Source organism: Oribacterium sp. HCP28S3_H8 (assembly GCF_052064775.1).
GTDB lineage: Bacteria > Bacillota > Clostridia > Lachnospirales > Lachnospiraceae > Oribacterium.
Genome location: NZ_JBQHUZ010000005.1, coordinates 1 through 57,671, shown reverse-complemented (window position 1 = coordinate 57,671; position 57,671 = coordinate 1). Strand labels below are relative to the sequence as shown.

The following is a 57,671-nucleotide window of genomic DNA, read 5'->3' as shown; positions in this document are numbered from 1 at the left end:
CATCTGGCGGTTACTTGCACTTACAAGGCTTGCAGCATTCTCCTGCATAAAAATATTGGACCTGCCTGTGAGAAGCACAATAATATAGAGTGTGATCCCCAGGATCAGCGATGCAAAAAGAATGATGGAACGCAGCTGTATTTTTTTAAATTCGTTACCCATTTTATAAAATTATAAAAGAGAAATTATATATAAAGCGTGTTCTTTGAAACAATTTTTAATTCATCGGATCGTACTTCCTGATAAAATTAGATTATCACTTAATTTTAGCAGTGTCAATTTTGGACGCTTTATGAGGAAGTAGTATATTTTGCGTTTTTTATGAGGATGTTGTATCAGAGTTTTAATATGGTTTCAATATGGTTTAGAATTTAAACAAATATACAGCTTGAAATCGTTTACATTCATGTTTATATTAAGATACTGGTTAATTTCCATAAAAATCATGAGAACAAATTGGTAAGAACAACTAGAGAGAGCTGTTTATGATAAGTGTTGCGACCCAATTAAATTATGACAAAGCGTATCTGCCTTTTTATATCTCGTTTCTGATGGTCTGTCTGATTTTAGCCTGGCATGTGTATGGCAGGATCCAATCCAATATCGGACGGGAAGCCGAGAACCGTGCTTTCCGCAGGATCATTTTGGTTTACGGAATCTATATTATCGTAGACTTCCTTATTATAATGACTGCCTATTACACCGGAAGCCGTACAGGTGTCTTTTTGCTTAAGGATATAGAGTCCTGGATTCTCACTTACTTTACATTTTCCTGGTTCCGTTTTGCAGAATATTATCTGGACGGTTTCCCGGTTACAAATAAGCGTATAACACCGCTGTTTTACATTCCCATTATCATATCGGCACTTTCCACCGGTTTTCATGTATGGAATCTGCTCGGCATTAGTGGACAGGGGCAGATGTCTTCGGATGCCATGTACGCGGTGAACCGGATGGTGGATTTTTTCTATCTCATATTTGCCTTTATCCATACGCTCTATATGATGCTTCAGCAAAAGCGTAAGTCACATCGGCAGAGATATTATGTGATTCTGGAGTGCATCGTTTATCCCTTTGCAGCTGCCCTTATCAGTATTTATATCAGAAATGTTCCATACATCATTCTGGGCATCCTGCCATCGATTCTTAAGGTGCTCATTGAAATGCAGAATGCAAACATTTATACAGATGCACTCACACAGATCAATAACCGCTATCGAATCAATGAATATCTTGAGCGGAACTGGGAACATTGCTCTATACAAAATCCGACGGTGATGTATCTTATTGATATTGATAAGTTTAAAAAGATTAACGACAAGTATGGACATCTGGAGGGAGACCGGGCTCTTGTTGCCGTTGCGGAAGCTCTTAAAACGATGGCTATGGATGGGCTTGTGATCGGACGATTTGGCGGAGATGAATTTATCATAGCTGACTTTCATCGGCATGATCCGGAAACTGTAAAGCAGGCGTTACGTATGGAACTGAAGGAAATCGTGAAAAGTAAAAATTTTACTTTTCCGCTTACGGTTTCTGTTGGATATGCTTACTGTATAGATCCGGAGGAAAAGATCACGGATGTGCTAAAACGAGCAGATGCCATGCTGTATGAGGATAAAAAGGTACAGGGTGCAAAATGAGGTGAGAGATCATGAAATTACGAAATCATAATGGCATATCGCTTTTAATTCTGCTGCTGGTCGTTGTGGCAGCAGGACTTCTTATCAGTATCTCCATCCCGTTTATCGGGAACCGGCGGGAGGAGCTGCGGCAGATGGAGGATATTGGCAATGTCCGGATGGCGAAGGATATCCTGCTTACAGAAATCAATGCCGGGACATGTTCTAAGGAAACGGTGTATGTATATGATGCAGAGCATAACATCATCCGTGCAGATGAGCCGGATGAAATTGCAAAGATCAAACCCTATGGCCGCTCTGCAAAGCGTCAGGGCAGAGACTTTGATGTGAATTTCGGAGTAGAACCAAGTATTCCAAAGGATAAGATCCTTTATGTGATGATTAATAGCCAGGGAACGTATCTTGCCTGCTGGGGCAGTGCGCCTCTGGACTGGTAATCAGAATCACAATGCGGTATAATGCACATGGCAATCAAAAGGATTAAGGCTCAGCCTGTATAAGCTATAACCAGCCGGGAGCTTTGATGAAAATATCAAATCAATTAAAAACGAAATTACAATCAGAAAACGGCGCGTCACTTATGGTGGCGTTGCTGTTTTTTGTCATGTGCGCATCAGTAGGATCTATCATTCTGGCGGCTGCGAGTGCAAGCGCCGGTAGGATCAGTAAGGTGGATACGCTTGCTAACCGTCAGAGATATGCTTTGATCAGTGCAGCTCAGCTCATTGAGGCAGATATGAATGATTCTGCTTCCATGACATTCCCACAGCAGAATTGGACACTCCGGACATATCGTATTGATACAATACTTGCAGATACAGATGAGGATGACGAGGATGAAAATGATTCAGAGGATGCAGCGGATTCCAAAGAATCAGCCGGGAAAGTCAATGAAAATCATAATTGGATCATCTCCGGCGATACCAGGAAAGCAGGTGGGAATTACATATTGCCAGTGGATCTGACAGAAGTTCCGGTGGATGATGAGACATATTATAATTATGACGGACTTGAGAAGCTTTCTTATGCATGGAAACAGGATCCGATGTATGAGGACTCGATTTCAGACACCAAGATCGATGGAAGCAAATTAACTAACGGTTTCAGTGACGTGCGTCAAATCCTTGCAGATAAGGTTTACCGGCATTACTGGAATCAGATTGCACAAGGCACAGATAAGGAGGGTGGAGATTCTTTCTGGTGTTCAGACATCGACGAAACTTCTGTAAAATGGAGTAGCATCACAAAGTCGGAACCCTATCAGGTTGGAATGGATGGACTCAGAATTACATTGAACGAGCAGGATCATAATCGGCTGGTACCGGTTTACATGGATATCACAATGGATCAGGACTTTAAAATTACGGCGCGTCTCTATCCAGGTACAGAGGAAAGTACTGATAAAACTGCGCCGGATCTTGCTTCATTACGGGATAATGCACTTATCACATTATATCTTACGGTTCCGGGGGATGGCACCATTACCTATGGGGAATCACAGACAGAAAAGTCCTGGAAAATGGACGATAATGATGATAATGACGATAACAATCGGGAGGATGATGACGATACGGGGGAAAAAGAGTATCTTGTGATTACAGACACGTCTCGGCAGGTCTCGATGACATTAAACTGGCAGAAATGCAGCATCAGTACATTATCCCCGGAAACCGCGGATCATAAGGAAAGTGAGAGCGCAGGATGAACGTTTGCATTAGAAAACTTAAGGATACGGCAGGAGACAGCATCGGAGAGGTGCTGGTTGCCTCTCTGATTATTTCACTTGGGTTAATTGCGCTTGTCAGTATGCTGATGGCATCCCGCCGTCTGATTGCGGCTTCTGACCAGAATTACTCGGAAAATACAGAGTTGAGAAGCAATATAGAGCTTCAGAATGGGACAGAACGTTCTGCTACAGTGATTGTTTCCGGAGATAGGACAGACACAGGGGCTTCCGCGAGAGCATCCACTAAGGAGACAGGGACAGTAAATGACACAAGAGAGATTCTTACTTTGGACAAAGACATTAAAATACCGGTCAATGCGCTGTCCTTTGGTCAGGAAGACAAAGAAGATGCCCGAATTTTTATGTATCATAAGGCGAATGCAGGCAGTTCTACAAAAGCTTTAGATGATTCCGGGCTGCAAACTCCCGACGCTAAGTTTGCCGGAGATAAAGGAACAGAAGGATAAAGTATGCAGCGGATTCAATATAAATTAAAATCTGCCCGTGGAGTTACGCTCGCGGAAACTCTGATATCGGTACTGCTTCTTACAATTGTACTCACGGCAGTGGTCAGTGGCTCGCAAATGCTGCTTCGTGTATATCATAATGTGCGGGTCAAGGCAGACGCACAGACCCTTATGTCTACGGCAATGCTGGCAATTTCCGATGATCTGTATACTGCAAAGGATTGGGATACGCCGGATACCAGTGTTAAATCCAATGCCGGAGAAGATATCGGCACTGCTGTCAGTTCGGATGACCATATCTCTGGTGACACCAGGGCATTAGGAGCAGACCTTGACCACACGGGTTCCTTTATGTGTGAGAAGCAGCATGGCAGGATCTATTATGAAAATGCTGTTGAGCCTGATACCGGGAAACATACAATTTTACGTAAGGGAAGTATTAACAACCAACTGGTGACCGACAAAACGCAGAGCCTGGACCTCAACTTGGAACTGACCGGTTTTACGTGCAAGCGTGATCCCGAGTACGGGTCGCTGATATTCACAGTAGGGATCGAGGTTTTCTCCGGTTCCGAAGAGAATAAGACGATCCTGGAACAGCAGGAGTTTACAGTACGCTCCATGGTCGTGGCAATAGAGCCGGAAAGTGATGAAGAGCATGAAAAAGAAACGGTTCATACATCCAATCCATAATAAAAAGGGATTTACTCTCGCAGAGATGCTGCTGGTTGTTGCAATCATCAGCATTTTAGCAGGCTTTGGATTTGTTAACGTCGCGCGTTACCAGAAAAAGCTCAAACTCCTTGAGATGGATAATACAGCCAGGGAGCTTTTTGTCGCTATGCAGAATCACCTTACGGAGCTGCGCACGAGTGGAGAGTGGGAGCAGCTATTAAGGGAAAAATCAGCAGATGCGGACCAGAATGGACAGACTGCAGATTCCGCAGATGATGCATATTTTGGAAGTTCGCTTGATACAGCATCCACCGGCAGACTGCCGGATGGAGAGGAGATCGATACGTCCGAGGATCCTACCGGACATGATTTTTACAGGATTGTATATACGCCCGGGATAAAACAGGATAGTGTGCTCAACCGGATTTTACCGGAAGGATCTCTGGACGAGACGGTACGCGCAGGTGGAAGCTATATTGTCGAGTATGACAGGACAACTGCGGAAATCTATGCTGTATTTTACTCTGATTTAAAGAGTGGTTTTTTCAGTTATACATCAGGTGATCCATTAACAGCAGAGGATGCAGACAAACTGTATGGTCTTGGACTCAAGACAGAATCCCGGGAAGATTACCTGCCGACACATGCTTCCGGCAGGTCGAAAGGCATTTTTGTAGGGTACTATGGTGGGGCAGTTAACAAAGCCAATGGAAATCCGGAGGAGAATCAGCCGGATTGGGAGCCTGTTGTTACAGCAAAACTTGTAAATGATGAAACACTGTATCTTGATGTAAGCGTAAGTTACAGGAATCGTAAAACAAAGGAAACAAGAGACGCTCTGCCAGGCGGATACCAGCCACCGGAAATCAGCTATACGGTCATAGGCGAAACGAGTGGAGCGTCCCATGGGGGACAGTTTGATTACGCGGCGACGCATCGACATACGCTTGATGATATTACAGTACAAGGGCAGAACTTTGCGGCACAGTATCCTGAACTTACACCGGGCGAGAATGTGCATTGCAAGGTTTCAGCCGTGATCCGCCAAGGAGAGCAGACATCAGGCAGTGTGGAAGTCAGCACCAATACAGAAAACAGCCTTTACGCATCGGCGCACATTTCCAAAGCGTCCGACAAAGGGACGTATACCCTATCAGAGGTTTCTGTTTCTAACGGACGACAGCTTGAGAACCTTTCTCATGATATATCAAATGCAGGCAGTGTCGATAGCGCTAAACTTACAGCGGATCTTGACTGGCAAAACCGGTATGGAAGTCTGGATGTATACAGCTTTACTGGTAATCAGCTCACTACTGCATCAGGACAATTTGTTGCGATCAATCCGGAAGCTGCCGGAAGCTTTACATTTAGCGGAGAGAAACATACTTTGTCCAATATGAAAATCCATGAGGGCAGCAGTAATAAGAATGTCGGATTGTTCGGTGCATTCCCGGATGATGTAGATGTTACCATGCAAGATGTTAAGCTTCAGAATGTAAGTATCCAGGATGCAATGGCCAATTCCGGAGCATTGTTAGGATATAAATCCGAAGGCAAGCTGAGCTTTAGCGATATATCTTTAGATAAGGCTTCTATCAGTGGCAGTGCTGGAAATTATGGCGGTCTTGCAGGAGCTGTCAGCAGTCCGCTGCTTCTCCGTGATATTGAAGCGCAGGATGTCTCAATTCAGGCAGTAAATGCTGCTGGAGGACTGATCGGATTATGCACTGGTACGGAAATGGCAGACTGCTATGGAGATTTTGCAATCGGAAATCTCGAGATCAGCTCTACAGCAGAAAACGCAGGAGGACTTTTTGGATCTTTGGAAGGCAGCCTCAAGACATACCAGAAAACGGTGATCCGGGAGACTCAGAACAGCAGCTGGATCATAAGCGGCCAGCAAGGTGCCGGAGGGCTTGTGGCGTATGCTGCAGGAAATGTCATGCTGCCTAAGGTTATGATGGATGCCAAGTTGTCTGTTACCGGAGAAAAGTATGCCGGTGGTCTGGTCGGTTTTAACGGCGGCAGCCTTGACGAATGTAAAGACGCGGCTATTATCGTGCGCCAGGAGCTTACTATTACCGCAGGCGGCGCTGATGGCCATGCAGGCGGCATCGTGGGTATGGCAGGAAAAAGCAGTACCGTTACGCTGCAAAAGATCTCGATCGGCACAGATACTCCTGATACTGTTAACAGGAGCATTATAGGCGTAAGTTCGGCAGGTGGTATTGCAGGACTGATCCAGGGACAGGTTTCACTTACAGACGTATCTGTGAGTGGAAAATCGTTTTTAATCTCTGCGAGCGTTAAGAATCTTACAGACGGGAGCAATGCTGGAAACGCCGATGGGAGTGCCGGAGGTCTTATTGGCAAGACAAGGCAAAAGGGCGGTGCACTTGCAATACAGATGTCTCGTGCATCGGTTGCTTTACGCGGTGACCAGGATGCCGGTGGACTGATCGGAGAGGCGGCTGATGGCAGTCTTCTGATCCAGGAAAGCTATGCTGCAGGACAAACAGAGGGTGGTGCCTATCAGACCGGTACGGCACTCGATGGACAAACTTCCAATTATAATGTAATTTCCGGAGGAAATGCCGGTGGACTTATCGGAAGCGTAAATCAATGTTCTCTTTCTGAGCTTGACACAAGCTATACAACAATGTCGGTATATAGCTCTTTTACACAGATAGACAACGGGGAACAGGCTGCAGGTGCCGGTGGCTTTATAGGCTCTGTCAATGCAGGAAAGCTTAAGCTCGATAAGACTTATACTGCTTCTCCAGTGAGTGGAGCAGTGGATGAGCGTATTGGCGCTTATATTGGTATACTGGACGGTGATGTAAAACTTCTGTCTTCTAAGAGTAATTACTATGCACCGGCACTGAATCAGGGTCGGAGAGTATGCGGCAATGCAGACTCCATAGAGGGAGTTGCGCCGGTAGAACAGGAAGAGATCAACGGAAGCGGAAAGCAAGGCTCGGCAAGTCCGATGGATAACACACTGTCTAAACAGTATCCCTATAAAACGATAGTGGAATTAAGCGGTGATACAGCTTCCGGACTCGATACACATATTGGAGACTGGGAGATACGGCAGTATTACAACATTCACTTTGATGCCAATGGAGGATCTAATCCGGATGCTATGGCGGATATGAAGTATCTCGATTTTCGTAAGGACTATCAACTTACCAGAAATATCTTTGTGAGAAATCCTGACACGATGGATGGAGTGCAGGGAGAATATACTTTCCTCGGATGGAACACCAAGGCGGATGGTTCCGGCACCTCCTACTCGGATCAGGCATATGTGCGATTGCTCTCCACGACAAGCGGCGCAACTGTGACACTCTATGCGCAGTGGCATCGTTCAGGATTTGTGTGGGATTTCCCATATAAGGAAATCAGCAGAGGAGAGAAAGAAACCGATCATATCCAGATCTTTACTGCGGATCGCGCCGGTATATACCGTCTGGAGGTCTGGGGAGCACAGGGTGGTGCAGGCATCAGCGGAGACGCCATGGCAGAGTATGTGCTGAACAGAGATGTGAAGGCAGGCGGATCTTATGGCGGTCGTGGCGGATATGCGGCTGGAGAGATTCATCTTAACGCAGGTGATACCATCTATGTATATATCGGCGGTAAGGGAGATATGTCTACAGAATCCGCGGTTATCCCGGGCGGTTGGAATGGCGGTGGCAGTGCAAAGGGAGAGCATGCCTCCAAAAATGTTACAAATACTCATGGTACTGTATATTTGTGGGGCTCCGGAGGTGGAGCGACACATATGTCATTGCTGCCTGCCGGCGGTTCGATTGAGAATTATCCAGACCTTGCATCCTATGTCAGAGATCAGGATAGTGTACTGCTCGTAGCCGGAGGTGGCGGTGGTGCCGGAAGCTTCCATAATGCTGGTGGTGTCGGTGGTGGCAAGACAGGAGGTAATGGCAAGACAGGAGGTAATGGCAGCAACAATACGAATCAGGGCATGGGAGGTACGCAGACGACCGGAGGCAGAGGTATTGCAAAGTATTATGTAAACCTCTTTTATATCACCGGAAAGAACGGTACAATACAGAAACAGATAGAAAATACCCCGGAAACTAACGGCCGATTTGGTGCCGGTGGTGGATATAACAACCCGCCGCTTCGGATCACAGGGATCAAAGGGATCAAAGGGATCAAAGAATATTATTTTGTCGGCTTTAATGGCTCCGGAGGCGGAGGCGGATGGTACGGTGGCGGTACCGGATACGATAAAGCGAGTGCTGCGGGTGGTGGATCCGGACATGTCCGTAAGGATCTGCTTCAGGATCTCGCGGGTACCGGTGCATACTTTGGGACTCTCAGCAGTTCAGAGACATTTGCATCTCCACAAGGTACAATGGAAACTGGTCACGGAGGAGATGGATACGGCAGAATTACGCTGCTCCGCGAGGATGCTGGTAATGATTCGTCCACAAATTCAAACACCGGGGCGTCGGCTGCCTCGGATGCGAAGACGATCACCGGGCCGGGGGCAAACCTTCCGTGACTTTCTTAATATCTGGTAACATATTATCCGAAGCTTCGGATAAGTTTTTAACTTTGCTTTGCCAAAGGGGGGCATATGAGTAAAGAAAATATTAAAATTGGTGAAGAGGGGATCTATGATGCCCGTAAGCTTGGTACCGGACGTGTACTGATTCTCGGATTTCAGCATATGTTTGCGATGTTCGGGTCGACGGTTCTGGTGCCGCTGCTCACAGGTCTCAGTGTTTCCACAACACTGCTCTGGGCAGGACTCGGCACGTTGCTGTTCCACCTGATCAGTAAGAAAAAGGTACCTGCGTTTCTGGGATCTTCCTTTGCGTTTCTTGCCGGTTATGCGGCAATTGCGCCAAATGGGGAACCGGAGCTTTTACGGTATGCTTGCTTTGGCGTTGCATGTGCAGGCCTTGTATATCTGATCCTTGCAGTGCTGTTCCGGGCGTTTGGCGCAAGCCGGGTTATGAGATATTTTCCACCGGTTGTGACGGGACCGATTATCATTGCGATTGGGCTCAATCTTTCAAAGTCTGCAGTAGAAAATTGTGGAACCAACTGGCCGATCGCTTTGGTTGCCATAGTTATTGTGGTTGTCTGCAATATCTGGGGCAGAGGCATGGTCAAGATTATCCCGATTCTGCTCGGCGTAATAGGATCGTATCTCGTGGCGGCGATTACCGGATGCATTGATTTTACACCGGTACGGGAGGCTGCCTGGATCGGTCTGCCACTCCAGTATCAGCGTACGGTGTTTTCGATCTTTACAGACGGAAATCTGGATCCTGCACTGCTGATCACTTCTGTCATTACGATTGTGCCGATTGCATTTGCGACGATGATGGAACATATCGGTGACATTTCCGCTATTTCCTCAACGGTCGGCAAAAACTTCATTAAGGATCCCGGACTCCACAGAACTCTGACGGGCGATGGACTTGCAACAACACTTGCTTCTCTTTTTGGTGCACCGGCCAACACAACCTATGGTGAAAATACAGGAGTTCTTACGCTCACCAAGGTATATGATCCGATGGTCATCCGGCTTGCGGCTGTCATTGCGATAATTCTGTCCTTCTGCCCTAAATTTGCGTCCGTCATCGAGGTTATGCCATCCGCAACCATCGGAGGTATTTCTCTGGTACTTTATGGTATGATTTCGGCAGTTGGTGTCAGGAATGTTGTAGAAACCCATGTAGATTTTTCGCAGTCCAGAAATGTTATCATTGCAGCATTGATTCTGGTTCTGTCCATTGGCATCAATTACTCCACTGCAGGAGCAATCGTGATTCCGGTTGGAGCGATCACCATAAATTTCTCGGGCATCGCGACAGGGTCTCTCGTTGGTATTGTGCTGAATGCCATCCTGCCGGGTAAGGACTATAAATTTGAGGATGATGAACCAAACAGGACAGGCGTTGATCTGGAAATCGCTCAGGGTAAGTCTCTGGTGTGGGAGCTTGCCAGGAAAGCCGGACAGAAAAATATGGAAGACTGAGCTTTATCATGAGGAGGATAGCGCTGCATTAACAACGCTATGCGTGAATCGTGCTTCAGCTTCGCTGTGTTGCATTACATGAAATTGCATTTCGGCCTCAAGGATGATAAAATGAACCAAAGTAGTTAAAGGAGGTTACATCTATGGATGTTAAAGCAAAGGTTAGTGAACTGATCAATGCAGCAACGATATGTCCGGAGGCAAAGGCAGCAGCGGAAGCTTATCTTGCAGCTTATGGTACCGCAAAGCAGGCAGCTGCGGCTGCGGCACTGATCGCTGAACTTAAGGAAGATGTTGGTTCAGTTGACGGTGCAATTGCATTTGGAAAGAGTGATATGGGTAAACAGATTCTGGGCGATGGAGCAGATGGTTTTGTCAAGGCTGCGGAAGCATCCAAGGCTGCCGGCGGTAAATACTGCGTCTGTCCTGCGTGCCAGGCCGGCGGTGAGCTGCTGGATCATGCTAACGAGCTGTGAGCGGTTGACAGGACAATACGGCAAAGGGCTGCTTTTTGTTCCGGCTGCGGGACAGGAGCAGCCTTTTTGCTTACGATGGTTTCCAAATGAAAGATCAGATAAGAAAAGATGATCTCACCCTGAGGATAAATCATAAGTATATGTACACAGCATCCGGGTAAAGAGGTAATTTTTTAGATGATGCATGTAAGTCTTTTTATTACGATATACATCTTATGTATCGCATTTCTGCTCGGCGCTGCGTTCGGGAGCTTCCTGGACTGCATGGCATGGAGGATCGCTGCAGGAGAAAGTATCCTCAAAGGGCGTTCGCACTGCGACAACTGTCAGCATGTTCTGGGATTTTTGGATCTGATCCCGGTTTTTTCCTATGTTTTCCTTAAAGGAAGGTGCCGATACTGTGGCAAGAAGGTCTCCCCGGAGAGTACCTGCTGCGAGATCCTGTTGGGGCTGATCTTTGCCGTACTGGTTTACCGCTTTGACGTAAGCTTCCGGACACTTCGTTTTCTGATCCTTGCGGGGATCCTGCTGGGACTTTCCCTCGTGGACCTAAAGACGTACACCATCCCGGACGGGTTTATCGCAGCAGGAATCCTGGGCTGGTTCATGACACTTCCCGGGATTTTATATGAGGAGTATGGAGAGAGTCTGAGGGAGGGAATGCTTCATGAAGCATTGTACCCGTTTCTCGGCGCCCTTATGTTAGGAGGATCCATGCTGCTCCTGTCGCTGCTGTTTGATCATATCCTGGGGAAGGAAAGCATGGGCGGCGGAGATATCAAGCTCTTTTTTATGACGGGGCTGTATCTTCATCCGCTGCTTCTGTTATTTCATCTGATCCTGTCCAGTATCATCGGTCTTTTGTTTGCACTGCTTTTTAAGCAGAGACAGATTCCATTTGGACCGGCGATTTCGATTGCAGCATTGACGATGATCCTGTGGGGAAATGGATTTTTGAACTGGTATATCGGCTTATTGTAAACTTATGTGACGAGGTTTTTATGGCACGGGGAAAAATCATTGGAATTGACATTGGAAATTACGAGGTCAAGGTAACGGTACTGGATCAAGGTACGGTAAAGCTTTTTTTTACGGAGCCGGTTCCGGACAATGCTGTTAAGGATGGCCTCATCCAGTATTGGGATGGCATGGCGGAATTTCTCCGGGAGACCTTTAAAAAGCATAATATCCGGGAAAAGAAGGCTGTGTTTTCGGTTCCGATGGGCGCCGTTTACGAGCGCCGGGTGGAGATGCCGCTGATGACGGTGGCGCAGCTTAAGATTAATCTCCCCTATGAGTTTCATGACTATATCACGGATGAGATTGCCAATTACTACTTTGACTATGCTGTACTGGAACGAAAGGAAAAGTCAATGGATCTCATGGCAGTTGCCTGTACAAGGAAAATGATTGAGCAGTACCGGAGGCTTGCCAAGGCGGCAGGACTCAAAATTACGGGACTGGTGCCGGAGGTATTTGGTTATCAGCGGCTTCTGAATCATGCGCATGTGCTTGAAGCCGAGAAGCATCCGGAACAGGAGAAGCGGGACTACGCTGTACTGGACCTTGGCGAGCAGGCATTCCGCATTCACTTCTTTAAAAAAGGCATTTATGAGATTACACGCTCGATGGAGCCGGGATGCATAGGGCTTCTTAAGGAGATCTCGGATATTAATGGAACAGATATCCATATTTCCAGAATTGCGGCAGAGTCTGACCAGGGGAATATCATGGAGCATCCGCAGCTAATGGATCTCTATAACACGCGAGCAGTGGAAGTCATGCGTGTGCTTAATTTCTATAGCTTCAACAACCCTGCAAATACCATTGATACGCTATACTGCGTGGGCGGTGGTACAAAGTATGCGGAGCTTATGAAAGCAATTGCACGGCAGGTTTCGCTGCCGGTCAAGCTGTTTCCGGAGCTGCTTCATATAGAGGAAGCGGAGACATCCGCGAGAGAGGCACTTGTTATGAGTCCGCAATCCTATGGTGTGGCTGTGGAACCGATATTCTGATGGAGGAAAAAAATGGCAGCCCTGAGACAATTAATACACAGGAAGCTTGGCAAGGGTGGCGCGTATCCATCCAAACGGACCATTAACCTCCTGGAAAATGAGCATAAAACGGGAGAAACCATCTTTACATTGAGTCTGTTTCTTATTTTCCTTGTTTTCCTGTTTGGATTTTCCAGACTTTTTGTAGCAGATCAGCTTCAAAGAGCGGATGAAGCGGAGAATCGGTATCAGCAGGTGGAGCAGAGCCTCAATAAAATAAAAGAGGCGAACCAGGTGTATGATGATGTAGAGTCCAGATACAGTCATTATGGCAAGGGATATCTTAATGATCAGGAGCGCGCAGAGGCCGATCGGCTGACAATGCTGGATGTCATTGAGGAAAAGGTGCATCCGTCCGGCGGTATCAGGAGTATTACGATTACGGATAATACTGCGGAGCTGTCCGTTGAGATCTCGCAGGCGGATCGTATGCCGGAGATCATTGCGGATCTGGAAAGCTCTCCCTATGTAAATTACGCAACGGCTACCACAGAAGGCACAGTGGATCAGAACGATGGTGCGTTATCCTATGTTGAGACGGATATTACAATTATTTTCCGGTCACCGCAGGAGATGGCAGCAATCCAGGCGCAGGGTGCAGCCACTGGAAATGCGCAGGCACAAGGGGATGCTGCCGGAGATGTGCAGACACAAAATGACACTGCCGGTAACATAGAGGCAGAGAGTGATGCTGCGGGAGATACGCAGTCACAAAATACCGACACCGGGAATACGGAGGCTGAGGCAGGAGCCTCGGAAGACGCCGGAAATGCATGGGAAGAGAGCGAGGAGGTGATGAGCAGTGCTGAATCGTGAGTTTGACAGAAAAGAGAAAATTGTCATGCTGCTGATTGCCATCCTTTTGCTTGGCTTTTTCTATTTCTGGATGGTGAAGGAGCCGGTGGCGCACAGGATAGCGGCATCGGATACGACAGATCTTGAAAACCAGATCCAGGTTGAGCAGCAGAAAAACAGCAGGATAAAACAGATGGAGCAAGAGATGAATCAGAATGAAACTGCCTCCACAGCTGTTGTTGCAACCTATGATAATTTTAAGCAGGAGTCCACAGAGCTTAACCGGATTTTTGCGGAAGCGGTTTCGTACAGCTTCAGTTTTGAAAAGCCTGTGGCATCCGGTGAGACGGTTCGTCGGAACATCGAGATATCCTTTACTGCAGCAGATTATACCAGTGCCCGCAGGATGATTGATGCACTGCATAATGATCCGTACCGCTGCCTGATTCATGATGTTTCCCTTGCCGCCATTGATCATAACAGCTCCGATACGGATGCTGTAGCTAATTTGCAGAACTCCCAGGTCAGCGGAAGTCTCACAGTCACATTTTATGAGACCTTGCATGATGCTGCGACACGGGAAGGGCTGGAATATGACAAGAGTACGGACCAGAACACTAAGGGTCCGGGACTTGCCGGCGCGGACTTTTCCAACCTGCAACGTTCGGATCTGGAGACAGCGGCAGAGAGCTTTGCAGCCTCACATTGAAATTTTATGCAGATAAGAATAAATACAAATATTTCAGCAGCTAAGCTTCTTCCTGGTTTTACAGTGGAGAAGCTTAGCTGTTTTTTCTTGACATGATCACTTTAACATGCTAACATGGTAAATCATTGAAGCCAATCGCGGTACCAGCATTCAGAAGATCGCTTCAGTGATGTTTATGTGCAGGAAGTCTGTGCGCATGAAGCCGATTCGCATTGCTATTTAAGATTTTGGTTCCGGTATTTTTAGAAGTGCATGAGAGAAGATCCGAAGTTATCTGATAGCAGGGAAATCGCTTCTGCGATATACTGTATCGATAAGAGAGTCGATGTAAGAAAGAAAAGAGGAAGTCCTATGTCGAGATTTTTTAATTCCTGTTATAGTCAGCTTGAGCCCTATACACCGGGAGAGCAGCCGCAGGATAAGAAGTACATTAAGCTCAATACCAATGAATCCCCGTTTCCTCCGGCACCTGGTGTGATCGCTGCCGTAAACAAGCAGGAAGCAGAGAATCTCAGGCTCTATTCTGATCCGGAGCTTAAGCCGTTAAAAAAAGCACTCGCGGAGGCCTATCATGTCGAGCCTGCCAATATCTTTGTATCCAACGGGTCCGACGAAGCACTGAATTTTGCTTTTATGGCATTTGGAGAGGACGGTATTGCCTATCCGGATATTTCCTATGGCTTTTACAAGGTCTTTGCTGCAATTAATCACATCACATCGGATGTGAAGCCTCTACAGCCGGATTTCCGCATTCGCCCGGAGGATTACAAGGGGGTCGGTAAAGCTGTGGTTATCGCCAATCCCAATGCCCCGACGGGACTTTTACTTTCTCTGAAGGAAATTTCGGATATCGCTGCCTCCAACCCGGAGCATGTAGTGATCATTGATGAGGCTTACATTGATTTTGGCGGCGAAAGCGCTGTGGAGCTCACTAAGACCTATGATAACCTCCTGGTGGTGCAGACCTTCAGTAAGTCGAGAGCACTGGCCGGAGCGAGAGTCGGATATGCGATCGGAAATAAGGCGCTGATTCAGGATCTGGAGACCATCAAGTTTTCCACCAATCCATACAATGTCAACCGGATCTCCATGGCAGCTGCGGTTGCGGCTGTACAGGACCCGGCGTATTACGCACATTGCTCGCAGGAAATCATTCGGAATCGGGAGTATACGACGATAGAATTACGGCAGCTTGGATTTTTTGTGCTGGATTCCTATTCCAATTTTGTTTTTGCAAGGACGGACCGCATAAATGGCAGGAAGCTGTATCTGGATCTCAAGGATCGTGGCATCCTGGTTCGTCACTTTGATGACCCTAAGATCTGCGAGTTTAACCGGATCACGATCGGCACAAGGCAGCAGATGGAAACGCTGATCGAGACCATCAAAGAGCTTCTTGAGCTTACTACCACTGCAGGAGGAAATGTATGAGAACAGCAGACATGCATAGAGTAACCGCGGAAACAGATGTGACCATATGGCTTGACCTGGATGGAGATGGCAGTGTATCTAAGATTGCGACCGGCGTTGGATTTCTCGATCATATGCTGACTTTGTTTTCCAGGCACTCGGGGATCCAGATGAATCTCAGCTGTAAAGGAGATACCTGGGTGGATGACCATCATAGTGTGGAGGATATCGGGATTACGCTGGGGCAGGCCTTCCTCTCAGCACTTGGTACAAAGCAGGGGATCCGCCGGTATGCATCGCTTACGCTTCCGATGGACGAGGCGCTGGTGCTCGTGGCGGTAGACATCTCCGGACGAAGCGGATGCTATACGGATGTGACATTCCCATCAGAGAAAATCGGAAGCTTTGATACAGAGCTGGTGGTTGAGTTTTTAAGGGCATTTGCGGCGAATGCAGGTCTTACGCTGCATGTCCGTGAGCTCGCAGGGGAAAACAGCCACCACATTGCGGAAGCTGTGTTTAAGGGACTGGGGCATGCGTTACGGGAGGCGGTGAGCCTGGATCAGAGGTTTGCGGATCAGATTCCCTCGACTAAGGGCGTATTATAAAGCATAGAGGATACAGGACAGCATGATTGAAACTAAGCTTAACGAATTATATGAAAGATACGGATATCGGAAATTTAAGATGTCCAAGTTTGAACCGTATGATCTCTATGCGGACAACCGGGATTTCCTGAAATCGAGCCAGCTCATCACCTTTACGGATATGGATGGATCGCTCCTTGCCTTAAAGCCGGATGTGACGCTGAGTATTGTAAAGTCCAACGCCGGTGGTGAGGAGAAGGTTTATTATAACGAAACCGTTTATCGCCCGAAGGACGATCATTACCGGGAAATTCTGCAGGCAGGCGTGGAATGCCTTGGAAATATTGACTGTTTTTCCGAGGCGGAGATCATTGCTCTTGCGGCGAAATCCATGCAGCTCATCTCGAGCCGTTTTGTGATCCGGATTTCCGATGCGGCGTTTCTAGGTCAGATTTTTGAGTCCATGGGATTAAATGAAGCTACGGTAAGTGAGGTGCTCAGGCTGTTTTCCATGAAGCAGGCGTCAGGTGTGGATCGACTTGTTAAGGAAGGCAGGATAACGGCAGCAAGTGCCGACAATATCAGGAAATTGATTGAGCTCTATCTTCCGTTCCGGACGGGAGTGGGAGAGATCCGGAAATATGCATTCTCCAATACCTCCCTTACCATGGTGGAGCATCTTCAAGAGCTTGCCAGGATCCTGGAGGCATATGGGGTGCTTGACAATATTTATCTGGATTTCTCGCTTGTCAACTCTATGGATTACTATAACGGTATTATTTTCCAGGGTGCGGCAGAGCAGATTCCATTTACCGTGCTGTCCGGCGGTCGCTATGACAGACTCCCGCAGAAAATGGGCAAAAAGGAGGGCGCAGTCGGTTTTGCGCTTGACCTGGATACTGTGGAGAATTACCAGACAAAGCCTAAGGACTATGATGTGGAGTATCTTGTGACATATGATGATACAGACGATCCACAGAAGCTTGCGGCGCTGGTAGAGAAGCTTGTGAGCGAGGGAGCGCGGACCCGCTGCATTCGCAGAGATGAGCTGGACAAAATGGAGCACAAGCTCCGCGCACGACAGCAGCTTACAATGCAGGAAGCAGAACAGGAGGCACCTTCTTATGATTAATGTGGCACTTCCCAAGGGACGCCTCGGAGAAAAAACATACAGCCTTATGGCAGCAGCCGGATATGACTGTCCCTCAATCCTTGAAAAAAACCGGAAACTGACCTTTGAAAATCCGGAGAAGGGTGTCCGGTATTTTTGGGTTAAGCCCTCGGATGTCTCAATTTACGTTGAACGGGGCGCTGCGGATGTGGGTGTCTGCGGTAAGGACATTTTGCTTGAGTATGCGCCGGATATTTATGAGCTTCTGGATCTTGGCATCGGCAAATGCAGAATGTGCGTGGCAGGCTTCAGCGATTTTTATGATGAGGAGGAGCGGACGCTACGGGTCGCCACAAAATTTCCGCGGATTGCTGCGGGTTATTATGAGTCTATTGGCCGGGATATTGATATTATTCACTTAAACGGTTCCATTGAGATCGCGCCGATCCTTGGCTTAAGTGATGTGATCGTGGATATCGTGGAAACCGGCAATACCCTCCGGGAAAACAATCTTTCCGTACTGAAGGAAATTGTACCGATCAGCGCAAGATTTATCTGCAACAAGGTAAGCTATCAGTTTAAGCATCCGGAGATTCTTAAGCTGAGAGACGGGCTCGCGGATGTCATTGGTTCGGACCGGCAGGTAGAGACCATCCGTCTTGAGCATTAATAGAGATTTTAAAAGGAGATAATCCAATGATCAGAATTTTTGAAATGGGTAAGATTAAGGATGAGGATATTTTTTCAAGACAGGAGCCAACCTCGCATGTGGAGGGCATTGTCTCGGAGATTATTGCACATGTCAGGGCAGACGGGGATGCCGCGCTTAAGGAGTATTCACAAAAGTTTGATCATGTGGAGCTTCAGGACTTCAGAGTGACGGAGGATGAAATCCAGTCGGCAATCGGCAAAGTGGAGCCGGAGTTTATCAAGATCCTGGAGGAGGCTGCCGATAATATCCGTGCTTTTCATGAGAAGCAGGTTCGGCAGAGCTTTATCATGACAGAAAAGGAAGGCGTCGTGCTCGGGCAGAGGGTCATTCCGTTGGATAAGGTCGGACTCTATGTTCCGGGCGGCACGGCAGCATATCCATCCACCGTTTTGATGGATGCGATTCCGGCTAAAATCGCAGGAGTTCAGGAGATTGTCATGGTGACACCGCCGTCCCGGGAAGGTACGGTCAATCCCTATATCCTCGCGGCTGCACATGTTGCCGGAGTTGGCAGGATTTATAAGGTTGGAGGTGCGCAGGCGATTGCAGCACTCGCGTATGGCACCAAGTCGATTCCAAGAGTAGATAAAATCGTAGGTCCCGGCAATGCATTTGTTGCGGAAGCCAAAAAGCAGGTGTTTGGACAGGTAAATATTGATATGATTGCCGGACCGTCCGAGGTGCTTGTGCTCGCGGATGGAAAGTCAGATCCTGCGTATGTGGCGGCAGATCTTTTGTCACAGGCGGAGCATGATAAAAATGCGTCTGCTGTACTGGTTACGGACTCCATGGAGCTGGCAGAAAAGGTGCAGACAGAGATCGAGCGTCAGCTTAAAACGCTTGCCCGGGAGGAAATCGCCAGAACCTCCATTGACCAAAACGGTAAGATTATTGTCGCACATGATCTCCGTGAGGGTGTGGATGCTGCCAACCGGATCGCGCCGGAGCATTTGGAAATCTGCGTAGATCAGCCGTTTGATTATCTTGGACTGATCCGTAATGCAGGCTCTGTTTTCCTGGGACGCTTCAATCCGGAGCCGATGGGAGACTATTTTGCAGGACCGAATCATACACTTCCAACTTCAGGCACCGCAAGATTTTATAGTCCTTTGTCCGTAGATGACTTTGTAAAAAAGATGCAGTACAGCTATTTTACGAAAGATGCACTGGCAAGAGACTATGACAAGGTATCCTTCTTTGCCAGGAAAGAGGGACTCACCGCGCATGCAAGAGCCGTGGACATCCGATTTGGCAAGGAAGACAGAGATTCCATAGATTCCAGGGATTCATCCGGGAGGTAAGCTATGATCGCAATCATTGACTACGGTGTCGGCAATCTTTTTTCACTTAAAAGCTCGTTAAAGGCGATCGGGCAGGATGCGCTTGTCACCCGTGACAAGGACAAGATCCGCAGTGCGGAACGCGTGATCCTTCCAGGGGTTGGTGCATTTGGCGATGCGGTAGAGAAGCTTCAGGAACTGGAGCTTCTGGATTTTGTCAAGGAGCAGGCTGCGACCGGGAAGCCTTTCCTCGGGATCTGCCTCGGCATGCAGCTTTTGTTTGACCGCTCGGAGGAGTATGGCAGCCATCAGGGACTTGGACTTGTAAAAGGGGATGTGCTGCCGCTTGCAGGCAGAATCCCGGAAAATCTGGATATCCCGCACATGGGCTGGAATGCACTTCATTTTGTAAAGGAGTGTCCGTTGTTCCAGGGGCTTAACGAGGGCGCATACGTTTATTTTGTGCATTCCTACGCAGCATTTCACTGCGATGCGGATCTTGTGGCTACGGCAGAGTACGGGATTCCGGTCACAGCGGCAGTACAGCATGAGAATGTCTTTGGTACGCAGTTCCATCCGGAAAAAAGTGGAGAAGCCGGCCTCAGGATTTTAAAGAACTTTGCCTCGCTGTGATCCCATAAAATAAAAAGGAGAGCCCTATGCAGATTTTTCCTGCGATTGATTTATATGATAAAAAGGTAGTGCGCCTCGTGAAGGGCGATTACAAGCAGATGACGGTGTATTCGGAGCATCCACTGGAAACGGCGGAAAAAATAGAAGCGTTGGGAGGAAAGTGGCTTCATCTTGTGGATCTGGAGGGCGCGAAGGATGGCACCACGCCGAACTTTGATGTGGTAAAGAGCATCTGTCAGGGAACCGGTCTTAACGTGGAAATCGGAGGTGGTATCCGTTCCCTCGATACGATGCAGCGGTATCTTGAGGCAGGCGTAGCCCGTGTGATCCTTGGCACAAAGGCGGTGACGGATGAGGCATTTCTTAAGGATGCGCTTCGTGAGTTTGGCGACAAGGTGGCAGTAGGCGTAGATGCCAGAAACGGCAAGGTGGCGGTCAAGGGCTGGCTTGAAATTCTGGATGTGGATATGATGGAGTTTCTTCGTCATCTGGAAACACTGGGCGTGCGCACGGCAATTGTGACGGATATCTCCAGAGATGGCGCCATGCAGGGAACCAATCTCCCATTGTATAAGGAGCTCGCAAAACTTACAGGACTCAATATTACAGCATCCGGAGGAATTTCAAGTCTTGCGGAATTAAAGGCGCTAAGAGACATGCAGCTTTATGGAGCCATCCTTGGTAAGGCAATGTACACCGGCGCGGTGTCGCTGGAGGATGCACTGGCACTGGTAAAAGAGTAAAGGAGAGCGTATGATTACAAAACGTATCATTCCATGTCTTGATGTCCGGGACGGAAGAGTTGTCAAGGGCGTCAATTTTACGGGGCTAAAGGATATTTCCAGCCCGGTAGAACTGGGACAGTACTATTCGGATGCCAGCGCGGATGAGCTTGTATTCTATGACATCACTGCATCATTTGAAGGTAGAAAGCTGTTTACGGATATCCTGACTGAGGTGGCATCCCGGATCTTTATTCCGCTTACGGTTGGTGGTGGCATCAATACACTGGAGGATTTTGACCGGGTATTAAAATGTGGCGCAGATAAGGTATCTGTTAATTCCGGCGCCATCCTGCATCCGGAGCTGATCCCTGCGGCGGCAGAGAAGTATGGAAATCAGTGCGTGGTACTCTCGGTGGATGCAAAGCGGGTCGATGGAGCTTATCATGTTTTCCGTAATGGCGGACGAATCGACACCGGCATCGACGCACTCGACTGGATCCGCGATGGTGTTATGCATGGAGCCGGAGAGGTGGTGCTTAATTCCATTGATACGGATGGTGTAAAGCAGGGCTTTGACCTTGAGATGCTCAAGGCTGTGAATGCCATTGTCAAGGTTCCGGTCATTGCCTCCGGAGGTGCTGGCTCCATAGAGGATTTTGTGACACTGTTCCGGGAGGTACCGGAGATTTCTGCAGGTCTTGCCGCAAGTATTTTCCATTTCGGTGAGGTCCGGATCCAGGATCTTAAGGCTCGTCTCATGGATGAGGGGATTCCGGTGCGTATCTGACAAAATACATGATATACGCAATATATTTCCTGTGATTTGCGGTATACTGTAACAGCTTAATTAGGATGGAATGAGGAAAGTAAGGGGAGTATACTTATGGAAGAAGCTTTTGACATTGCCAGAATCCGTTTTGACGACAAGGGTCTGGTACCGTGTATCGTGCAGGATTATGAGACGAAGCGGGTACTGACGCTTGCGTATATGAACCGCGAGTCGCTTGCCATTACGCTGGAGAAGGGACTTACATGTTTCTGGTCACGTTCGCGTAAGGAGCTCTGGCTTAAGGGCGAAACATCGGGAAATTACCAGCATATTGTCAGGATGGAGGCGGACTGTGACTGTGACGCGATCCTTGCTTTGGTGCGGAAGGATGGACCTGCCTGTCACCGCGGCACGGACAGCTGCTTTGATGCATCACTTGTAAAAACCTGGCCGGAAATGATTGATGTTTATGATGCCAACCGGAAGCGTACCGGTCGGACTGTTCCGAGGAAACAGTATTTTCTGAAAAAGGGCGAGTATATGCTTTATGTACTCGCAATCCTCGAGGATGCTGCCGGGAGGATCCTTGTGACCAGGAGAGCGCTTGATAAAAAGTGGGCTGCCGGTTCCTGGGAAATCCCCGGCGGAGGCGCCGATGCCGGAGAGGATTCCTTTACGGCGGTTGTCAGGGAAGTTTCCGAGGAGACCGGACTTGACATATCCGGGATGCATCAGGCACCGGTATACAGCTATGTCAACGAGGATCTCGCAAGAGGCGACAATTATTTCGTGGATATTTATCATTTCCGTTTTCCTTTTACGCTTAAGGATGTCACGCTGCAGAAGTCGGAAGCAATTGATGTAAAGCTTGCAACGATTCAGGAAATCACCGAAATGAATCAGCAGCATGCGTTTCTTCACTATCAGAGGATCTGCAAAGCTCTTAAGGCGGAGGTGTCATGACAATTAAAGGGAATTATCACACGCATACATCCTTCTGTGATGGCAGAGATACGCCGGAGCAGGTTGTTGAGATGGCACTTCGCAAGGGCTTCCGGCATCTTGGATTTTCCGGACACATGGATCCGGGCGTTTCGATGGACTTTCCTCAATATGAGGCGGAAATCTGCAGGCTGCAGGACAAATACCAGGGACGCCTTGAAATTCTGAGAGGGGTGGAGCTTGACAATGTTACCGGTGCGGAGTGCGCCCCTGCGGTAGAGTATGCGATCGGATCGACCCACTTTATCCCGATCCCGGGGAGTGAAATCTGGAACCGGACCTTTGGACTTGACGAAATCTGTGAAGACGGAATCAATGGAGATCAGATCATCTGCGTGGATGCATCGCCTGATGTCTTAAAGTCCGGCTGTGAACGATACTATGATGGGGACTACTATGCCATGTCGCAGGATTATTACCGTTTTGAGGCAGAGGTGGCGAAGCGGCTTAAACCTACGTTTATCGGCCATTTTGATCTGATCACACGCTTTAATGATCTGAGTCCGGAGGAGGGAGGACATTTCCTGGATGAACGCTCCGGGAGATATCTGCAGCCTGCCATGGATGCCATGCAAAGTCTTGTTGCTTATGGCATCCCATTTGAAATTAATTTAGGCGCTGTCAATCGTGGTAGAAAGCGGGAGCCGTATCCAAGGACAGAGCTTCTAAAGGCGCTCTCGGAAATGGGCGGCGAAGTTCTGCTTAGCTCGGATGCGCATCAGATGGAAAAGCTGGATGGTGGCTTTGATTTCTCCCTCCATGAAATCAAAGCCTGCGGCTTCCGTCATGTGAATGTCCTCACCCGGGAGTTCAGCGGGAAACCTGCGTTAAACAGCCGTGCCCTTGGGCAGGGAGTCGTGAGCGGTCCGCTATACTGGAAGGAAATCGAGCTTTAGACGGATCAGAAGTAAATTCAGGGTTAAAAATTGCCTAACCGACATTTGTCAAGCATAGACCGAAAGAGCACTTGACTTTCCGTGCATGAAGTAATAAGCTTGATAGCAGTTTATATATAAGATCAAGTGAATGCGTTGGATTTTCAAATACATAGGATCTAACTTGCATATAAGACCTGGTATAAACCGCATATAATCATAATGAATTAAAAAGACGATGAAGGTGTACAGTAGGTCAGATGTATTTCCCGGGAGAGAAAAACCGTGAGGCGCTGAGAGCGGTTTGAGAAATCTCTGATACGAATTTTCCCACTGGAGTTGTCCGGATGAACCATAGTTCGATTGTTAATGTTGATTTTAGGCAGTAGTCCGGAACGTCCGAGCGCGTTAAGCCGAAGAGTGTCTGTATCCTTTGTGATACAGGAACAAGGGTGGTACCGCGATGATTCGTCCCTGTGAGTCTTAGGACTTGCAGGGACTTTTTGTTGACAGTAAAAATATATGTTTCGATTCTGCGACCCTGGCAGGAGCGACGTAAGGAGATGGATTATGGTAAACAGTGAAAAGTTGCAGGAGCTTCGGCAGCTTGCCGAGGAAAGCATTCAGAAAGCACAGGATGCCAGGACGCTTAATGATTTAAGAGTCAAATTTCTTGGAAAGAAAGGTGAAATTACCGCGCTTCTCAAATCTATGAAGGACCTTTCACCTGAAGAGAAACCGAAATTCGGACAGATGGTCAATACTGTACGTGCAGAGGTGGAGAGCGCAATCGAGACACATATGGCGGAGCTGGAGGCAAAGGCAAGAGAAGCCAAGATGGCTGCCGAAACGATTGATGTGACACTTCCTGCCAAAAAGATGCAGTATGGGCATGCGCATCCCAATACCCGCGCGCTGGAAGAAGTCGAGCGAATCTTTGTCGGTATGGGATATGAGGTCGTGGAAGGTCCGGAGGTTGAGTATGATGAATACAACTTTGAGAAGCTAAACATTCCCAAGGGACATCCGGCGAGAGATGAGCAGGATACCTTCTATATTAATGACAGCATCCTCCTGAGAACCCAGACCTCTTCTGTGCAGGCGAGAGTCATGGAGCAGGGCAAGCTTCCAATCCGTATGATTTGTCCGGGACGTGTATTCCGTTCGGATGCTGTGGATGCGACGCATTCACCGTCCTTCCATCAGATTGAGGGACTTGTGATAGACAAGCATGTTACATTTGCAGATTTAAAAGGTACGCTTGATAAATTTGCCAAGGAGCTGTTTGGACCGGAAACCAAGACGAAGCTGCGCCCGCATCATTTCCCGTTTACGGAGCCTTCTGCAGAAGTGGATGTAAGCTGCTTTAAGTGCGGCGGTAAGGGCTGCCGGTTCTGCAAGGGTGAGGGCTGGATCGAGATCCTGGGATGCGGTATGGTACATCCCCATGTGCTTGAGATGTGTGGTATTGATCCGAAGCAGTACAGCGGTTTTGCCTTTGGGGTAGGTCTTGAGAGAATCGCGCTTCTTAAGTATGAAATTGACGACATGCGTCTGCTTTATGAAAACGACACCCGTTTCCTGGAGCAGTTCTGATCGGATAAGAGAGGGGAAACTTTATTATGAATACATCAATGAACTGGATCAAGGAGTATGTGCCGGAGCTTGACTGCACTCCCAAGGAGTGGACAGACGCCATGACGCTGAGCGGAACCAAGGTAGAGACCTGCACAATTTTAAACAAAAACCTGGATAAGATCGTCACCGGCAAGATCAAGTCAATTGAACCGCATCCGGATGCAAATCATCTTGTGATCTGTCAGGTGGATATCGGTAAGGAGGCTCCGATACAGATTGTGACCGGTGCAAGCAACATGAAGGTTGGAGATGTGGTGCCGGTTGTACTGGATGGCGGTAAGGTTGCCGGAGGACATGATGGTGGACCACTGCCGGAGGATGGCATTACGATCCATGCCGGTGCACTGCGCGGGGTTCCGTCCAATGGTATGATGTGCTCGATTGAGGAGCTCGGTTCCTCCAGAGAGTTCTATCCGGAGGCGCCGGAATCGGGACTGTATATTTTTCCGGAGGGGACAGCTGTCGGACAGGATGCGCCTGCTCTGCTCGGGCTTAATGATGCGATCCATGAGTATGAGATCACATCCAATCGTGTAGACTGCTACAGTGTACTGGGCATTGCGAGAGAAGCAGCGGCAACCTTTGGCAAGACCTTCCATATGCCGAGAGAGGAAAAATCCGGTAATGGTGAGGACATCCATGACTATCTGGACGTTTCGGTACTGGATCCGGAGCTCTGCCCGCGTTATACCGCACGTATGGTAAAGAACATCCATTTGGCGCCGTCTCCGAAATGGATGCAGATCCGTCTCGCCTCTGCCGGTATCCGTCCGATTAATAATATTGTTGATATTACAAATTATGTGATGCTGGAGTATGGTCAGCCGATGCACAGCTATGACTATGACCTGATCCGTGGACATAAGATCATTGTAAAGTGTGCCGAGGATGGAGACAGTTTTGAAACGCTGGATCAGCAGGTACGGAAGCTTGACCATACGGTACTGATGATTAATGATGCCGAGGGACCCATCGGTATTGCCGGTATCATGGGCGGACAGAACTCCAAGATTACGGATGATGTCAGGACCATGGTGTTTGAAGCGGCAACCTTTGACGGCACCAACATTCGCCTGAGCGCCCGTAAGGTGGGTGACCGTACGGATGCGTCGGCATATTTTGAAAAGGGTCTCGATCCGAATCTTGCGGAAGCAGCGATTAACCGGGCATGCGCACTGATTGAGCAGCTTCATGCCGGTGAAGTTGTAGGTGGCATGATCGACGTCTATCCGGTAAAGCGGGAACCGTCCGTGGTTAAGTGCACTGCAACCGAGATCAACAATCTGCTGGGTACAGAGTTTACTCCGGAGGAGATTAAGGCATATCTTGAAAGGGTAGAGCTTTCTACAGAGGTTAACGGAGATGAGCTTACGGTAACAGCGCCGACCTTCCGTCAGGACATCCACAGGATGTGTGACATTGCAGAGGAGGTTGCGAGATTCTATGGCTATGCAAACATTCCGATGACACTGCCTGCCAATACCGACAATGTCGGCGGACTCGCACCGGATCTGCTTGTGAATGAACGCGTGCGTCATTACGCACAGGCACTCGGGTACTCTCAGGCCTTTATGTATTCCTTTGAGTCGCCCAAGGTGTATGACAAGCTGAAATTTGCTGACGATGCACTGGAGAAGCAATACATTACAATTTCCAATCCGCTGGGAGAGGATTTCTCCGTGATGCGTACTTCCTCTATGAATGGAATGCTGACATCTCTCAGTACAAACTACAACCGTCGAAACAAAGTCGCGAAGCTCTACGAGATGGCCAATATTTACCTGCCCAAGGCACTGCCGCTTACAGAGCTTCCGGATGAACGGATGCAGCTTACGCTCGGAGCAATCGGGGAGAGCGATTTCTTTAGTATGAAGGGCGATGTGGAGGTGATCCTGAACCAGCTCGGACTGAAGGGCAGATTCCACTATGATGCAGCATGCAACAAGCCATTTTTGCATCCGGGCCGGAAGGCAAATATCCTTTATGACGGCAAGGTGATTGGTTATCTCGGCGAGGTTCATCCGGATGTCCTGGATAATTACGGCATTGGAGAGAAGGCGTATGTTGCTGTTGTTGACATGCCTTCGGTTTATCCGTATGTAAACGACAACATTAAGTATACTCCGCTTGCCAAGTTCCCGGCAGTTTCCCGTGACTTCTCTATGCTGGTGCCGATGTCAGTGACAGCTGGAGAGATTGAGGATATGCTGGTGCAGCGGTCCGGGAAGCTTCTTGAGAGTGTCAAGCTGTTTGATGTTTATGTGGGAGCACAGGTGCTCGCTGGCTTTAAGTCCATGGCATATACAGTTACACTTCGTGCACAGGATCATACCTTGACAGAGGATGAGATTAACGGAACCGTTAAGAAGATCCTGAATGGTCTTGAGCAACTCGATATCAAGCTTCGCTCCTGATCAGGATAGAATTTTGACACTGCATTGTCCGATATGATGTAAATGCAGGCGGAACAAATATAGGTGAAACAGCCAATATAGAAGCGGGACTATCGCTGGCACTAAAAGTGCTCTCGCAATAGCCCCGCTTCATTTTTTATTATGTTATCCTGCGCGTCTCAGACGCGGATATTGGTCTTTTTAAATTCTTTTTCCAGATCTCTCCGGATCGCTTTCTTTTTCATATCATCTCGTTTATCATACAGCTTTTTGCCCCGGCAGAGACCGATTTCCACCTTGACGAGACTGCGTTTAAAATAGACTCTGAGGGGAATGAGCGCGATCCCCGGTTCCTGCATTTTGCCGGCGATTTTATTGATTTCCACCCGATGCAGTAAGAGCTTCCGGTCGCGGAGCGCATCCCGGTTAAAAATATTGCCTTTTTCATAAGGATTGATATGCATGCCATAGATATACACCTGACCGTTTTTGATCTGGCACCAGGCCTCTTTTATGGAGCACTGTCCAAGGCGCAGAGACTTTACCTCTGTGCCGGCAAGCTCGATGCCGCATTCATAGGTCTGATCCACAAAATAATCATGGTAGGCTTTTTTGTTATTGGCAATCAGTTTGATCCCTTCCTCAGCCATCTTGGTTACCTCCGTATATCAAGTTAAATCCTGCTTCCAGTCCGGAACCAGCATAAAGTCAATGGTACGTGTCAGGCGGTCTGCATTCATCACGGAAATCCGGACGGTATCTCCCAGGCGATAGACCTTTCCGGTACGTTCTCCCACAAGCTCATATTTATCCGGATGGAATGTATAGAAATCCGAATCCATCAATCGGAGAGCCACCATGCCTTCCACCGTATTGGGAAGCTCGACATAGATGCCGTAATTTGTAATTCCCGAGATGATTCCGGTAAATTCCTCGCCGATATGATGCTGGATGTATTCGCATTTCTTTAATTTATTGGTTTCCCTCTCTGCTTCATCGGCACGGCGCTCCAGAGTGGAGGAGCGGTCCGCAACACCCGGAAGCAGCTCCCGGTAATGCTCGATCCGCCGCGGACGGAGCCCGCCCCGGAGATTCTCCTTTATGATCCTGTGGATCTGCAGATCCGGATACCGTCGGATCGGGGAAGTAAAGTGCGTATAGTATTTTGCGGCAAGACCGAAATGCCCGCTGTTTTCCGTAGAGTACCGTGCCTGCTTCATGGATCTCAGCGTCATGGTCTGAATGACGGCTTCTTCCGGTGTACCCACGATGGAATCCAGAAGCTTCTGGATTTCCTTGGGATGCACCTCGTCTCCCTTATGATGGATGACATGCCCAAAGTTCTCCACCATGAGCTCCAGCTGCCGTAATTTCTCAGGATCCGGCTTTTCATGCACCCGGTATAAAAACGGAAGCTGCTGCCAGAAATAATCCTCGGCAACCGTTTCATTGGCTGCCAGCATAAAATCCTCGATCAGCATGTTGGACTCATTGCGGCTGTAGGGATAAATCTTGACAACATGTCCGCGTTCGTCCAGCTCGATTTTGGACTCCGGAAAATCAAAGTCAATACCTCCTCTTGCGTACCGCTTTTTTCTGAGAAGCTCCGCAAGCTCCCTCATCCGGAAAAGAAGGTCCCGGAAAGGAAGATAGGACGTCTTATCCTCGCCATTATTTAATTCTGTGTCATTCAAGACCGCATGCACGCCGGAGTAGCTCATGCGCTTATCCGAGCGGATGACGCTCTCGCAGATTTCGTGACCGACAATGGTGCCCTGAGGATCAATATCCATAATGCAGGAGAGTGTCAGCCGGTCCTCGCCTTCATTGAGCGAGCAGATCCCGTTGGACAGGGCTCTCGGCAGCATCGGGATCACACGGTCTACAAGATAGACGGAGGTGCCCCGGTTCAGAGCCTCCTGATCAAGCAGCGTGTGCTCCTTAACATATTCCGAGACATCCGCGATATGCACATACAGCCTGTAAAATCCGGTCTTCAGATCCTTCTCCAGGCTGATGGCGTCATCCAGATCCTTGGCATCCTCACCGTCTATGGTGACGGTCGTGAGATTTCGGAAATCATGGGCGGATCTTCTGGCAATTGCCTCTGCCGGAACCGTTTCCGGGATGGAAGCGGCTGCCTCCATGATATCCTTCGGGAATGTTTCCGGCAGACCGTAGGCGCGGATGATCGAGAGGATATCCACACCCGGATCCGTGATGTGACCAAGGATCTCAGTGATGATACCCTCCGGTTTATGATGGGCATCTCCATAATTTACGATTCTGACCATCACCTTATGTCCATTGACAGCACGCATATCCTTCCCCTGGGGGATAAAGATATCCGTGAGAATTTTCTGATTATCCGGCTCGACAAAGCCGAAATTTTTATTTTTACGATAGATCCCGACAAGTTCCTTATTGGCATGCTCCAGGATCTGGGTCACTCTGCCTTCTGCGGATTGTCCGGAGGCCTCCTTAGTGATCAGGATCCGGACCTTGTCACCATCCAGCGCGCGAGCTGTGTTCTCAGCCGGGATAAAGACGTCCTGATCCCGGCCTTCTATCGTTACAAAGCCAAAGCCCCGAAGGTTCGCGTGAAAGATCCCTACGGTTGTAAAGCTCTCTTTTTTACCGTAGCGGCCCTTGACCGAAACGCCAATCTGTCCCTCACTTACCAGCGTATCCAGTATTTCCTGCAAGGTGGAGCGCTCCGCCTTGGGGATCCCGATGAGGCTTGCCATTTCTTTGGTCTTCATGGGGACATAGATTTTATCATTTATTAGCTCGAGTACGAGCTTTTTAAGCTTTTCTTTTTGTTCCTGCTGCATAGATTCCTTTTACTTTCCGGTGGAAATCCTAAAAAAAAGCCTGCATACAAACTCGTATGCAGGCTTTTTGACATCATTATGAAATCCGGGAAATTTTACCAGACGAAATTACCAGATCACATCCAGTACAAGAGCAACTACAAAAAATGCTGCTGCAGCAAACTTCGTAAATTTCTCAAGATTTCCCTCCATGGAGCGGGACCGGTTCTTGGACCAGTAGGTATCGGCCATGCCGGAAATGGCGCCAAGGCCCTGGCTCTTACCCTCCTGCATCAGGATAATCGCGGAAAGAGCAACTCCAATGATTACAAATATAATAACCAGTGCGGTTTTCATAAATATTCACCACCTTACACACATGATATAATCATAGACTTACATATCCTACCATAAAAATGAAGGATATGCAATGGTAAAGTGCAGGTATATCTTATGAAAGAAGCAGCATGCGCTCAAGCGCGGTCGGGTCCGGAGCCGTACTGCTTGAATACAGCTTGACGTCTCCGGGAGCTGCTCTGTCACTTAAAAGCCCGGCTTCCGTGAGCCTGCGGAGTGCCTCCCGCGCTGTTCCGTATGCTCCGTTGTACACCTCCACAGGATATCCCAGCACCTCCTTGATATGCTCTTCCACAAAGGGAAAGTGGGTGCATCCCAGTACCAGACTGTCAATGTGCGTCCCGATCGATCCGTCCGCATGCTTCCTGTAGGGAGAGAGGATCTCAGATAAGTACTCCAGCATTTCCGGGCTGTCCTTTTTGCCGGCCTCCACAAGCCGCACAATCCCCGGAGCCGCAAGTGGATAAATATCTCCATCCTCCCCGTGCAGAGAAACCAGATGCTTCATCCTTTCTCCGTGCAGAGTGGAGGAAGTCGCCATGACCAGCACCGCAGGATGGCGTTTCCCAGACTTCAGTACTGCCGGCTTTACGGCTGGCTCCATACCGAGGATAATCCGGTCAGGGTATTTTGCGCGGAGGTAGTCAGCAGCGGCAGAGGTCGCTGTATTACAGGCGATAACCACAGCCTTTACCTCCTTATGAAACAGGAAACGGATCACATTTTCCGAGAGACGGCGAATGTGATCCGGCGTTTTTTCGCCGTATGGCGCATTGCCGCTGTCACCATAATATATAAAATTTTCATGGGGCATGGTTTCCTGCATGACCCGCAGGACGCTGATGCCGCCGACCCCGGAATCAAAGACTCCGATGGGTGAATCCTTTGTCATAATGCACTCCTCCGGCATCGTTTTTAAAACGAGACCACGTTTAGAGACTGTCTGCATTATAGCATGGAGGAGAAGACGTTGCAATTTCCGCCTCCAGCAAATATACTATTTAATAAACCTGTCCGTCGTGTACTACGGCGATGGAGCTTTGTATCGGAAATTGTGAAAAATCATAAAAACCTGGAGGAATGATATGACGCATGCAGATAAGGTCAGTGTTTCGGAGCTGATCAAAAAAGAGAATCTCAGAAATCTGACACCGGAAATTGATACGGATCATAAATATATGACCATCCCGGATGTGAACCGCCCGGCACTACAGCTCACCGGTTTTTTTGATCAGTTTGACTCGGAACGTGTGCAGATTATCGGAAATGTGGAAACGGCGTATCTTATGACGATGGACCGGCCGCACCGGAGAGCGAGATACGCGGAAATTACCAAGTATCCGATCCCCTGCATCATTTATGCAAGAGACATCGAGCCGGACAGCTGTATGGTAACGGCATGCAAGGAGGCCGGGATTCCGCTGCTGTCCTCTCACAGACCGACGACAGAGCTGGAAGGAGAAATCATCCGCTGGCTTAAGGAAAAGATGGCGCCGATGGTTACAGTCCACGGCGTGCTGGTGGATGTTTACGGAGAAGGTGTGCTGATCATGGGCGACTCCGGCATCGGCAAGTCAGAGGCGGCACTTGAGCTTATAAAGAGAGGACATCGTCTTGTTTCCGACGATGTTGTGGAGCTCCGCAAGATTTCAGATGACATCCTAGTGGGTTCTGCTCCGGATATTACCCGTAACTTCATTGAGCTTCGGGGCATCGGGATCATTGACATTCGCCAGATGTTCGGTGTAGAGTGCATCAAGGACTCGCAGAATATCGACATGGTGATCAAGCTTGCGGAGTGGTCCAAGGATAAAGAGTATGACCGTCTGGGACTGAAGGATAATTATACGGAGCTGCTTGGCAATAAGATTATAAGCTATGAAATCCCGATCCGTCCGGGTAGAAATGTGGCGGTTATCGTGGAATGCGCTGCTGTCAACAACCGTGCCAAGAAAATGGGCTATAACGCGGCACAGGTGCTGTATGACCGGGTCACGGCCAATATGAACGGCAAATATGACAACTGAGCCGGAAATCAATATACAAGGATTAACTTCTCATGAAGGTACTGAAAAACGAACCTCTTAAAAATCACACAAGCTTCCGGGTGGGAGGACCTGCCAGTGCTTATGTGATTCCGGAGGACGCAGATGAACTTAAAAAACTGATTGTTTTTTTATATAAAGAGAAACTTCCCTACCGGATCCTCGGCAATGGCACCAATCTGCTGGTGTCGGATGAAGGAGTTCCGGGGGTGGTCATCGAGCTCCGGTCGGGACTTGACGGACTGGAGCTGCTCGACGACCGCAGAGACGGAAGCATTCGCATCCAGGCAATGGCGGGGACACTTCTCTCGAGGACAGCGCTCTATGCCTACGAGCATGGACTCGCGGGGATGGAGGCGCTGCGCGGGATCCCCGGCACGGTAGGCGGCGCGGTTACGATGAATGCCGGCGCGTACGGTACGGAGATGCGGGATGTGCTGGAGAGCTGCGAAGTGATCACACGGGAGGGACAGGTTAAAACGCTTCCGCTGGAGGCGCTGGAGCTTGGATACCGGCATTCCATCATCCCGGAGTCGGGCCTGATTGTGCTGTCAGCGGTCTTCCGTCTCCGGAAAGGCGACCCGGAGGAGATTTTAAAGGAGATGCAGGAGTATCAGCGGAGGCGTGCCGAGAAGCAGCCGCTGGATAAGGCTTCTGCGGGCTCCACCTTTAAGCGGCCGGAGGGGCATTTTGCCGGGCAGCTGATTGAGGAGAGCGGGCTCCGGGGATACCGGCACAACGGTGCGGCGGTATCGGAGAAGCACTGCGGATTTATTGTGAATGAAGGCAGCGCGACGGCTTCCGATATCTATGCTCTGATACAGAAGGTCCGTACCAAGGTTCTGGAGCATACAGGCGTGGAGCTTACGCCGGAGGTGAAGATGTGGGGAAGCTTTTGATCGTAACAGGGATGAGTGGTGCCGGTAAGACGGTTGCACTGAAATCCCTTGAGGATATGGGATATTACTGCGTGGACAATCTGCCAATCCCGCTGATCGGCAAGTTTGCGGAGCTGCTTACGGATGGAAATGCGGAGATCAGCAAAGCGGCGCTCGGTGTGGATATCCGTTCCGGCAAGGACCTTCCGATGCTCAAGGAGGTTTTTGATGACTGGGACATCAAGGGCAGAGTGGAATATGAGATTTTATTTCTGGATGCCGCGGATGATGTGCTTCTGAAACGGTTTAAGGAGACAAGACGCGCCCACCCGCTGTCCAAGGATGGCAGAGTCGAGACCGGGATCCGGGAGGAGCGTACGGTGCTGTCATGGCTTAAGGAGCGGGCGGATTATATTATTGATACGTCGCACCTCCTTACCAAGGAGCTGAGAGCACAGCTTCAGGATATCTTTTTAAAAAATGCCGAGTATGAAAACCTGCAGGTGACGATCCTGTCCTTCGGTTATAAATATGGGATTCCGGAGGATGCGGACCTTTTATTTGATGTCCGGTTTCTGCCTAATCCTTATTATGTACCGGAGCTTAAGCATCATACGGGACTCGAGGAGCCGGTGCAGAAATATGTATGTCAGGATGGTGTAGCAGCGGAATTTATGGTTAAGCTCCTGGATCTGATTCGCTTCCTGATTCCGCACTATATCTCGGAGGGTAAAAACCAGCTTGTGATCGGGATCGGATGTACGGGAGGTCATCACCGCAGCGTAACCATCGCGGAGATGCTCTTTCAGGAGCTTAAAAAAACCGCGGACTATGGTCTCCGCATTGATCACAGAGATATTGAAAAATGATCGCAGAAGTAAACCGGCATGTGTATATAGTAAGCCCACCTTGATCAGCAATATTTTCCGGAGTGAAATATGCCGTGGATAATACATGCAAAGCAGCACAGGTGTAGGAACTTCTGCATCCGATTGTGAGACAAAGAGGATTGAAATGTCGTTTTCCAGAAAAGTGAAGGACGAACTTGTTAAAAAGGACTTTACAGTTACCGGAAAAGAATATAAGATTACAAGCGTCGATAATGAACAATCGTATATTAGAAAATATCTGAGAGATAAATTTCTGGAAGCTGGTTCTGTAACAGATCCCAACAAGGATTATCATCTTGAGTTTATCTGTCAGAATCAGGACGATGTGGGGAAGATTATGGCCGGGCTTCAGTCCTTCGGTCTGCATCCTAAGACAACGGAACGCGGCAAGCACCCGATCGTTTATCTTAAAGATGCGTCTGAAATCTCAGATGTACTGAACATTGTAGGTGCCCACAGCGCGCTGATGGATTTTGAGAATGTACGTATCCTGAAGGAAGTCAGTGAAAACGTAAATCGCCGGGTTAATTTTGAAACAGCCAACATTAACAGAACCGTGCGTGCCAGCATCCGGCAGACGGAGGACATCAGGCTTATACAGGAGAAGCTCGGGTTCAAAAATCTGGAACCCGGTCTCAGGGAAATTGCGGAGGCAAGACTCCGTAATCCGGGCGCTTCCCTGGAGGAGCTAGCGGCAGGGCTCGAAAGCCCGATCGGTAAAAGCGGTGCCAATCACAGGATGCGAAAGCTTGCCAGGCTTGCTGCGGAGCTTAGAAGCAAGACCGCAGAGGAGTAATTTACTTTACATTTTACTTTACGTTTCAACTAGTTTTATCAGGCTGAACGATATTGGAGGGCGTAAGTTATGAAGGACACAAATGTTACAGTCAATCTGCCTAAAAAGCAGGAGGATCATCCGGTTGCCATGCTTGTGCAGATTGCAAGCAGATATAATTCCAGGATTTATATGGCATCTGGCACAAGAAAGGTTAATGCCAAGTCCATTATGGGCATGATGGCTCTTGGACTTAACAACGGAGTGGAGCTTAATGTTTCTGCCGATGGTAATGATGAGGATGAGGCTCTCTCTGCCATTACCGGCTATCTTGCAGGAACCATTGAGGAATCTGCATAATAAGGATTTACATAAAGGTATTTTGCATAATTTTGCATGGAAGAGGAATCACCGGAAAGTGAAATCCGCATAAGAGTGAGAGAGGATCTATGATCCTTACTGTATGTACAACAGAAGGCGCCTGAGCAATCAGACGCCATTTTTTATAGGGAAGAACCGAACATGAGTTTTACACATTTGCATACGCATACCAGCTTCAGCCTGCTGGATGGCTCCGGTAAGATCCCGGAGATGATCGCCAGAGTCAAGGAGCTGGGGATGGATTCGCTTGCCATCACAGATCACGGCGTTATGTATGGCGTCATTGATTTTTACAAGGAAGCCAGAAAACAGGGGATTCGCCCGATCCTCGGGTGTGAAATTTATCTCACACCCGGCTCACGCTTTGACAGGGAAACAAGCAAGGGAGAGGACCGATACTATCACCTTGTACTACTGGCAGAGAATAATACCGGATATCAGAACCTGATGAAAATTGTATCCAAGGGCTTTGTGGAGGGTTTTTATTATAAGCCAAGGGTGGACTTTGACCTGCTCCGGCAGTACCATGAGGGGATTATTGCGCTCTCTGCCTGTCTTGCGGGCGAGGTTTCCAGAAACCTTACGAGAGGGCTGTATGATGAAGCCAAAAAGGCGGCACTGCGTTATCAGGAGATTTTTGGACCGGAGCATTTTTATCTTGAGCTTCAGGATCATGGATATCCGGAGCAGAAAAAGGTGAATGCAGGGATGCTCAGGCTGCACGAGGAGACTGGAATCCCCCTCGTCGCCACAAACGATATACATTATACCTATAAAGAAGATGCCGAGGCGCATGACATACTGCTGTGTCTGCAGACAGGGAAAAAGGTTGCCGATGAGGACCGGATGCGGTATCCCGGAGGGCAGTTTTATATCAAGTCCGAGGAGGAGATGCGGGCTCTATTTCCGTATGCAGAGGAGGCGCTGGACAATACCCATAAAATCGCGGAACGCTGTAATGTTGAAATCGAGTTTGGACACTATCATCTGCCTAAATATGAGGTGCCGGAGGGATATACCTCACTTTCATACCTTGAGGAGCTTTGTAACCAGGGACTGAAGGAGCGCTATGGAAGCGAGGGAGAGAAGTATCGAGAGAGACTGGAGTACGAAATCCACACGATCAGCTCCATGGGCTTTGTCGATTATTTCCTGATTGTCTGGGACTATATCCATTATGCCAAAACCCATGATATTGCGGTCGGTCCAGGCAGAGGCTCGGCGGCAGGCTCCATTGTAGCCTACTGCATCGGTATCACGGATATCGACCCGATGCGGTATCAGTTGATCTTTGAACGTTTCCTTAACCCGGAGCGTGTTACCATGCCGGATATTGACGTGGACTTTGAGTATGAGCGGAGACAGGAGGTCATCGATTATGTGACCCGGAAATACGGCAAGGACTGTGTTTCGCAGATCGTGACCTTTGGAACCCTTGCGGCAAAGGGTGTCATCCGGGATGTCGGACGTGTACTGGACGTACCGTATGCCAAATGCGATACGCTCGCAAAGCTTGTGCCTAATGAACTGAACATAACGCTGGACAGGGCGCTGGAGACGAGCCCGGAGCTTAAAAAGATGTATGACAATGACGAGGATGCGCACCGGATCATTACCATGTCCAAGCGCCTTGAGGGACTGCCAAGACATGCTTCCATGCATGCGGCGGGAGTCGTGATTTCCTCCAAACCGGTGGAGGAATTTGTCCCCTTGTCGCGCTCCTCGGATGGTTCGATCACCACCCAGTTTACTATGACAACGATTGAGGAGCTCGGGCTCCTTAAGATGGATTTTCTGGGACTCCGGACACTGACCGTTATAAAGGATGCCTGTCGTTCGGCAATGAAAAATTACGGGGTTACATTGGATCCTGCGACGTTGAATTATGATGATAAAAATATCTATGACATGATTTCCCAGGGAGACACTGCAGGCATTTTCCAGTTAGAATCCGGTGGCATGACAAGCTTTATGAAAAACCTGAAGCCTACCTGTCTTGAGGACATCATTGCCGGCGTTGCCCTTTACCGACCGGGCCCTATGGACTTTATTCCAAAGTACATAGACGGGAAACGCCATCCGGAGCGTGTAAGCTATGACTGCCCTGAGATGGAGCCGATCCTGAAGCCAACCTATGGCTGTATTGTGTACCAGGAGCAGGTCATGCAGATTGTGCGGGATCTTGCAGGCTATTCCATGGGCAGATCCGATCTTGTGCGCCGTGCCATGTCTAAAAAGAAAACGGCAGTCATGGAAAAGGAGCGCCAGAACTTTGTCTATGGAAATCCGGAGGAGCAGATCCCGGGATGCATTGCCAGGGGAATTTCCGAGGCAACCGCCAATCATATCTATGATGAGATGATTGACTTTGCAAAATATGCGTTTAACAAGTCCCATGCGGCTTGCTACGCAGTTGTGGCGTATCAGACGGCGTATCTTAAGTACTATTACCCGGCAGAGTTTTTTGCGGCTCTAATGACCTCCTTTATGGACAACATTAGTAAGACAGCAGAGTACATTGAGGACGTGCGGGAAATGGGAATCCCAATCCTTGCTCCGGATGTGAATGAAGCAGAAGTCGGGTTTTCCGTTTCCAACGGTGCGATACGCTACGGTCTCTCTGCGGTTAAGGGTGTCGGCCGCACGGCGGCAGAGCAGATCATCAGGGAACGGGAGCTGCATGGCAGATACCGGGACCTTGAGGATTTTGTGGTAAGAGTATCGGAGCGGAATATTAACCGCCGCGCCATCGAGTATTTTATCCTTTCCGGAGCACTGGATGCTTTCAGTGGAAACCGGAGAGAGAAATTTGCCATCCTGCCGACGATTCTGGAAAACAAAGTCAAGGAAAAGAAGGACTCCATGGCAGGGCAGATGACCCTTGCGGATCTTCTGGGAGAGGATAATGCCGAGGCACAGGAATTTAAGATACGGATGCCGAAGCTTAAGGAATATCCTAAGGAGGAGCTTCTGCAGTTTGAGAGAGATGCGCTTGGCGTATATCTCTCCGGCCATCCGCTGGATCAGTACCGGGAGCTCATGAACCGGAACTGCACAGCGTCAACCGCGGATTTCCGGCTGGATCCGGATACTGCTCAGGTGAAGCTTCCGGACGGGCAGAGAGTAACGGTAGGCGGACTTATTACAGATGTACGTACCAAAACCACCAAGAAAAACGAGCAGATGGCGTTTCTCATGCTGGAGGATCTGGTGGGGACGATTGAAGTGCTGGTATTTCCAAGGATCTATCAGGACGCAAGAGCTGCGCTTGTTACAGATGGTAAGATCCTGATCCGCGGCAGAGTTTCTCAGGGCGATGATGCAGATGCCAAGCTGATCGCGGAAAGCATTACTCCTTTTGAGGATGTGCCCAGGAATCTGTGGCTTCAGTTTGACACGATGGAAACGTATAAGGCAAAATGGCAGCAGGCGGAGAATGTTTTATTTGAGCATCCCGGCAGCAGCAGAGTAATGGTCTATCTTCGCCAGGAAAAAGCCGTAAAGCATGTCCGTCAGGATGAAGCGGTCCGTATCAGTGATGAACTTATGGAGGCGCTCAAGATACAACTTGGTGAAGAAAATGTCAAAGTCACCTGGGAGGTATTGAAAAAAGTGCAAAGATAGACTAAAATGAAAGCTCAGTTTAAATATTTCTTAATCCCATGCTATGGACAGGAAAACCTGATTCCAACCGACAGGATGACTGGATGAATGGAGGATTTGTTATGGCTGCAAAAGCTGTGAAAACAATTGGTGTATTAACTTCCGGTGGAGATGCTCCCGGCATGAATGCCGCGATCCGGAGCGTAGTTCGCACGGCTATACATGAGGGCCTTAAGGTAAAGGGTATTATGAGAGGCTATGCCGGATTGCTGGAAGAGGAAATCGTGGATATGGATACCACTTCTGTTTCCGATATCATCAGCCGTGGCGGTACCATCCTCTATACTGCACGTTGTAAGGAGTTTGTGACACCCGAGGGACAAAAAAGAGGCGCAGAGATCTGCCGGAAGCATGGCATTGATGGCATAGTCATTATCGGAGGAGATGGTTCCTTCCGCGGAGCAGGCAAGCTTTCCGAGCTGGGAATCAATACGATCGGCGTGCCTGGTACCATTGATCTGGATATTGCATGTACGGATTATACCATCGGCTTTGACACCGCGATCAACACCGCAATGAGCGCCATTGACAAGATCAGAGATACCTCGACCTCTCATGAACGTTGCTCTATTATCGAGGTTATGGGACGCAGAGCAGGATACATTGCTCTCTGGTGCGGTGTTGCCAACGGCGCAGAGGAAATCCTCCTGCCGGAGAGATATGATGGAGATGAGCAGGCCATCATCAATCGTATCATTGATTCCAGAAAACGCGGCAAGAAGCATTACATTATTATCAACGCTGAGGGCATCGGACACTCCACATCCATGGCAAAGAGGATTGAAGCCGCTACGGGCATTGAGACCAGAGCAACAATCCTTGGACACATGCAGCGTGGCGGTTCTCCGACCTGTAAGGATCGTTATTACGCTTCTATCATGGGAGCAAGAGCCGCACAGCTCCTGAAGGATGGCAAATCCAATCGTCTGGTAGCGTATAAGCACGGCGAGTTTGTGGATTATGACATTCAGGAAGCACTCAGGATGACCAAGGATATCCCGGAGGCGCAGTACGATATTGCAAAGCTGCTTGTAAGATAATAGATATAAGATGCAAGATAATTTAAGATGTAGAAAGCATGGCCAAGATGGTATCCCATCGAAACCATGCTTTTTTAAGGAGGAGTAATGGCAGTTCAGATCGAGAAGGGCTATACCGTACTTTGTGCATCCAATGCCTATGTACAGAAGTTTTACCTTAATCCGGAATATGATAATCTCCCAAAGGAAGTGAAGGAGAAGCTCCGGGTGATTTCTGTAGATTATACAGAGGATATTGGTGGGATCCTGCTTATGCAGTTCAACCGGCAGGGGAAGCTCGTGCTGGAGTCGGTTACGGATGGAACGGATACGTTGTTTGACGAGGCAGCATCGGATCGTAAGATAAAGGAGCTCTCGGAAAAAAATCAGGAGCTTTTCAGCAAGCTCGAGATGTACTATACCGCGATGAAAGCATTCCGCTCCGGTGCAGTGCCGGCAGGAGTGGATCTGTCGGTTTCCGGTCAGGAGGGAGAGCCGGGAGCAAGAAATCCGGAGGGACATGCCGAGGTACGCAGGGCAAGCAAGGAGGAAATCGAGGCGATTGAACACAAGGAGGAAGCAGAGGTGAAGCCCACCGGCTCCTGGGATATGCCGGTTGCGCCGGATGACGAGGATGCAGAGCAGACGGCATATCATACATTGTTTGGAGAGTGATAATGATAAAAATCGGAAATCTCGAGCTGAAGGGAAACATCATGCTTGCACCTATGGCGGGCGTCACAGATCTTGCGTACCGCGAGATTTGCGAGGATTTCGGCGTTTCACTTGCGGTAACGGAGATGGTAAGCGCCAAGGCAATCCTCTATCATAATCGCAATACGGAAGAACTCCTGCAAACTGGAGACAATGAGGGAGCTGCCAAGGGTCATCCCATTGCAGTTCAGCTGTTTGGCTCGGATCCGGACATCATGGGCGAGATTGCAGGGCGTTTGCAGGATCGTTTTGACATCATTGATGTCAATATGGGCTGCCCGGTGCCTAAAATTGTCCGTAACGGTGAGGGGTCGAGCCTCATGCAGCGTCCGGAGGAGGCTTATAAAATCCTGAGCACTATGGTAACGCATTGCAGCAAACCGGTTACAGTCAAGTTTCGCAAGGGATTCACCAAGGAAACTGCCAATGCCGTGGAATTTGCGCAGATGGCAGAGGCTGCAGGGGTATCCGCCATCACCGTGCATGGCAGGACAAGAGAACAGTATTACAGCGGAAAAGCCGACTGGGACTGCATTCGCAGGGTAAAGGAAGCGGTAAAAATCCCGGTTTTTGGAAACGGAGATATTTTTACGCCGGAGGATGCAATGCGAATGCTTACGGAAACCGGTGTGGACGGCATCGCTCTTGCGAGAGGCGTCAAGGGGAATCCCTGGCTGATCTCCAGAACGGCGCATTACCTTACGACCGGAGAGCTGCTTCCGGAGCCGACCGTACCGGAGATCCGCGAGGTGATACGGCGCCATGCAGAGCTCATGGTACGGTACAAGGGGGAGCACATGGCTGTCCTTGAGATGCGGAAGCATATGTCCTGGTATACAACAGGTCTTCCAAACTCCGCAAGGCTGAGAGATGAAATCAATCATGTCGAGAGTATTGACCGGCTCCGGGAACTGATTGCCATCATCGGCGAGTAAGCGTCATGGCAGAATCCTATACGAGTGAATACAACGGCATAATCCTTTATAGAGGCTTATAGAGTGAATATCATGGAATAATCCTTTATTGACAAACCTTTTATGAGAAGTTAAAATTACAACTCAGTGTGAAAAAGCATTTTATTACGGCTCCCGGGTATCCCGGAAGCCGACATTGTAGTCTTATACTGCATTGTGGTTTATGCTGATAAATTTCCACAGAATGATTGTCCACAGGAAAGGATCACGTAATATGGCTGAAGGAAAAAAGAATTTACTGACACGGGAAGGTCTTAATAAATATGAGGCAGAGCTTGAGGATCTTAAGGTAAACCAGAGAAAGCAGATTGCTGCAGAGATCAAGGAAGCAAGAGAGCAGGGTGACCTCTCGGAAAATGCCGAGTACGATGCAGCCAAGGATAAGCAGAGAGAGATCGAGGAAAGGATCGTCGAGCTGGAAGCACTGCTTAAAAACGCTGAGGTCGTTGACGAAGGCGAGGAAGGTGAAATCAACATCGGCTATAAGGTAAAGCTGTATGATGTCGATGCGGATGAGGAAGTTGAGTACTATCTGGTAGGATCGTCTGAAGCAAACTCTCTCGAGGGTAAGATCTCCAACGAGTCTCCGCTCGGACAGGCGCTGATCCATCATAGAGCCGGTGAAACCGTTACGGTTGAAACCGCAGAGGGACCTCTTGACTTTAGGATCGATGAGGCAGTGAAGTATTCCAACGTGAACGATACTGAGGAGGACAAGTAATGGCAGAAAATCATAATGCTAAGGAGCAGGCAGGCGCACAGCCGGTTGATATGAATCATATCCTCCTTGCTCGCCGTGATAAGCTCACTGAGCTGCAGGCAGCGGGAGAAAACCCCTTTGAGATTACGAAGTACGACCAGAGACAGCATTCGCAGGAGATCAAGGACAATTTTGAGACGTTTGAGGGGCAGACGGTCTCCATTGCGGGACGTGTTATGTCCAAGCGTGTCATGGGCAAGGCTTCCTTTATGCATGTGCAGGATAAAAATGGTCAGATCCAGTGCTATGTGACAAGAGATGATCTTGGTGAGGATTCCTATAAGAAGTTTAAGAAGCTGGATCTCGGAGATATCGTCGGTGTTGAGGGGTTTGTCTTTAAGACCAAGATGGGCGAGATTTCCGTGCATGCCAAGTCCGTGACGCTGCTCTCCAAGTCCCTGTATCCGCTGCCTGAGAAGTTCCATGGTCTCCAGGATACGGATACCAGATATCGTCAGCGGTATGTGGATCTTATTATGAATCCGGAAAGCAAGGATGTCTTTATCAAGAGATCCCAGATTATCCGTGAAATCCGGAATTTCCTGGATGCAAGAGGATTTATGGAGGTTGAGACGCCGATGCTTGTGGAGAATGCCGGCGGCGCCGCAGCAAGACCCTTTGAGACACATTACAATGCGCTGAATGAGGATGTCAAGCTTCGTATTTCACTTGAGCTTTATCTTAAGAGACTGATTATCGGCGGTCTGGAGCGTGTATTTGAGATCGGTCGTGTATTCCGTAATGAGGGTGTGGATACCCGTCATAATCCGGAGTTCACCCTCATGGAGTTGTATCAGGCATATACCGATTACAATGGCATGATGGACCTTACCGAGGATATGTTCCGGACACTTGCGGAGAAGGTCTGCGGTTCTACAACGATTACTTACCAGGGCACAGAAATTGACCTTGGCAAGCCCTTCCGCCGTCTTACTATGACAGAGGCAATCAAAGAGGAAACCGGAATCAATTTTGATGAGGTTAAGGATCTTGCAGAGGCAAGAAAATTAGCGGACGAGCATCATGTGGAATATGAGGAGCATCATAAAGTCGGTGATATCGAAAACAATTTCTTTGAGACTTTCTGTGAGGAGAAAATGATCCAGCCTACGTTCATCATGGACCATCCGGTGGAGATCTCACCGCTCACTAAAAAGAAGCCTTCGGATCCGTCCAAGGTTGAGCGTTTTGAGCTTTATATTTACGGTCGTGAGATGTGCAACGCATACTCGGAGCTTAACGATCCGATTGACCAGAGAGAGCGTTTCCAGGCACAGGATGCGCTGGCAGCAGCAGGTGATGAGGAAGCCAACCACACCGACGAAGACTTCCTGCATGCCATGGAGATCGGTATGCCGCCAACGGGTGGCATTGGTTACGGCATTGACCGACTGGTGATGCTGCTGACGGATTCACCTGCCATCAGAGACGTTTTGCTCTTCCCGACAATGAAGACCAAAGACGAAAAAAACGCTTAAAACAAAGGGTTTCTGATGTGCAAACGCACCAATTTACCAACGATTTACCAACAGTTTGACAGAAGCACGTACCAGTAAAGCAGGATATTGACCTGTGATGAAGGCGCTCCGTTTGGGGCGTCTTTTTTTGTTGGCAAAATCCGGCTTGGAATCGTTTAGAGCTTTGGGAACGGCAAAAGAGGTTATGCGCGGTTCCGGTTTTTGACAATCGCACATTCAACGACGGGATGGAGCCGTTTGGCAAAATCATTTCTGATGACGTGTAAGGTACTGCGGGAGGAATCGTGCTGCGGCTGATATACTTCCATGTCAAGGATACCCGGACGGGATTCGCGCATTCTCCAAACTACAGGGAAAGGAAACGGCATGGCTCAGGATTACGGGGAAGACGTTGGCGAGATGCTGATGCAGGCAATCGGGAACCAGACCGGCAGGGCGCTGGAAAGGTTCATCGACAACAAGGCAAGGGACTGGCACAAGGAACGGCTGATGGAAAGCGGGAGGTCCGAGGAAGAAGCCGAGATTGAAGCGGAAGCCCTCGCGTCGCGCGAACAAGTCTGCCTTCCATTCGGAACCTCCAACGATGCTGCCTATTTCGCGCAGGTCTGCCGCGAGAACGGAACGTTTGCGTCCGCGCTGGCCGACAGGGAGGGAAACGGATTCATTCAGTTCGCCGAGGACGATATCAAAGCGATTAAAGACTGCGCGCCGCAGTTCGCCGAAGTGATGAGCTTGCGGCAGGAGCAGTCCATCGTGGAACGTCTCGAAAACAGCCGTCCCGTCACGGCGGAGCAGCTGGCGGGATTAACCGAAATCACCAGACTGCCTAACCTTCCATTCCGTCATCCGGAAGAGACAAAGAGCAGGGAAGCGTTTCGCACGGACCACTCCGACGGAAACCTCAACCACACGGAAAGCATCCGGGACAAGGTTCTTGACGCGAGGGACCGCAGCAGAGATTTTAACGACTTTGAGCAGATTCTTGCCCGTCAGGGAATCGGCATCACCACAACCCGAAAGGGCGAGGTCATGTTTTACGAAGCCCGCCGGGGCGAGGACGGTCTTCTCCCGTTCGGAAAGGACGCGCAGGGGCGGACGGACTGGGCGGTTGGGGCGGACACGCTGAGCCGAAAATGGGGCGTGGATGCCACGCATGACTGGTTTGAGAAGAACCGTCCCGCGCCCGGGAAGGAAGCGGGGGACAGAAGCCGGCGTCAGGAGCACGAGGGACAGCGGCCCGTCGATGGTGCCCTGGACAACGACGGGGCAACGCCGGACCTTGACCAAGGCGTGAAGTCCCATGACAGCATTGACACGGATGACCATACGGCCCGGATTGAGCATGAGGGCGTCGGTACGGATGTTTCCCCCTCCATGGCGCGCGAAGCAGAGGACCGTGCTGCCAGAAGCTCTGACAGCGGTTATTCCCTGAGCAGCGTAGCTCGGGAGATGCGCGAAGCGAAGACCGAACTCGAAGCCGAGAGCGGCACACCTTCCCATGAGCTGGACATTTCAAATCGGATGAAGCCGGTGCGCTAAAAGGAAGAAGGACGGAAAGATGGCAGACAGAAAGGGAAACCCGGAAGTAAATAGGCGCATCGCCACGTCGGCTCTTGTCACGCTGGCTTTTTCGGTGACAGGCTTCTATCTCGGGAACCGGTACTTTGAAGCGCTGGCGTCCTACCCGGGACAGTTTCTTGACCACTGCGGGGACGCACTCCTGACCATGTGGGCGCGAATCCGCGAAAATCCTCTCTTACTCGCCATGGACACAAAGGCGCTCCTCGCCGGTTTCTGCATGGCACTGGTCGTGTGGATGGTCTGGCTCAGGCACGTGGTTTACATCGGGAATTACCGCTCCGGCGAAGAAAGCGGCTCCGCCCGCTGGGGGACGGTGAAGGAGGGAAGGCGGTTCCGGGACCTCAGCAACCCGGACAACAACCTCATTTTCACAGAAAAGTACGGGCTGGCGCTGCACCGGCCTAAGTATGACCCGGCGCTGGACCGCAACCTCAACGTGCTTGTGGTCGGCGGGTCCGGCTCGGGCAAGACATTCAACTACGTGACGCCGAACATCTGTCAGCTCAACACGAACTATTTCATCACCGACCCGAAGGGAACCCTGCTGAAAGACGCGGGCTACCTGTTCACCGACAACGGCTATCAGGTGAAGAGCTTCAACACCATCAATCTTGACGAAAGCATGCACTACAACCCGCTCAGGTACGTGAAGACCGACACGGATATCCTCTCGTTCGTCAACTGCTTCATCATGAACACGAACGGCGAGGGCAAGACCAGCGACCCGTTCTGGGAGAACGCAGAAAAGATGCTCTATACGGCGCTCATCGCGCTTTTGCGCGACTGGTTCCCGGAGGAGGATTACACGCTCTCCGGTCTCCTGACGCTCCTCTCACTGGCAGAAGCAAGGGAGGAGGACGAGAACTTCATGTCGGCGCTGGACCTTATCTTTTACCAGATTGAAACCGGGAAGCGCTTTGCCAGAAATGTTGGGGCTGCGGGTGCGCCCCGCAGGAAGGGCGGGCTGTCCCGCGACTTCACTGCGGACACCGGCTGGTCTTGGCAGTCCTCGCGGTTCCGCCGAAACTATGATGGCGTCCGCCCGGCTGAGCGCGGCGGGCTGTCACCGGATGAGGACTTTGCCCTGATGAACTACAAGAACTTCAAGGTGGCTGCCGGGCGCACCCTGAAATCCATCATCATCTCCTGCAACGTCCGGCTCGCGCCAATCGCAACGTCCGGGGTCCGCCAGCTTCTTGAGTATGACGAAATGGAACTGGACACACTGGGAGACCCTGACACGAGAACCGCCGTGTTCGGCATTCTGTCCGACACGGACAAGACGCTATCGTTCCTCTTTGCCATCATGATGTGGCAGTGCATCGACCAGCTCTGCCGGAAGGCGCTCACGGACTATGGGGGTAAGCTGCCAAGGCCGGTTCACTTCATTTTTGACGAGTTCGCGAACATCGGCACTATCCCGCAGATTGAGGAGACCATCGCAGTCACACGCTCCCGGAACATCGGCATCACGATTATCCTCCAGTCCATGAGCCAGCTGGAATCGAAGTACGACAAGAAGGCCCAGACCATTGTGGACTGCTGCGACTCGACCCTCTTCCTCGGTGGGAAATCCAATTCCACGAACAAGGAAATTGCGGAGATGATTGGCAAGCAGACCATCCATCAGATGACCTACAACGAGTCTTCCGGGCAATCGTCCAGCGCGAGCAAGAACCTGCAAATTCAGGGGAGAGACCTCATTGATGCCGCCGAAATCGGAAAGATGAGCCGCAGAAAAGCCATCCTCCTGATTGCCGGAACAAACCCTCTCATGGATGACAAATTCGACCCACGGCGGCACAAGAGATACTGCTACATCGTGGACAAGAGGAACCCGAAACGGCTGCATGAGAATCCCTTCGACTTCAAGCGTTATATGAACGGTACGGATTTTTCGGGCAGCGCAAGGAAGCCCGCCCAGTAGACCGTTATAATAATTTATTAACGCTGCACGGGCAGAAAGGAGAGGAAGGTGAACGAAAGGTGGAAGCCCTTGTCAGGCTCGCCGTGAAGCCGCTCGCCTATGCCGGGACAGCCGTCCTGTTTGTCGGACTGGTGTACCTCGGGATAGTGCTTCGTGAGGGGGCGCGCGGCGGCGAAATTCGGAAAGCCATCGCCATGATTGCCGCCGGCGCAGTTGTGCTCGGATTCGCATCGACGTACGGCTTTACGGGATTCTGATTGCCAGTAACACAGCAGGCAGGAAAGGAAGATTTTATGCTACAGAACGCAGTATCCATGCTCACGCAGGGAATTACATTCCTCGGCGGAGTGCTCGTCGTTTTTGGTCTGGTTAATCTCGGAATGACCATCAAGGACGGTATGCAGGGTGGCGGTGGTCAGCTCTCCGGTGCCATCGCCATGATTGTCGGCGGCGCGATTGTCATCGCGGCAGCCGTCTACTTCGGCTCCCTGAACACCGGGTGGGCCGGTTAAAGGAGGGGAGTCTGCACAATGTTGTCTGTCGCAGTTCACAAGGACATTGCTGAGTACCAGCCGAAGGTGGTTGGAAAGCTCACAACACGCACGCTGGTCTCCGTTGTTGGCGCTCTCGGCTGCTCGGTTCTTTCCGCCCTCTACATGTACTTCGTCCTCGGGATAAACCCCGGGGACAACATGATTCTCATTTATGCCGTCTCGCTCCCGTTCTGGTGCTGCGGCTTTGTGAGACCCAAGGGGATGCCCTTTGAGAAGTTCGTTCCGCTTTGGCTGAGGGCGCAGTTCGAGAACGACCGGATTTTCTACGTGCCCTCCATGGAGCTGGCAGGGCTTGTGGAGACCCCGGGCGGAACCTCCAAGAAGAAAGGCAAGGTTTATGGAAGATTTTATCGAAAGCAGCAAAGTCTCCGAGGAATCGAATCCTACTCCCCAAGGGCAGGACGCGTCATCACCTAGCGGCGGGGAAAGCCCCGGCTTTGACGTAGAAGCCTTTGTGCACGCTTCCGGCGAGGACTTCGGAACGGGACGCGCCAGCACCGATTTGGACCATGACAACGGCCCGGTTGATGTTGGCGCGCTCAAGCAGATGTTCCCCTCGTTCACCACTGGAAGGAAGCTGCCGCGCAAGGAAAAGAAGGCGGCGCTGCGAAAAATCCGGGAGGAGCGCCGTGCGGCGAAGGAAGCCGAAAAAGAAGCAAAGAAGAGCTACACGTCGGTGAAGTCCCAACTCAGGGACAGGGACCACGAGCTGAGCGAGAAGACGGCGGACGCGAGGAGAAGGAGGGAAGCCGCGAAGGACGTTGTCCGCTACATCGGTTACAACCGCATGTATCAGGATGGCATCTGCGAGGTGGAGGAGGGGCTTTTCTCGTCCACCATCGCCTTTGATGACACGAGCTATCATTCCGTCCGTGACGAGCAGCAGAAGGCCATGTTCTCGGCCCTCACACGGCTCTATGACCAGTTCGGTGCGGACACGCTGGTTCAGATGAGCGTCATCAATACGCCGCTCCTAAAGGAGGACGTTGGCCACCGCCAGTTCTTCGACCCGTCAAGGCAGAGCTGCGAAGCCGCGATGCATGACGCGCAGGTGTTCAATGACATACTCAATGACAAGGTGCGGGAAGGCGTCAGCAACATCCGGCGAAACCGCTACCTGACCTATTCCGTCAGTGCGGACACAGCGGAGGAAGCGGCAAGGCAGCTCGCCCGCATCGAGACGGAATCCAGCCGCATCCTCAACTCCATGGGCTCGAAGCCGCATCTTATGAACGGCACACAGCGCCTTTCCGTCCTCCATTCGCTGCTCAATCCCTACCGGCCCTTCATCTTCGACTATCAGAGGGATATTTCCAGCGTGCGGATGCAGACCACAAAGGACTGCATCGCGCCGGGGCAGATTGACTTCAAGCCGGATGGCGTGTACAACGACTGCTTCAAGCTGGACAACGGGATTTACGGGCAGGTCCTCGTCATGAAGAAGTTCGGCTCGGAGCTTTCCGACCGCGCGCTGGCGGATATCGTGGACCTGCCTATCCCCATGGAGGTCACGTGGTTCGTCCAGCCCATGGACAAGTCCAAGGCCATCAACTACGTTCGCACGCGCAGCGCGTGGATTGACAAGGAAATCATTGAGGAGCAGCGCAGCGCCGTCAACAAGGGGTACGACTTCTCCATTCTTCCACAGGAGCTGAAATACTCCAAGGAAGAAACGGAAGACGTTCTCGACAACCTACAGAACAAGAATCAGCGCCTTTACGTCTTCACGGGTCTTATTTACACCTATGCGGAGAGCAAGGAGCAGCTGGACACGCAGGCCATGCGCATCATCTCCATGGCACGGCAGAACTCCATCGAGGTGGACACCTACGAGTACCGGCAGCGCAGGGGACTGAACTCGATTCTCCCGCTCGGGCACAACCACGTGGAAATCAGCCGCATGTTCACCACGGCGCAGGTGGCTATCCTTGTGCCTTTCGCGACGCAAGAGCTGGACGACGCCGGCGGGAACTATTACGGCCAGAACAAGCATTCCAGAAATCTCGTTCTCTGCAACCGCAAGAAGCTGACTTCTCCGATGGGCTTTGTCTGTGGCAAGACGGGCGCGGGCAAGGGAATGTTCGTCAAAACCGAGATGACCGCGACCATCTTCTCAAACCCGACGGACGAGATTTATGTTATCGACCGCGCCGGTGAGTACACCGGAATTGCCGAGCGCTATGGCGGCTCCGTCTTCCACTTCGGCGTCGGAACCGGCACGTACCTGAACCCGTTTGATACCGTCTCTGTCGAGCACATGTCCCGCAACGAGCAGATTGCCTTCAAAATCGACGCGATGCTTGCGCAGGCGGCTGCCAGCGCCGCAGAGTCTGACGAGCCGTTCACGCAGATTGACCAGTCCATCATCACGAGATGCGTCAACATCGCATTCCAGAGCGCGGCGGAGCGAGGAGACGGCAATCCGCCCCTGCTACAGGACTTCTACGACACGCTCCGGGAACAGCCGGAAAAGCAGGCCCGCGAGGACATTGCGCTCCGCTACGAGCGGTTTATCCAGCCGCCGATGGACTTCTTCAATCACCAGTCCAACGTGGACTTCAAGAGCCGCATCGTGGACTTCAACTTGAAGGACCTCCCGGATTCGATGCTGGTCTTCGCACTCATCAACATCTGCGAAGCCGTCCGCAACCGCATGTACTTCAACGCAAAGCGAAACGTGCGGACATGGCTCTACGTGGAGGAGATGCAGTCCATGTTCGCCTACCCGACGGTCCTGAACTACTTCTCGCGGTTCTCGAACGAGGGCCGCAAGTTCGGGCTTCTGCTTACGGGCATCACGCAGAACGCGACGGCGATGCTCAACAACGAAGCGGCGCAGAACATCGTCCTCAACGCGGACTTCCTGATGCTGCTCAAGCAGTCCCCGCTCGACCGCATGAGGTGGGTGGAGCTGCTGAATCTCTCCGAACAGGAGGAAGAGTGCATTGATGAGTCCGTCGAACCCGGAGACGGTCTTCTGATTGCCGGAAACGCCCGCGTCCCGATTCGCGGAAAGTTCCCGAAGGGCAACGTCCTCTACGAGCTGTTCAGCACGAACCCCAATGACAGGAAGAAGGACAGGTAGCTGTTCCGACACGAACCGGAAGGACGGTGAACGTCAATGAAAGCGTCAGACTACGCGCGCACGGCAAGCGAACGCGAGGATGCAGGAGCGCAGCTCATCCGGACCGAACAGACGAACGCCGTCAACACCGGCATTGTGGGAAGCGCCGACAAGAGCGCGATGGCGCTCAAGCGCGCCGCATACGAGAAGGGAAGGAGGAGCAGCGCCGGCGGCGCGGCTGCGGCTGCTGCGGCAGGGAAAAGGGCGAAGGCGGGGAAGGAAGCTGCCGGCTCCGGTGGGGAATCCGGGAGCACGTTCGGTAAAGAGCGGGCAGCTTCACAAAAGACGCGCGCACAGGCGGACCACCATCTCCGGGAATCTCTCAAGAAGGCTGCAAAGCCGGCGGCAAGGGATGCGGTTATCGGCGGCGTGGTGTCGAAGACGCTTGAGGACTCAGAGCTTGAGGGCATGGATGACGCGGCCTACCGGGGCCGGCGCACCGTCTGGATTTCCAGAAGGCTCCGTCGGCACTTCTCCGGCAGGGACGCGCTTGAGAAGGAAGCGCCGCTTGGTTCGCTCTCCGAAAAGAAGTACCGCAAAAAGCCTGCCGATGCCGCAGAGGTCCAGAGAAAGGCGCAGGCGGCTGGATATCTCAGGCGTGAAATGTACACCGCGACGGACGCCACGCAAAAGGCGGCGGCTTCCGCTGGCGGAAGCGCGGTAAAGCGCGCCCTTCCTGCCGCAGCCGGGACGCAGGGAAAGGGGCTTGTCGCGCTGCTGGGCGGCGCGGCAGTTCCCGCAATCTTCGGTCTCCTTCTGGCGGTCGTGCTGGTGGCGGTGCTCGCCGGCAGCGACAACCCATCCAGTCAGGTGGATTCGTTCGGTGACCTCAGCGGAACCCAGTTGGAGGTCGCACAGGCGCTCGCTGCGGAGGGACTTGGGAAACCGCAGATTGCCGCCATCATGGGCAACATCTCCGGAGAGTCAGGCTGGGACCCCACGAACGAGTATCATGGGGAGGGAAACAGCTACGCCTACGAGTATGGGTTCGGCCTATACCAGTTCACAGACACGACGCCGGGACACGGCGAATATACGAGCTTTGTCAACTGGTGCAGCGCAAATGGACTCGACAAGAACAGCGCCAGCGCCCAGACGAAATACTTCATCGAAAACCTCCGCGCATCGTGGGCCACCGGCTTGCACCGCAGCGGCTATTACACCAAATACATCACCGAGTATTCCGGACGCGATGCAAGCTACGATGCCTGGCTAAAGACAGACGATGTGGGGTTCGCGACGTACTGCGTGATGGCCTGCTGGCTCCGCCCTGCGGACTGGGCGGCGCGGCAGTCGTTCTACCGGGACCGTCTGCCTGCGGCACAGGCCTTCTATGAAAAGCTTTCTTCTGGTGGCGGAAGCGGCGAGGAGTATGCCGCGTCTGACGCGACGCAGCGCTCCATCGTGGACGCGGCGTATCGAACGCCGTCCCCCGGCGCAGGATGGTGCGCCGCGTGGGTTTCCAATGTCTACGCGAAGGCAGGGCTGGGCGGCATCAGCGGTAACGCCTGCGACATGTACGCGGCTTACTGTCACTCGACTGACCGCTCCCAGCTCAGGGTCGGCATGCTGGTTGCCGTGAGAAGTTCCAGCTCCGGCTCAACGGCGGGCGCGACCTACGGGCACGTCGGCATCTACATCGGGGACAACAAAATCATCCACAACACCGGCTCGATTGAGGTCTGGGATTTGGACCGGTGGATAAGCACGTACTGCAAATGGAGTCCGGCGGGGTGGGGGTTCCCCTCGAACGTGAAATAAGCAGAAAGGATAGGGAATGAAAGACTGGAAGGGACTTCTGAAAAAGCACAGGAAGGTGGCTCTGCTCTCCCTCTTCGCCATTATCGTGTTTGCAGGGTTCTCGGTCACGAGCGCCCTGCACGTGGCGGAGCGGAGGGCGGCGCAGCAGAGCCAGACGGCTTCCGATGCCGCCGGAAGCGACAGCGGAAAGACGGCAGGCGCTTCGGAAGCGGAGAAGACCTCGCTCACGGAATCGCAGAAAAAGCTGATTAAAGCCTATGACTCGAAGACGCGGAAGCTGATTGAGACGCTGTGCGCCGGTGTCTGGTCCGCCAGCGACGGGAAATACACGGTTCGCTTTTACGATGACCACTACGTGGAGACGGTGAACGGCGAGGAGACCTCCCATCCCTTTGCCATCTCCGCCTGCGAGTTCGGAAACAACGGCTCCGATACCGAGGTGGACACCATTGCCTTTGAGACGGACGCCGGGACATACATTGCCACCTATACGCTTGTCAAGAGCGCCGACAGCGCGTCTGCCGGGCAGGCAAGTCTCCTGTCCGGCATGTTCGCCCTTCCCAACACGGCCTATCAGCGCTCAGACGCGGTGGAAAAGATTGCGGTTGAAGGGCTGGATGGGGAAGCGAAAGGACTGCTCGGGGACCAAGACGCATTCGTGGACGCGCTCAGCCGGTGGTGCTCAACCCATTACCCATCAGCGGTAAAGGCCACGTGGAACAAGAACGTCACCATCGACTACGACAAGGGGCTGGTTGTGACTGCCTTCACCCTGAGCAGTGACGAATCGGACGGCTCGGCGTCATTGACGGGCTCGGCAACACCGGTCATCACCGTGACGTATGACCAGAACGACAGCACTTACAAGTTCAGCGTCTAGCCCGCGCCTTGCAGGCAGAAAGGATATGTTTTGAGCGCTTACACAAATAAGACCAATAGCAGGCATATGCGTCGCGGGCCGGGCTTTCGCGCTGCTGTGATAACAAGCGTGCTCGCTTCCGCCGCGCTCGTGCTGCTCCTGCCGCAACCAGCCTATGCGGCTGCGCCATGGGACCTCAAGGGAGCCGTGGAAGAAGCCATCAAGGGATGGCTTCTGGATGGCGCATGCGGCTTCTTCAACATGTACAACGGCCTTGTTTCTGCCATCGGAGACAACGGGATTCTGACGGCTCCGTTCTCGAGCCTTCTTGGAGAGTCTGTCTACTCGATTACGGTCACGGTCCATCAGACCGCCGTGGTCCCGCTTGCGGAGTCCATCCTTGCCCTGTTCATGCTGGTGCAGCTCATCAAAATCAGCCAGAGGATGGATGCGACAGCTACGCTTCCGGCCATCAAGGATATCGTTTTCCTCGCGGTGACGTATGTCCTGCTTCACTGGTTCATCATTCACTCTCTCGATATCGTGCAGGCCGTGTACCAGATGGTCGTAGACAACATCATCCCTGTGATTGGCTCTGTGGGTAAGAAAGGCAGCTTCCTCGGCGAGGGCATCAGCACGGAGAACTTTGACCTTAGCAAGGTCACGTTCGGCGGATGCTTCACGACGCTCATCGTGGCCATCCTGTGTGCCATCACGGGCATCATTGCCTATGTGGTTGCCTTCGTGGTTGCTTACGCCCGCGCGTGGCAGATTTACGTCATGGCCGCGTTCTCTTCCATTCCCATGGCGCTCCTTGGCTTTGACGAGACAAGGCAGATGGGGGTCGGCTTCCTCAAGAACTTTGCCGCCGCCGCGCTCGCGGGAGCCATCATGCTGTTCCTGCTTGTGGCGTTCCCGCACATTCTGGCATCCCTTACCTCTCAGGTGGGAAGCGACAACATTCTTGCCCTTGCTGCGGGCGAGGTGGCCATTGACGCCTTGCAGGGCGTCCTCATGTGGCTCGGCTGCTCGTTCCTCCTCGTGTTCGGACTGATTAAGTCCGGCGCATGGGCAAAGGAAATCCTCGGAAGCTAACCGTTGGCCGAAGCGCCGGAGCGCCTTGCCGAACTCCCGCCCCCAGCGGCGGGAGAGCGCGGCTTTAATAAGTTATTAAAGGTGAAAGCAGAGTTCCCAGTGAAGGCGTGTCTTTCACGACAGGAAAGTGCGGGCGGGGCGCAGCTGCTCCCCGCCCGTTTTCGAAATAAGGGAACGGCAGAAAGGACCGGAAAGATGGAAGCTTTACTCATACCCGTTGACGGGACCCCCGTCACCATCGACCTGAAGGAGGACGCCGGCGGCTCTACGCTCAGAGAGTTGCAGCGCTTGGTGGGCGGCTCGATTGAACCGCTCAACGTGCTGTTCGGAGAAGAGATTTCAATCTACGTGAACGAGGAGGGGCTGTACAGCTGCCCGCCGAACCGCGCGGTCTACGCGACAAAGCAGATGGAGGATGCGGGGTACCTTTCGCAGTTGGACTTCCACACGCCGGTCCGCGAGGGGGACCTTTACACCGTCCTGTTTGGCAACCTTGTTGCCGTGGGCTTCGACCCCGAGACGGGTGCAGACCGTCCGCTGACGGACGGCGAGTGCCAGACGGTCCGCGACTACTTCACCCGCGTCAGCGCGCCCGGAAGCGGCCTGTCGGAGGTGCTTTCCATCACCAAGGGGCCGAAGGTGCGGCAGGACCGGGCAGAGAGCAGAAACGGCCTGCGTGAGGAAGCATCTGAGATGCGTTCCTCTTCTTCCGCGCTTGCCGGTGGCCACAAGGGGCAAAACCCCTTTGAGCAGGACCGGCAGGCATAGCCGGCAGAAAGGAGGTTCACGATGCCATACAAAGGAAACGTTCCGCTTCCCGTCATCATCATGCGTCTGGAACAGGGGCTTGAGGAAACCGCCGTTGCACAGTACACCGTCAGCTCGTGGAATACAAACTTCGCTCTGCCGTTCTACTGCGTCATACCTTCCGGCGGTGCAGACGGCGTTGACGTGGCGGGCGTTCTGGAAGAGAACCTGCACGGCATCCTCGACCACGGAGGGACAGCCGATGATGTCCGGCAGGTGCTCGGCCTTGTCCCTAGGGACGAGTTGGATGCGGACACCCTTGCGGAAGAGGATTACACCGAAATTGACCTCGGCTACTGCATCGAAGGCCAGCTCCTCACGTTTGAAGAGGTGGATCCGGATGCCGCCGACCCCGTAAGCTTCCTGTCGGAAAAGCAGGTCTCCCAGCTCAGGGGGATGCTGGAATCCGTCCCTGCGGGCAGCCAGATTCGGGCGGCGGAGCTTCTTATAGGAGATGCCTTCACGGACTGGCAGGCCTTCGCCATCTGCAAGGCCTTCCGCGAGGGGCTGGATGCCGGGACCGTCGGAAAAATCGCCGACACGCGGTTCAACCACTCGCAGATGCGGGAGCTGGCGCGCATCGCGGAAGAGCTTCTTCCATCCGTCTTTGACGAGTGCCTGAGTCCGGAGTTCTCGGCAGAGAAGCTGCATCTCATCCGGAGCATCGTGCAGAACGGCGGGCGCGCCCTCCCATGGCGCGAACTGTCGGAAGCACAGCTGGACGTTGCCGCCGGCGCTCTTTCCCTCGGCCTTCCGGTCCCTCTGGTTGAGTTGTTCGTAAAACCGCAGATTCCTGCGGCGAACATGCGCTCCGTGTTCTCCGCACTCTATGACGGCGCGGAGAGGGCAACGGTCCTGCGCATGCTGAACCCGGCCTATACTCCTGACCAGCTGGCCTGTGTCCGGCTCACGAGCGAATACAACCTCACGCCCAGACAGTTTAAGACCCTGTTCGGACCGGAGGTCCCCGCTCCGGCCATGAGGGCCATCATGTATGCGCTCGGGGAACTCTCTCTCCCGCCCGCAGACGTCCTTAGCCTTGCACAGAACCCCCTGCGGTTCTCCGGGGAGCAGCTGCGCGTCCTCTTTGACGCCATGGCCAACCCGCAGCTGTCGCAGGAGGTCGTAGCAGCCATCGCCGACCCGGCACTCACGCCGCAGCAGATGCAGCAGATGAGCGTCCAGTGCGAAGACGCTGGTGACGCCCGGAGCGCGCAGCATCTCAAGGAGAGCTTCGGGGTCCGCTCCGTGGGTGGCATGAGGGAGATAGCGGCTGCGGCCCGGGAAGCTTCCTCGGAGATTGCGGACGGACGAAGCCCTGACGCAGCCGGGAAACGGGACCCGGAGAGGTAAGAAGGGAGGATGCCTTATGAAACTTGTTTATGTGAAGCTTTACATAAACTAACTTATGCATAGTCATACATTATGAGACGTAAACGTCTCCATCACCTCTCTTTCCATAATAAAATCGACAATTACTTCACATAACATACCCCTTCTGCTGTTAGTGT

50 protein-coding genes, 1 pseudogene and 1 other annotated feature (1 of these 52 running past the window's edge) are annotated in these 57,671 nt (G+C 51.2%); of the genes and pseudogenes, 46 read left to right on the top strand and 5 right to left on the bottom strand.

The window, feature by feature from the left end; all coding sequences use genetic code 11:
* On the bottom strand, window positions 1–162 hold the 5' portion of the coding sequence (locus ACTNEN_RS07430) for a diguanylate cyclase domain-containing protein (RefSeq protein ID WP_441205511.1). Its footprint begins 1,314 nt before the window's first position; 162 of the gene's 1,476 nt are visible here — the first part of the coding sequence; its start codon is at window positions 160–162; the stop codon falls past the left edge of the window.
* 323 nt (window positions 163–485) lie between these two features.
* Between ACTNEN_RS07430 and ACTNEN_RS07425 the strand changes: the two genes are divergently transcribed.
* The 24 genes from ACTNEN_RS07425 to pheT all read left to right on the top strand — a co-directional run bounded on the left by ACTNEN_RS07425 (window position 486) and on the right by pheT (window position 27,726).
* Window positions 486–1,643 carry a GGDEF domain-containing protein gene (locus ACTNEN_RS07425; RefSeq protein ID WP_441205510.1) on the top strand — a complete coding sequence of 386 codons (1,158 nt, stop codon included), beginning with the start codon at window positions 486–488 and terminating at the stop codon, window positions 1,641–1,643.
* A gap of 11 nt (window positions 1,644–1,654) precedes the next feature.
* Window positions 1,655–2,080, top strand: a complete 426-nt coding sequence (locus tag ACTNEN_RS07420) for a hypothetical protein (RefSeq protein ID WP_441205508.1) — start codon at window positions 1,655–1,657, stop codon at window positions 2,078–2,080.
* Window positions 2,081–2,166: 86 nt separating this feature from the next.
* The gene (locus ACTNEN_RS07415) at window positions 2,167–3,348 is read left to right on the top strand and encodes a hypothetical protein (RefSeq protein ID WP_441205506.1); all 1,182 of its coding nucleotides are present in this window, start codon (window positions 2,167–2,169) and stop codon (window positions 3,346–3,348) included.
* A complete protein-coding gene (locus ACTNEN_RS07410) occupies window positions 3,345–3,836 on the top strand; it encodes a hypothetical protein (protein ID WP_441205505.1) in 492 nt (163 codons plus the stop codon). Before ACTNEN_RS07415 ends, ACTNEN_RS07410 begins: the two co-directional genes overlap by 4 nt.
* A gap of 3 nt (window positions 3,837–3,839) precedes the next feature.
* Window positions 3,840–4,529, top strand: coding sequence for a pilus assembly FimT family protein (locus ACTNEN_RS07405; protein WP_441205504.1), 690 nt, complete (start codon window positions 3,840–3,842; stop codon window positions 4,527–4,529).
* Window positions 4,495–9,045, top strand: coding sequence for a glycine-rich protein (locus ACTNEN_RS07400; protein WP_441205502.1), 4,551 nt, complete (start codon window positions 4,495–4,497; stop codon window positions 9,043–9,045). The genes ACTNEN_RS07405 and ACTNEN_RS07400 overlap by 35 nt, the downstream gene beginning before the upstream one ends.
* A 75-nt stretch (window positions 9,046–9,120) precedes the next feature.
* Window positions 9,121–10,533 (top strand): uracil-xanthine permease family protein, encoded by a 1,413-nt coding sequence (locus ACTNEN_RS07395; RefSeq protein WP_441205500.1) that lies wholly within the window; start codon window positions 9,121–9,123, stop codon window positions 10,531–10,533.
* Between the two features lie 143 nt (window positions 10,534–10,676).
* A complete protein-coding gene (locus tag ACTNEN_RS07390; protein WP_441205498.1) occupies window positions 10,677–11,009 on the top strand; it encodes a hypothetical protein in 333 nt (110 codons plus the stop codon).
* Between the two features lie 177 nt (window positions 11,010–11,186).
* Complete coding sequence (locus ACTNEN_RS07385) at window positions 11,187–11,990, top strand: prepilin peptidase (protein WP_441205497.1); 804 nt, start codon at window positions 11,187–11,189, stop codon at window positions 11,988–11,990.
* 20 nt (window positions 11,991–12,010) lie between these two features.
* Window positions 12,011–13,027, top strand: coding sequence for a pilus assembly protein PilM (gene pilM, locus ACTNEN_RS07380; protein ID WP_441205495.1), 1,017 nt, complete (start codon window positions 12,011–12,013; stop codon window positions 13,025–13,027).
* A 12-nt stretch (window positions 13,028–13,039) separates the two neighbouring features.
* Window positions 13,040–13,882 carry a hypothetical protein gene (locus ACTNEN_RS07375; RefSeq protein ID WP_441205493.1) on the top strand — a complete coding sequence of 281 codons (843 nt, stop codon included), beginning with the start codon at window positions 13,040–13,042 and terminating at the stop codon, window positions 13,880–13,882.
* Window positions 13,869–14,570, top strand: coding sequence for a hypothetical protein (locus ACTNEN_RS07370; protein WP_441205492.1), 702 nt, complete (start codon window positions 13,869–13,871; stop codon window positions 14,568–14,570). Before ACTNEN_RS07375 ends, ACTNEN_RS07370 begins: the two co-directional genes overlap by 14 nt.
* 351 nt (window positions 14,571–14,921) lie before the next feature.
* Window positions 14,922–16,001, top strand: coding sequence for a histidinol-phosphate transaminase (gene hisC, locus ACTNEN_RS07365; RefSeq protein WP_441205491.1), 1,080 nt, complete (start codon window positions 14,922–14,924; stop codon window positions 15,999–16,001).
* A complete protein-coding gene (gene hisB / locus ACTNEN_RS07360) occupies window positions 15,998–16,588 on the top strand; it encodes an imidazoleglycerol-phosphate dehydratase HisB (protein ID WP_441205489.1) in 591 nt (196 codons plus the stop codon). Before hisC ends, hisB begins: the two co-directional genes overlap by 4 nt.
* 22 nt (window positions 16,589–16,610) lie before the next feature.
* Complete coding sequence (locus ACTNEN_RS07355) at window positions 16,611–17,699, top strand: ATP phosphoribosyltransferase regulatory subunit (RefSeq protein WP_441205488.1); 1,089 nt, start codon at window positions 16,611–16,613, stop codon at window positions 17,697–17,699.
* On the top strand, window positions 17,692–18,348 hold the full coding sequence (gene hisG, locus ACTNEN_RS07350; protein WP_441205487.1) for an ATP phosphoribosyltransferase: 657 nt from the start codon (window positions 17,692–17,694) through the stop codon (window positions 18,346–18,348). The genes ACTNEN_RS07355 and hisG overlap by 8 nt, the downstream gene beginning before the upstream one ends.
* Window positions 18,349–18,377: 29 nt before the next feature.
* Window positions 18,378–19,691 carry a histidinol dehydrogenase gene (gene hisD, locus ACTNEN_RS07345; RefSeq protein ID WP_441205718.1) on the top strand — a complete coding sequence of 438 codons (1,314 nt, stop codon included), beginning with the start codon at window positions 18,378–18,380 and terminating at the stop codon, window positions 19,689–19,691.
* Window positions 19,692–19,694: 3 nt separating this feature from the next.
* Window positions 19,695–20,303, top strand: coding sequence for an imidazole glycerol phosphate synthase subunit HisH (hisH, locus tag ACTNEN_RS07340; RefSeq protein ID WP_441205485.1), 609 nt, complete (start codon window positions 19,695–19,697; stop codon window positions 20,301–20,303).
* A gap of 26 nt (window positions 20,304–20,329) precedes the next feature.
* Window positions 20,330–21,046 (top strand): 1-(5-phosphoribosyl)-5-[(5-phosphoribosylamino)methylideneamino]imidazole-4-carboxamide isomerase, encoded by a 717-nt coding sequence (hisA, locus tag ACTNEN_RS07335; protein ID WP_441205483.1) that lies wholly within the window; start codon window positions 20,330–20,332, stop codon window positions 21,044–21,046.
* Between the two features lie 10 nt (window positions 21,047–21,056).
* A complete protein-coding gene (gene hisF, locus ACTNEN_RS07330) occupies window positions 21,057–21,815 on the top strand; it encodes an imidazole glycerol phosphate synthase subunit HisF (RefSeq protein WP_441205481.1) in 759 nt (252 codons plus the stop codon).
* A gap of 96 nt (window positions 21,816–21,911) precedes the next feature.
* Window positions 21,912–22,760, top strand: a complete 849-nt coding sequence (gene hisI / locus ACTNEN_RS07325) for a phosphoribosyl-AMP cyclohydrolase (RefSeq protein WP_441205480.1) — start codon at window positions 21,912–21,914, stop codon at window positions 22,758–22,760.
* Window positions 22,757–23,695 (top strand): histidinol-phosphatase, encoded by a 939-nt coding sequence (locus ACTNEN_RS07320; protein WP_441205478.1) that lies wholly within the window; start codon window positions 22,757–22,759, stop codon window positions 23,693–23,695. Before hisI ends, ACTNEN_RS07320 begins: the two co-directional genes overlap by 4 nt.
* A gap of 208 nt (window positions 23,696–23,903) precedes the next feature.
* Window positions 23,904–24,153 (top strand) — a binding site (T-box leader).
* Between the two features lie 91 nt (window positions 24,154–24,244).
* On the top strand, window positions 24,245–25,270 hold the full coding sequence (pheS, locus tag ACTNEN_RS07315; protein WP_441205476.1) for a phenylalanine--tRNA ligase subunit alpha: 1,026 nt from the start codon (window positions 24,245–24,247) through the stop codon (window positions 25,268–25,270).
* A 26-nt stretch (window positions 25,271–25,296) separates the two neighbouring features.
* Complete coding sequence (pheT, locus tag ACTNEN_RS07310) at window positions 25,297–27,726, top strand: phenylalanine--tRNA ligase subunit beta (protein ID WP_441205475.1); 2,430 nt, start codon at window positions 25,297–25,299, stop codon at window positions 27,724–27,726.
* A gap of 158 nt (window positions 27,727–27,884) precedes the next feature.
* Here pheT and smpB read toward each other — a convergent pair whose 3' ends face one another.
* The 4 genes from smpB to murI form a co-directional block, all read right to left on the bottom strand.
* Window positions 27,885–28,355, bottom strand: coding sequence for an SsrA-binding protein SmpB (gene smpB / locus ACTNEN_RS07305; protein ID WP_441205474.1), 471 nt, complete (start codon window positions 28,353–28,355; stop codon window positions 27,885–27,887).
* Window positions 28,356–28,373: 18 nt separating this feature from the next.
* The gene (gene rnr, locus ACTNEN_RS07300) at window positions 28,374–30,539 is read right to left on the bottom strand and encodes a ribonuclease R (RefSeq protein WP_441205472.1); all 2,166 of its coding nucleotides are present in this window, start codon (window positions 30,537–30,539) and stop codon (window positions 28,374–28,376) included.
* Window positions 30,540–30,647: 108 nt separating this feature from the next.
* Window positions 30,648–30,875, bottom strand: coding sequence for a preprotein translocase subunit SecG (gene secG / locus ACTNEN_RS07295; protein ID WP_441205471.1), 228 nt, complete (start codon window positions 30,873–30,875; stop codon window positions 30,648–30,650).
* A 94-nt stretch (window positions 30,876–30,969) separates the two neighbouring features.
* The gene (gene murI, locus ACTNEN_RS07290) at window positions 30,970–31,767 is read right to left on the bottom strand and encodes a glutamate racemase (protein ID WP_441205469.1); all 798 of its coding nucleotides are present in this window, start codon (window positions 31,765–31,767) and stop codon (window positions 30,970–30,972) included.
* Between the two features lie 193 nt (window positions 31,768–31,960).
* Here murI and hprK point away from each other — a divergent pair, with 193 nt between their 5' ends.
* From hprK to ACTNEN_RS07180, 22 genes and pseudogenes are all read left to right on the top strand, one after another.
* Window positions 31,961–32,902 carry an HPr(Ser) kinase/phosphatase gene (gene hprK, locus ACTNEN_RS07285; protein ID WP_441205468.1) on the top strand — a complete coding sequence of 314 codons (942 nt, stop codon included), beginning with the start codon at window positions 31,961–31,963 and terminating at the stop codon, window positions 32,900–32,902.
* 32 nt (window positions 32,903–32,934) lie between these two features.
* Window positions 32,935–33,819, top strand: a complete 885-nt coding sequence (murB, locus tag ACTNEN_RS07280; protein WP_441205466.1) for a UDP-N-acetylmuramate dehydrogenase — start codon at window positions 32,935–32,937, stop codon at window positions 33,817–33,819.
* Between the two features lie 11 nt (window positions 33,820–33,830).
* Complete coding sequence (gene rapZ, locus ACTNEN_RS07275) at window positions 33,831–34,667, top strand: RNase adapter RapZ (RefSeq protein ID WP_441205716.1); 837 nt, start codon at window positions 33,831–33,833, stop codon at window positions 34,665–34,667.
* 145 nt (window positions 34,668–34,812) lie between these two features.
* Window positions 34,813–35,484 carry a DNA-binding protein WhiA gene (whiA, locus tag ACTNEN_RS07270; RefSeq protein WP_441205464.1) on the top strand — a complete coding sequence of 224 codons (672 nt, stop codon included), beginning with the start codon at window positions 34,813–34,815 and terminating at the stop codon, window positions 35,482–35,484.
* A 69-nt stretch (window positions 35,485–35,553) separates the two neighbouring features.
* A complete protein-coding gene (locus ACTNEN_RS07265) occupies window positions 35,554–35,823 on the top strand; it encodes an HPr family phosphocarrier protein (protein WP_441205463.1) in 270 nt (89 codons plus the stop codon).
* A 162-nt stretch (window positions 35,824–35,985) separates the two neighbouring features.
* Window positions 35,986–39,468 (top strand): DNA polymerase III subunit alpha, encoded by a 3,483-nt coding sequence (locus ACTNEN_RS07260; RefSeq protein ID WP_441205461.1) that lies wholly within the window; start codon window positions 35,986–35,988, stop codon window positions 39,466–39,468.
* A 101-nt stretch (window positions 39,469–39,569) separates the two neighbouring features.
* The gene (gene pfkA, locus ACTNEN_RS07255; RefSeq protein WP_441205459.1) at window positions 39,570–40,547 is read left to right on the top strand and encodes a 6-phosphofructokinase; all 978 of its coding nucleotides are present in this window, start codon (window positions 39,570–39,572) and stop codon (window positions 40,545–40,547) included.
* A gap of 87 nt (window positions 40,548–40,634) precedes the next feature.
* Window positions 40,635–41,201: a DUF6145 family protein gene (locus ACTNEN_RS07250; protein ID WP_441205458.1), complete on the top strand. Its 567-nt coding sequence runs from the start codon at window positions 40,635–40,637 to the stop codon at window positions 41,199–41,201.
* A complete protein-coding gene (dusB, locus tag ACTNEN_RS07245; protein ID WP_441205715.1) occupies window positions 41,201–42,175 on the top strand; it encodes a tRNA dihydrouridine synthase DusB in 975 nt (324 codons plus the stop codon). Before ACTNEN_RS07250 ends, dusB begins: the two co-directional genes overlap by 1 nt.
* A gap of 253 nt (window positions 42,176–42,428) precedes the next feature.
* A complete protein-coding gene (gene greA, locus ACTNEN_RS07240; protein ID WP_441205456.1) occupies window positions 42,429–42,935 on the top strand; it encodes a transcription elongation factor GreA in 507 nt (168 codons plus the stop codon).
* Window positions 42,935–44,446, top strand: a pseudogene (gene lysS / locus ACTNEN_RS07235) (lysine--tRNA ligase); the annotation flags it as partial. The gene greA and the pseudogene lysS, both read left to right, overlap by 1 nt.
* Window positions 44,447–45,205: 759 nt before the next feature.
* Complete coding sequence (locus ACTNEN_RS07230) at window positions 45,206–45,991, top strand: hypothetical protein (protein WP_441205455.1); 786 nt, start codon at window positions 45,206–45,208, stop codon at window positions 45,989–45,991.
* Between the two features lie 19 nt (window positions 45,992–46,010).
* Complete coding sequence (locus tag ACTNEN_RS07225; protein ID WP_441205453.1) at window positions 46,011–47,960, top strand: VirD4-like conjugal transfer protein, CD1115 family; 1,950 nt, start codon at window positions 46,011–46,013, stop codon at window positions 47,958–47,960.
* Window positions 47,961–48,019: 59 nt separating this feature from the next.
* Window positions 48,020–48,217, top strand: coding sequence for a hypothetical protein (locus ACTNEN_RS07220; protein WP_320799779.1), 198 nt, complete (start codon window positions 48,020–48,022; stop codon window positions 48,215–48,217).
* A 36-nt stretch (window positions 48,218–48,253) separates the two neighbouring features.
* Window positions 48,254–48,472, top strand: a complete 219-nt coding sequence (locus tag ACTNEN_RS07215; protein ID WP_075713603.1) for a hypothetical protein — start codon at window positions 48,254–48,256, stop codon at window positions 48,470–48,472.
* An 18-nt stretch (window positions 48,473–48,490) separates the two neighbouring features.
* A complete protein-coding gene (locus ACTNEN_RS07210; protein WP_320799780.1) occupies window positions 48,491–48,931 on the top strand; it encodes a PrgI family protein in 441 nt (146 codons plus the stop codon).
* Window positions 48,852–51,599 (top strand): VirB4-like conjugal transfer ATPase, CD1110 family, encoded by a 2,748-nt coding sequence (locus ACTNEN_RS07205; RefSeq protein WP_441205451.1) that lies wholly within the window; start codon window positions 48,852–48,854, stop codon window positions 51,597–51,599. The genes ACTNEN_RS07210 and ACTNEN_RS07205 overlap by 80 nt, the downstream gene beginning before the upstream one ends.
* A gap of 36 nt (window positions 51,600–51,635) precedes the next feature.
* Window positions 51,636–53,399: a phage tail tip lysozyme gene (locus tag ACTNEN_RS07200; RefSeq protein ID WP_441205449.1), complete on the top strand. Its 1,764-nt coding sequence runs from the start codon at window positions 51,636–51,638 to the stop codon at window positions 53,397–53,399.
* Window positions 53,400–53,415: 16 nt separating this feature from the next.
* Entirely contained in the window at window positions 53,416–54,279 is an 864-nt protein-coding gene (locus ACTNEN_RS07195) for a hypothetical protein (protein ID WP_441205448.1), read from the top strand.
* A gap of 66 nt (window positions 54,280–54,345) precedes the next feature.
* On the top strand, window positions 54,346–55,353 hold the full coding sequence (locus tag ACTNEN_RS07190; protein ID WP_441205446.1) for a hypothetical protein: 1,008 nt from the start codon (window positions 54,346–54,348) through the stop codon (window positions 55,351–55,353).
* Window positions 55,354–55,356: 3 nt separating this feature from the next.
* Entirely contained in the window at window positions 55,357–56,121 is a 765-nt protein-coding gene (locus ACTNEN_RS07185) for a DUF3846 domain-containing protein (RefSeq protein WP_441205444.1), read from the top strand.
* A gap of 21 nt (window positions 56,122–56,142) precedes the next feature.
* The gene (locus tag ACTNEN_RS07180) at window positions 56,143–57,513 is read left to right on the top strand and encodes a hypothetical protein (RefSeq protein WP_441205443.1); all 1,371 of its coding nucleotides are present in this window, start codon (window positions 56,143–56,145) and stop codon (window positions 57,511–57,513) included.
* Window positions 57,514–57,671 lie beyond the last annotated feature (158 nt).

What these genes read in the sequence shown, in the direction of transcription:
- ACTNEN_RS07385 (WP_441205497.1), top strand. Translation starts at nt 11,187, where the DNA reads ATGATGCATGTAAGTCTTTTTATTACGATATACATCTTATGTATCGCA.
- ACTNEN_RS07210 (WP_320799780.1), top strand. Translation starts at nt 48,491, where the DNA reads ATGTTGTCTGTCGCAGTTCACAAGGACATTGCTGAGTACCAGCCGAAG.
- rapZ (WP_441205716.1), top strand. Translation starts at nt 33,831, where the DNA reads ATGAGTGGTGCCGGTAAGACGGTTGCACTGAAATCCCTTGAGGATATG.
- murB (WP_441205466.1), top strand. Translation starts at nt 32,935, where the DNA reads ATGAAGGTACTGAAAAACGAACCTCTTAAAAATCACACAAGCTTCCGG.
- ACTNEN_RS07415 (WP_441205506.1), top strand. Translation starts at nt 2,167, where the DNA reads ATGAAAATATCAAATCAATTAAAAACGAAATTACAATCAGAAAACGGC.
- ACTNEN_RS07320 (WP_441205478.1), top strand. Translation starts at nt 22,757, where the DNA reads ATGACAATTAAAGGGAATTATCACACGCATACATCCTTCTGTGATGGC.
- pilM (WP_441205495.1), top strand. Translation starts at nt 12,011, where the DNA reads ATGGCACGGGGAAAAATCATTGGAATTGACATTGGAAATTACGAGGTC.
- ACTNEN_RS07260 (WP_441205461.1), top strand. Translation starts at nt 35,986, where the DNA reads ATGAGTTTTACACATTTGCATACGCATACCAGCTTCAGCCTGCTGGAT.
- ACTNEN_RS07400 (WP_441205502.1), top strand. Translation starts at nt 4,495, where the DNA reads ATGAAAAAGAAACGGTTCATACATCCAATCCATAATAAAAAGGGATTT.
- ACTNEN_RS07265 (WP_441205463.1), top strand. Translation starts at nt 35,554, where the DNA reads ATGAAGGACACAAATGTTACAGTCAATCTGCCTAAAAAGCAGGAGGAT.
- ACTNEN_RS07375 (WP_441205493.1), top strand. Translation starts at nt 13,040, where the DNA reads ATGGCAGCCCTGAGACAATTAATACACAGGAAGCTTGGCAAGGGTGGC.
- ACTNEN_RS07205 (WP_441205451.1), top strand. Translation starts at nt 48,852, where the DNA reads ATGGAAGATTTTATCGAAAGCAGCAAAGTCTCCGAGGAATCGAATCCT.
- pheT (WP_441205475.1), top strand. Translation starts at nt 25,297, where the DNA reads ATGAATACATCAATGAACTGGATCAAGGAGTATGTGCCGGAGCTTGAC.
- ACTNEN_RS07390 (WP_441205498.1), top strand. Translation starts at nt 10,677, where the DNA reads ATGGATGTTAAAGCAAAGGTTAGTGAACTGATCAATGCAGCAACGATA.
- ACTNEN_RS07410 (WP_441205505.1), top strand. Translation starts at nt 3,345, where the DNA reads ATGAACGTTTGCATTAGAAAACTTAAGGATACGGCAGGAGACAGCATC.
- pheS (WP_441205476.1), top strand. Translation starts at nt 24,245, where the DNA reads ATGGTAAACAGTGAAAAGTTGCAGGAGCTTCGGCAGCTTGCCGAGGAA.
- whiA (WP_441205464.1), top strand. Translation starts at nt 34,813, where the DNA reads ATGTCGTTTTCCAGAAAAGTGAAGGACGAACTTGTTAAAAAGGACTTT.
- murI (WP_441205469.1), bottom strand. Translation starts at nt 31,767, where the DNA reads ATGACAAAGGATTCACCCATCGGAGTCTTTGATTCCGGGGTCGGCGGC.
- pfkA (WP_441205459.1), top strand. Translation starts at nt 39,570, where the DNA reads ATGGCTGCAAAAGCTGTGAAAACAATTGGTGTATTAACTTCCGGTGGA.
- ACTNEN_RS07180 (WP_441205443.1), top strand. Translation starts at nt 56,143, where the DNA reads ATGCCATACAAAGGAAACGTTCCGCTTCCCGTCATCATCATGCGTCTG.
- ACTNEN_RS07195 (WP_441205448.1), top strand. Translation starts at nt 53,416, where the DNA reads ATGAAAGACTGGAAGGGACTTCTGAAAAAGCACAGGAAGGTGGCTCTG.
- ACTNEN_RS07215 (WP_075713603.1), top strand. Translation starts at nt 48,254, where the DNA reads ATGCTACAGAACGCAGTATCCATGCTCACGCAGGGAATTACATTCCTC.
- hisF (WP_441205481.1), top strand. Translation starts at nt 21,057, where the DNA reads ATGATTACAAAACGTATCATTCCATGTCTTGATGTCCGGGACGGAAGA.
- ACTNEN_RS07190 (WP_441205446.1), top strand. Translation starts at nt 54,346, where the DNA reads ATGCGTCGCGGGCCGGGCTTTCGCGCTGCTGTGATAACAAGCGTGCTC.
- hisA (WP_441205483.1), top strand. Translation starts at nt 20,330, where the DNA reads ATGCAGATTTTTCCTGCGATTGATTTATATGATAAAAAGGTAGTGCGC.
- ACTNEN_RS07405 (WP_441205504.1), top strand. Translation starts at nt 3,840, where the DNA reads ATGCAGCGGATTCAATATAAATTAAAATCTGCCCGTGGAGTTACGCTC.
- rnr (WP_441205472.1), bottom strand. Translation starts at nt 30,539, where the DNA reads ATGCAGCAGGAACAAAAAGAAAAGCTTAAAAAGCTCGTACTCGAGCTA.
- hisH (WP_441205485.1), top strand. Translation starts at nt 19,695, where the DNA reads ATGATCGCAATCATTGACTACGGTGTCGGCAATCTTTTTTCACTTAAA.
- hprK (WP_441205468.1), top strand. Translation starts at nt 31,961, where the DNA reads ATGACGCATGCAGATAAGGTCAGTGTTTCGGAGCTGATCAAAAAAGAG.
- ACTNEN_RS07250 (WP_441205458.1), top strand. Translation starts at nt 40,635, where the DNA reads ATGGCAGTTCAGATCGAGAAGGGCTATACCGTACTTTGTGCATCCAAT.
- ACTNEN_RS07225 (WP_441205453.1), top strand. Translation starts at nt 46,011, where the DNA reads ATGGCAGACAGAAAGGGAAACCCGGAAGTAAATAGGCGCATCGCCACG.
- ACTNEN_RS07395 (WP_441205500.1), top strand. Translation starts at nt 9,121, where the DNA reads ATGAGTAAAGAAAATATTAAAATTGGTGAAGAGGGGATCTATGATGCC.
- ACTNEN_RS07420 (WP_441205508.1), top strand. Translation starts at nt 1,655, where the DNA reads ATGAAATTACGAAATCATAATGGCATATCGCTTTTAATTCTGCTGCTG.
- ACTNEN_RS07200 (WP_441205449.1), top strand. Translation starts at nt 51,636, where the DNA reads ATGAAAGCGTCAGACTACGCGCGCACGGCAAGCGAACGCGAGGATGCA.
- ACTNEN_RS07425 (WP_441205510.1), top strand. Translation starts at nt 486, where the DNA reads ATGATAAGTGTTGCGACCCAATTAAATTATGACAAAGCGTATCTGCCT.
- hisI (WP_441205480.1), top strand. Translation starts at nt 21,912, where the DNA reads ATGGAAGAAGCTTTTGACATTGCCAGAATCCGTTTTGACGACAAGGGT.
- hisG (WP_441205487.1), top strand. Translation starts at nt 17,692, where the DNA reads ATGATTAATGTGGCACTTCCCAAGGGACGCCTCGGAGAAAAAACATAC.
- hisB (WP_441205489.1), top strand. Translation starts at nt 15,998, where the DNA reads ATGAGAACAGCAGACATGCATAGAGTAACCGCGGAAACAGATGTGACC.
- greA (WP_441205456.1), top strand. Translation starts at nt 42,429, where the DNA reads ATGGCTGAAGGAAAAAAGAATTTACTGACACGGGAAGGTCTTAATAAA.
- ACTNEN_RS07355 (WP_441205488.1), top strand. Translation starts at nt 16,611, where the DNA reads ATGATTGAAACTAAGCTTAACGAATTATATGAAAGATACGGATATCGG.
- secG (WP_441205471.1), bottom strand. Translation starts at nt 30,875, where the DNA reads ATGAAAACCGCACTGGTTATTATATTTGTAATCATTGGAGTTGCTCTT.
- smpB (WP_441205474.1), bottom strand. Translation starts at nt 28,355, where the DNA reads ATGGCTGAGGAAGGGATCAAACTGATTGCCAATAACAAAAAAGCCTAC.
- hisC (WP_441205491.1), top strand. Translation starts at nt 14,922, where the DNA reads ATGTCGAGATTTTTTAATTCCTGTTATAGTCAGCTTGAGCCCTATACA.